The following is a 57,387-nucleotide window of genomic DNA, read 5'->3' on the forward strand; positions in this document are numbered from 1 at the left end:
CCGCCCGTACGGCCACGGGTGCGTGACGCCCGCGCGGGGAAGTGAAGGGTTGGACAGAGCCGTCCGAGCGCCGAGGAGCCGCCGTGCACGACGACCGTTCGCTGGTGGAGGCACGCCTGGAGCGCGCGCTGGGGCAGTTCCTGCGCCCCGCGCAGTACGCCGAACGGGTGCCCCTGGCGCTGTCCGTGTGGCACGTGCCGGGCGAGCCGGTGCCCGTCGACCAGGCTCTGCAGGCCTCCTACGAGCCGTTCACGACGGGCACGCCCTGGGGAAAGCCCTGGTCGACGAGCTGGTTCCGCGTGGAGGGCCGGGTCCCCGAGGAGTGGGCGGGTCGGCCGGTCGAGGTGGTGATCGACCCCGGGTTCACCGGGGACGGGCCCGGTTTCCAGGCCGAGGGACTGCTGTACGACGCCGCCGGCGTCCCCCTCAAGGGCATCCACCCGCGCAACCGCCATCTGAGGGTCGGGGCGCCGGCGAGGGGAGGCGAGGCGGTGCGCCTGCTGCTGGAGGCGGCGGCCAATCCCGCGGTCCTGCACGGCTTCGAGCCCACGCGTCTGGGAGACGTACGGACCGCCGGTGATCGGCCGATCTACCGATTCGCGGCTGCCGATCTCGCCGTACTCGACGAGGACGTGTGGCACCTGGTCCTCGACGTCGAGGTGCTCTCGGAGCTGATGCACGAACTGGACCCAGAGCGGCCGCGTCGGCACGAGATCCTGCGCGCGCTGGAGAGCATGCTCGACGCCCTCGATCTGCACGATGTCTCCGGCACCGCCGCCGCGGCCCGGTCCGAGCTGGCGGACGTGCTGTCGCGGCCCGCGTCGGCGAGCGCCCACCGCGTCTCCGCGACCGGGCACGCGCACATCGACTCGGCATGGCTGTGGCCGCTGCGCGAGACGGTCCGCAAGGCTTCCCGCACCTTCGCCAACGTCACCGCGCTGGCCTTGGACTATCCGGAACTGGTCTTCGCCTGTTCGCAGGCCCAGCAGTACGCCTGGGTCAAGGAGCACCAGTCGCACATCTGGGAACGCATCAAGAAGGCGGTGGAGCAGGGCACTTGGGCCCCGGTGGGTTCGATGTGGGTGGAGTCCGACGCCAACATGCCCGGGGGCGAGGCGCTGGCCCGGCAGATCGTGCACGGCAAGCGGTTCTTCCGGGAGGAGCTGGGTGTCGAGACCGAGGAGATCTGGCTTCCGGACTCCTTCGGCTACACGGCCGCCTTCCCGCAGCTGGCGAAACTCGCCGGGGTCCGCTGGTTCCTCACCCAGAAACTCAGCTGGAACCAGTCCAACAGGATGCCCCACCACACCTTCTGGTGGGAGGGCATCGACGGCACCCGGGTCTTCACGCACTTCCCGCCAGTCGACACCTACAACTCGCAGTTCCACGGCCGTGAACTCGCCCACGCGGAAAGCAACTTCGCGGAGAAGGGCCGGGCCACCCGTTCTCTCGTGCCGTTCGGCTGGGGCGACGGCGGGGGCGGTCCGACCCGCGAAATGCTGGAACGCGCCCGGCGGTTGAGGTCCCTGGAGGGCTCACCGCGCGTCGAGATCGAGAAGCCGTCGGCGTTCTTCGCCGCCGCCGAGGAGGAGTACGCGGCCCACGCGCCGGTGTGGTCGGGTGAGCTCTACCTGGAGCTGCACCGGGGCACCTACACCACGCAGGCCAAGACCAAGCAGGGCAACCGGCGTTCGGAACACGCGCTGCGCGAGGCCGAGTTGTGGTGTGCCACGGCGGCCGTACGCGAACCGTCCTACAGCTACCCCCACGACGACCTCGACCGGCTGTGGAAGACGGTCCTGCTGCACCAGTTCCACGACATCCTGCCCGGCTCGTCGATCGCCTGGGTGCACCGGGAGGCCCGGGAGACGTACGCGCGGGTGCTCGCGGAGCTGGAGCGGATCACGGCGGAGGCGGTACACGCCCTGGGGTCCGGCCCGGCAGCGGTGCTGAACCCCTCCCCGTACGAGCGCACCGAGGTGGTCGGGGACGTCCTGGTGACCGTGCCGGGCCTGGGCGGCGCCGCCGTGCGGCCCGGGGCCGTCCAAGAGGTGCGGGCCGAACAGGCCGACGGTGAGATCGTGCTGGAGAACGACCGGCTCCGGGTGCGGATCGACGGCGACGGGCTGCTGGCCTCCGTACGGGATCTCGCGCACGGCCGGGAGGTGTTGTGCGGCCGGGGCAATCTGCTCCAGCTCCACCCCGACCACCCCAACGCGTGGGACGCCTGGGACATCGACCGGCACTACCGGCGCACCCGTACGGACCTGACGGCCGTGGAGTCGGTGGAACTCGTGGAGAGCGGACCGCTGCGGGCGACCGTGCGCGTCACCCGCGTCTTCGGCTCCTCCCGCATCACCCAGGAGATCCGTCTGACCGCCGCGAGCCGTCGCGTGGACATCGTCACCGAGGTCGACTGGCAGGAGTCGGAGAAGGTCCTCAAAGCCGCTTTCCCGCTCGACGTCCAGGCCGAACGGTCCGCCGCCGAGATCCAGTTCGGGCACGTCCACCGCCCGACCCACGTCAACACCGGTTGGGACGCGGCCCGTTTCGAGATCTGCGCCCACCGCTGGCTGCGGGTCGCCGAGGAGTCGTACGGCGTCGCGGTGCTCAACGACTCGACGTACGGCCATGACGTGACCCGCACACCGCACCCCGAGGGCCTCGGCACGACCGTGCGCCTGACCCTGCTGCGCGCCCCGCACAGTCCGGACCCGGAGACCGATCTCGGAACGCACCGGTTCACGTACTCGCTCCTTCCGGGGGCGGGAGTGGGAGACGCCGTGGCCGAGGGCCTCGCGCTCAACCTGCCGCTGCGGCAGGCCGCGGTGACGGTGCCGGAACCGCTGGTGCGGGTGGACCACCCGGCCGTCACCGTCGAGTCGGTCAAACTCGCGGAGGACCGCAGCGGTGACGTGGTCGTGCGGCTGTACGAATCCCGGGGCGGACGCGCCCGCGCGACGGTCACCGCGGGGTTCCCCGTCTCCCGGGCCGAGGTGACCGACCTCCTGGAACGACCGCTGCGCGAAGCCCCCTCGGAGATCGAACTCCGCCCCTTCCAGATCCTCACCCTGCGGCTGAGGCCGGCCGGCTAGTGCCGCCTTCACGCGTCCGACACATCTCCCGCGAATCCCACCCTTCAGACCTGGCGTTGACCAGGAAGTCTCTTGAATTCTAAAAGATCTTTCACACATTTTCTTTACATGGCCGCTACACCTTCGGGGGCTCACCACGGGTCCCCGATTCGGTGTGCCGGTCATCGGACGGCGGGGATATCGATGGAGAATTGCCCAGGCTGCGTGACGGCCGCCACCGAGGCGCGCTTCTTCTGCCGCCAGTGCGGCACGCCCGTCCAGGCCCAGGCCCAGGCACTGACAACGTCGTCACCCACGCCGCAGCCCGCACCGTCCCCGCCGGCCACCGCGCCCACCCTCGCCGTCGCACCCGCGTCTCCCGCGGCACCGGCCGCTCCCGTCGACGCACCCGCTCCGGTCGCCACGCCACCACAGCCCACCGCACCCACCTTGGAGACCCCGGCGTCCGCCGCACCCACCCTGGTGATCCCGGAGTCCGCCGCACCCACCCTGGCGGCCCCGAAGTTCACCCCTCCCGTCCTGGTGGCCCAGCAGTTCACCCCGGCATCAGCAGCGACCCCGCCCGCTTCCGCCCGTAAGCAACTGTGGGCAGCCGGTGGTGTCGCGGGGGTGGTGGCCGCGGCACTCGTCGCCGGCTACCTGCTGGTCAACGGCGGCACGACAGGATCCGTACGGACCCCGGACACGAACGCGCGCGCCGACGCGGCGTCGCCGTCGGTGGTTCCGGAGGCGAGCACGCTGCGGGACGGGGATGACGCCTACGCCGATGACAACGCTGCCGGTTCGGACGACACGGCCTCGCCGGAGGGCACCCCTGAGTGGGTACTGGACGCGAGCAGCAGCATCCAGCCCGGCCACCTCATCACCCCGACGTCCGCGCACTCGGGCTGCGTTGTCGGCAAGAAGCCGGATGGTTTCGGTCATGCCGTCTACAACTACGCCGACAACACGATCGACGGGCAGCGCACCACCGCCTGGCGGTGCAACCGGGAGACCGGCCGGCTGTCCATCGAGCTCGACGGCCCCACCCGGCTGACCAAGGCGGGCCTGATTCCCGGCTACACCAAGACCGACCCCAGATTGGGGACGAACTGGTTCGGCGAGAACCTGACCGTGACGAAAGCGGTGTGGACGTTCTACCGGGACGGACAGGTGGTGGGCCGGTGCACCGAGGTCATCGCCTATCCCGAGGAGGCGATGGAGTGGGTCTCCCTGCCGTCGGCCGTCACCGCCGACAGCGCGACCCTCGATGTCATCGAGACGAATCCCCCAAGCGATTACGACATGGATCCCTCGGACGATCACGAATGGATCGCGATCAGCGAGATAGGCCTGGCGGCCGACAACCTCTGAGCCGTCCACCGCACCCGACAACGACAGGAACCCCGAAACCCATGACCACCCCGGCCTTCGCGGCCCAGGCCGAGTCCCTCTCCAACGCGACCTACTTGGGGAACCAGCTCAAGTACTCCCATAAAATTGATGCAAAGCTCGCCGGCGTCGTCGACCCCTCCGACCTGCGTTCCTTCCTGAAACGAGCCCGCTGGGCATTCATGGCGACGGTGCTCTTCATGCTGCCCGTCGCTCTCATCATGCTGGTCTCCGGCGGCGCCGACGCGCTCCCTGTCCTCCTCGTGATACCCCTGATCGCCTCCCTGGCCACGCTCTTCATACCCGACCGCCAGGGCCTGTCGGAGTGGCAGCTGGTCGTCGACGGCAAGGCCGCCGCCGCGGAATCCGCCTACGGCGTGATCTACCAGGTGATCAGGGCCCGGCAGTTGCCCGCCTCGGTGGTGCCCCGCCGCTTCCGGACGGTTCACGACCCCACGATCAAGAACTTCCTGGTCATCACCGACGGCGAGTACCAGGTCTACGTCTCCGTCTTCGCGTACGGCACCGGCCTCTACGTGGGCTGGTCCCTGTGGAGCAGCAGGCGTCCCATGGCGATGTTCAGCCGCTTCCTCAAAGACTCCATCACCAGCCCCTTCGCGGGACAGAAGGTGTTCAAGGGCCAGCTCTCCTCGCAGCGGGCGCGGGCGCTGCGCGAGGCCGTCCACTCGGCGGTCCGTGAAGGTGTGGACGCCGCCAACCACGACATCCGTGTCCCGCTGAGCCAGACCTTCGGGCACGACATCCCGGTCGAGACCGTCGCCCTGCCCACGGCGGCAGCGGCTGCTCCCGCGGCCTGGCCCGGGGCCGCTCAGCCGCCCGCCCCGTTCCACCCGCCCGTCCCGTCCTCCCCGCCCGCCCAGTGATCAGCACTCCCGCCACGCCCGTCCAGGTCCAGCAGGCCACCACGGTGATCGCTCCGGCGACGCCCCACGGTCACTGGGCCTGGGCGGGGCTCCGGCTGACCGCCGCCCGTGACCTCACCCGCAGCCACGAGTACGCCAGCCTCCCCGAAGGCGAACGGCTGGCCCGCGCCGTCCGGGAACAGGCGGACTTCCTCGCGGGCAGACTGGGCGCCCCGGCCGGTTACGCGCTGGAGCTCCGCTGGCTGTGGGACCCCGCGTCGGGCCGGCTCCAGGCTCATCTCCTCACCCGCGTATGGGCGCCCGATCCGGCGACGGCGGACGCGACGGCCCGGGCGGAGGCGGAACGGCTCTCCCTCACCGCGCCACACGTCGTGACCGAACCGCTGGACGCGAGCGAACTGCGCGCCGTACTGGCCCCGTTCGGCGCCGCGCCGGGCGGGGCCGTCGAGATCCGCAGGCGCCTGTTCACCGAGACACCCAACCGGCCCGACGCCGGGGTGCGGTTCTACACGGCCACCCAGCCGTTCGCCGGCGCCTCGCGCCACTGGGAGGGCCTGCTCACCGCACTCACCGCGCATCCTCACCCGATCGCGCTGAGCGTCGGCCTCACCCCCATGGCGGTGCCGACCTCGCTGCGCACCGCCGTCGCCCACTGCGCCACCGCGTACAAACGCCTCGCCACCGACGGCGAGTTCGAGGGCGGCTCGCTCTACCACGGCAAGGTCAAGCTCACCGCGGACGCCTTCGCGGTGCGCGCCGAGCAGTTGTACGCCGACGCCGGACGGCGCTACCTGGACACCGCTTTCCGGATGCGGTTGTCGTGCTGGTCGCCCATGCCCTTCGACGACTCGCTGCCGTCGCTGGCCGGCGAGACCTTCTCGCGCGGCGCGCCGGGGGTCTCCGACGGGCGGCTGGACCCGGCCGCCCTGGGACCGGCCTACCGGCTGGTGCGGCCGGCCGACCCCGCGCAGGCCTCCGTCTTCGCCGGGAACACCGGCTGGCTGGACTCCACCCTGTGGGGAGACGACGGCGGCTGGGCGCAGGCCATGCCCCCCGCTCTCCAACCGCTGGAATGGCTGGCCGACGTGACGGAGGCGAGCGCGGTCTTCCGGCTCCCGGTCGCCCTGAACGGCTTCGTGCCCGGCTTCCCCGTCCAGTCCGTCGAGCAGGCGACGACCCTCGCGTACACGCCCCAGGCACCCCATGTCGTGCTCGGTTACGCGGCCGACGGCCGGACCAGGACACCGCTCGGTGTCGAGCTGGACGATCTGACCCGGCACTCGCTGATCGTCGGCGGCAGCGGTTCCGGCAAGACCAACTCGACGCTGTCGCTGTGCCGTCAGCTCTGGGCGGACCACCGGGTTCCGTTCACCGTGCTGGAACCGGTGAACACCGACCACGACGACTACCGCTGGCTCGCCACCCTCCCCGGCTTCGAGGAGATGCTCGTGCTGACCGCGGGTGACGAGGAGACCGCCCCGCTGCGCCTCAACCCCTTCGAGGTGCCGGCGGGTGTCCGCATCTCCACCCACGCGGGCAACCTGCTGGACTGCTTCGACGCGGCCTTCGGACTCTGGGACCCGCTTCCGTACCTCTACCGCACCGCACTCACCGAGACCTACCGGCGCAAGGGTCTGGACGTCAACGCCATCGCGCGCGGCGACGAGGAGTGGCCGGTGCTGGCGGACTTCGTCGACATCATGGAGAACGTGGCCGACGGCTACGACTACGCGGGCGAGGCCCGCGCCAACATCCTGGCCGCTTCCCGGCTGCGGGCGCGGTCGCTGGCCGAAGGGGCCTGCGGGCCGGTGCTGTCGGCACCCCGCTCCATGCCGATCGGCGAACTGCTCAGCCGTCCCGTGGTGGTGGAGCTCGCCTCACTCGGTGACTCCCAGCAGCAGGCGCTGGTCATGGCACTGCTCCTGAACGCGATGACCGAGCACTACAAGGTGCACCGGAACTCCTCGGCGCTGGCACACGTGACGCTGGTCGAGGAGGCCCACCGGCTGCTGCGGCGTCCGCAGCCCGGAGCCGGATCCGCGAAGGAGGGCGACGCCACGGCCAGGGCGGCGGAGTCGTTCGCCAACACCCTCGCGGAGAACCGTAAGTACGGGGAGGGCCTGGTGGTGATCGAGCAGGATCCCTCCAAGCTGATCCCCGACGCGTACAAGAACACGGCGCTGAAGATCGTCCACCAGCTCAAGGCGGCGGAGGACCGACGACTGGTCGGGGACACCATGCTGATGAACGACGACCAGCGCGATCATGCCGCCGTGCTGCCGAAGATGTCGGCGTACGCGGCACACTCGCGGATCGACCGTCCGGTACTGGTGGAGGTCCCCGACGTACGGGCGGAGGACGCGTCCCGGCTGGGTGCCGCGCGGGCGCCGCTGGCCGGCCGGGAGGAACTCGCCCGCAGGCACGCCCGTTGGGTGAAGGCTTCCCCGGTCGTCGCGGAGTCGCTCCGTCCGCAGGCGCCCTGCGGGTTCTGTCCGGTGGACTGCTCCCTGGAGTTCCTGGCGGAACGGGCGGCCGGACAGGCCGCGGGCTTCGTCCAGTTGATGGAGGAGGGCACCGCCGAGCGTTTCGCGGCCGCCTGGTGGCGGCGGCTGACCGGCTACCTGGACGAGACCGGGGAGTCGGCACGGCCACGGCACATTCCGTCGGGCGACTCCCACTGGCGGGTCGCCCTGCTGCGGGCCGTCTACGCCGCCGGGTATCCCAAGTCGGCGGTCGAGCCGACGGTCAACCGCAAGGCGGCCGAGTGGGTCCGCCAGTTCCACCGCTATCTCGACAGCCCCGCGGGGCGCGCGGTCGCGGCGAAGAAGGGGAGTTGACGGTGTCGGAACAGTCATGGTCGCTGGAGCCGGCCGTCGAGTCGATACCGGAGTCCGTCGAGGCGGGCGCGGCGGAGGGCTTCGAGGCCGTCGCGGAGGCGGAGCTGCCCGAGCCGATGGAGTTCGACTTCTCCCAGTTCACCGAGGTCCCGGAGTCCGACCCGGAAGGTGACGCCGAGCCGGAACCTCAAGCGGAGGCGAAGATGGAGGTGGACGTCGAGGCCGAGGCCGTGGCCGGAGCGGACGCCGAGGTCGCAGCCGTGACCGAGGCGGACTCCGAAGTGTCGGCCGAGTTCGAGACAGAGGCGGAGGCAGAGGCGGAGGCGGAGGTGGAGGTGGACGCGGAAGCCGAGATCGAGTTCGAGGTGTCGGCCGAGTTCGAGGCTGAGACCGAAGCCGAGTTCGAAGGCGAGGCGTCCGCCGAGTCCGAGACGGAAGCCGAAGCGGAGGCGTCCGCGGAAGCATCGGCCGAAGCGGAGGCCGAGGCGGGTGCCGTCGGAGAGGGTGGCGCCGATCGAGAACCCGAACTGCCCGACCCCTTCGAGCTGCTGAAGAACATCGACGTCGAGTTCGGCTTCACGGTGGACGAGAAGGGGCTGACCTTCTCCGCGGGGGTCTCGGTCGAGGTGGCGGAGGGAGTCGAGCTGGGAGTCGAGGCAGAGCTGCCGCTCACCCCTCCGGCGGGCTGACCGCGCCGACGGTCCGAACACCACCGCCCGCACTCCCGCCGCCGGGCCGACGGCGGGAGACCTGCACGGGACAGGCGGGACGGGACGCCCTGGACCGGCGCGGGACGGGGCGCTGGACGAGTTCGGGACCCGTATGGCGTGCCGAGTCGGGCGCCGGACCGGGCACCCCGCGAGGAACGGACCTAGGGCCGCGGCACGTTGCGCAGGTTCGAGCGGGCCATCTGGAGCATGCGGCCGACGCCACCGTCCAGGACGATCTTCGACGCCGAGAGGGCGAATCCCGTCACCATCTCCGCGCTGATCTTCGGCGGGATGGAGAGCGCGTTCGGGTCGGTGACGACGTCGACGAGGGCCGGGCCCTTGTGCCGGAAGGCGTCCTTGAGGGCTCCGGCGAGTTGCTTGGGCTTCTCGACGCGGACGCCGAACGCCCCGCACGCACGGGCCACGGCCGCGAAGTCCGGGTTCTTGTTCGCGGTGCCGTAGGAGGGCAGCCCGGCGACCAGCATCTCCAACTCGACCATCCCGAGCGAGGAGTTGTTGAAAAGGACGACCTTCACCGGCAGGTCGTGCTGCACGAGGGTGAGGAAGTCTCCCATCAGCATGGAGAAACCTCCGTCGCCGGACATCGACACGACCTGCCGTCTCCGGTCGGTGAACTGGGCGCCGATCGCCATCGGCAGCGCGTTCGCCATCGACCCGTGCGAGAACGAACCGATCACCCGGCGGCTGCCGTTGGGCGAGATGTACCGGGCCGCCCAGACGTTGCACATCCCGGTGTCGACCGTGAACACGGCGTCGTCGTCCGCGAGTTCGTCGAGCACCGAGGCGACGTACTCGGGATGGATCGGGACGTGCCGCTCGACCTTGCGGGTATAGGCCTTGACGACCCCTTCGAGAGCCTCCGCGTGTTTCTTCAGCATTTTGTCGAGAAAGCGCCTGTTCCCCTTGGGCCGCACCCGCGGGGTCAGACAGCGCAGCGTCTCCCGCACGTCGCCCCACACCGCCAGGTCCAGCCTCGACCGGCGCCCCAGGTGCTCCGGCCGCACGTCGACCTGGACGATCTCGACGTCGTCCGGGAGGAAGGCGTTGTACGGGAAGTCGGTGCCCAGCAGGATGAGGAGATCGCACTCATGGGTCGCCTCGTAGGCCGCGCCGTAGCCGAGGAGCCCGCTCATGCCGACGTCGAACGGATTGTCGTACTGGATCCATTCCTTGCCGCGCAGGGCGTGCCCGACCGGGGACTTGACCTTCTCGGCGAACTGCATGACCTCGGCGTGCGCGCCCGCCGTGCCGCTGCCGCAGAACAGCGTGATCTTCTCGGCCTCGTCGATCATCGCGACGAGCTTGTCGATCTCGGCGTCGCCGGGCCGGACGCTGGGCCGGGAGGTGACGAGGGCGGTTTCGACGGTCTTGTCCGGAGCGGGCTCGGAGGCGATGTCGCCGGGCAGCGAGACGACGCTGACGCCGGACTGGCCCACCGCGTGCTGGATGGCGGTCTGGAGCAGCCGCGGCATCTGTTTCGGGCTGGAGATGAGTTCGCTGTAGTGGCTGCACTCGCGGAACAGCTGGTCGGGGTGGGTCTCCTGGAAGTAGCTCAGGCCGATCTCGCTGGAGGGGATCTGCGAGGCGAGGGCCAGCACCGGGGCCATGGAGCGGTGCGCGTCGTACAGGCCGTTGATCAGGTGCAGGTTGCCCGGACCGCAGGAGCCGGCGCAGGCCGCGAGCCTGCCGGTGATCTGGGCCTCGGCGCTCGCGGCGAACGCGGCGGTCTCCTCGTGCCGGACGTGGATCCAGTCGATCGCCGCGTTGCGCCGGATCGCGTCCACGACCGGGTTGAGACTGTCACCCACGACTCCGTACAGCCGTTCGACACCCGCGCGGACGAGGATGTCGACGAACTGCTCGGCGACGTTCTGCTTGGCCATGGCGCACGCACCTCTTCGTGATCCTCGAAGCCCTCGGGCGTCTCGGGTCCCCCTGGTTCCCCCGTTCCATCCCTCGGTTCCATGAATTCACATCGTGCGCGGTCACGCCTCCCACACGGCGGCGGCCGTCCGGTCGTCGGCGTACCCCTTGACCCGCACCAGGCTGTCCGCCAGGAACGCGGCGAGGCCGGGCGGCTCCGGCGCCGACCACCGTGTCGTCAGGTGCTCGGCCAGTTCGGGCTCGCCGCGCAGCGGCTCCGCCAGGCCCGCCGTGCACAGCAGGAGCGTGTCACCCGGGCGGGCGACGGAGGCCCGGAAACGGAAGGGGGCGCGAGGCGGCCGCGGGGCGGGTTCGTAGGGGCTCGGGGGCGTCGTGATGCCCAGGTCCATGGTGAGCCGGTCGCCCTCGGGGGTCTCGTGGGGCAGCGATCCGAAGCCGACCACGGCCTCCCCCGCGCTCTCGGTGACCCGCGGTTCGATGTCCTGCCACTCCCCGCCCCGAAGCCGGAACAGGCCGCCCACGCCGACCCCGAAGAACACCCTGATACGACACTGGGGGTCTGCGGGCAGGAGGAGGCACCGCAGACCGGCGGTGTACTCCTCGGGTTCGACGCCCTGCTCCGACGCGCTCGCCCGCAGTTTGCCGAGGCTCCGGTCGGTGAGCCGGTGCAGTCCCGACTTGAGGTCGCCGCGCCGGGCCGCCCGGATGTCGTCGGCCAGCCGCTCGTGGCTGCGCCCGACGGCCTGCCCGATCAGTCGGCACGCCTCCGCCGCCGCCCGGTGCGCGCCCGGCGTGGCCCGGGCGCCGGTCGCCATCGCCACCAGCACGAGCGCCTGCTCGCCGGTCCCGAACCGCGCGGTGAGCAGCGAGTCCCGACGTGGTTCGCCCCGGAATCGCGCGGAGTCCCCGCGTACGGACACGGCCCTCAGGGTGCTCGCGCCGTAGCGGGCGCCGTCCAGCACGGTGTCGGCGACCAGGTCGTCGAGGCCGTCCGGTTCGGCGGGAGGGAGCGCGGTCGGCTCGGCGTCGTAGGTGGGCGGGCCGGAGCCGACGTGCCCGACGGTCGGGGGCCGCTCGACGACGGAGAGCGACGTCTCCCGCGGGGTGTCCCCGGGCTGGTCCTCGGGGGGAAGCTCCTGACGAGGTGGCCGAAATCCGCCGGTGGTCCTGGGCAGCGGGGCCGCCGGCCCGGAGCCGGGGGGTGCCGCGGCCGGGGGCACGGCGGGAGCCGACGCCGGTTTCGGTGGCATGTCCGACGGGGCCCTCGACCCGGGCACCGGGGGTACGGCCGGGTCCGCGGGCGTCCCGCCGCGGGTGTCCCGGGGCGCGTCCCGGCCCGGCTCCCGAGCGGTGAAGCCCGGCGGCTTGGGGCCGGGCGGGAAGGGTGCGGGGCGGGGCGGGCCGGGGGTCCGGTCGGCGGGCGCGGGTTCCCAGGAGGCGGGCCGCCCCGCGGGGGCTTCCGGGCCGGGCGGCACCGGGCCGGAGCCGGGGCTCGGCACCGGGCCCCGCTCCCAGCGGCCGGGCGACGCCGGCGCCCCACCACGCGGGGTCGCCCCGGGCCAGGCCCCGGAGGCCGGGCCTGCGCCCCGCGGCTCCGCCGCGGCGGGCGGCCGCTGTCCCGTCCCCGGGGAGGACTGCCCCGGTACGGCGGGCGGCCGCTCCGGAGCCGGTGGCCCGCCGGACCCGCCCGCGCCGGGTGGCCGGGCGGGTCCGCGCCCCGGTGCGGATACCGGCTCCGAGGCCGACCGCGGATCGGTTCCCGGCCTCCGGTCGGTTCCCGGCCACGGGTCGGGCCCGGATCCCGGACTCGGATCGGGCTCGCCGACCACGGTCCCGGCCGCCGAGGCGAACCGGTCGTCCAGGGAATCGGCCACGGCCGCGGGCCCCGTGTCCTCGGTGGAGTCGTCGTACAACTGCCCCCACCAGTCGTCCTTGTGACCGGTGGGCTTCTCCCCCTGCTGGCTCATGCCCCCGATTGTCCACCGTCGCAGCCGGTTGAAAACGGGGCATCCGGAAAACCGGCCAAGGCGCGAGGACCTCGAACGGCACACCCAGCGATTCGTCGAACAGGGGTACGTGCGAACCGTATGCGCATCTGACCACCTGACGCTCCACCGCCACGGGCGACCACCCCGGTCCCAACCACCGTCCCCGACTCCCCTTCCCTGGAACCCGGTCCTCCGCACTCAACTCCCCACGACCGGCCCTCGGCTCTCGACTCTCGGCTCTCACCGGCGGTCCAGGGGAAGCCCGTTCGCACGGCCCGGACCCAAACAGGGCATTAGGGACGCCGGTTGGCGCTGTTGTGGCGTGAGCTTGTCAGAGGGGCGGGGGGTGCGGTGATGATGTGCCGAGGCGGGCGCGCCGTGGCCGCTTTCCGTCACGGCGCCGCCGACCGGCCGCAACGCATCCTCGGAGAGGGACATCGCCGCATGCTGGGAGCGATAGGTCTGGACAAGGTCCACGAGTCGGCCTACCGGGCACTGGTGTCCGTGGGCGCCGCCGAAGTCCCCGATCTCGCGCGCCGGCTCACGCTCGGCGAGTACGAGACGGAGCGCGCGCTGCGCCGGCTGGAGCGGCACGGGCTGGCCGCCCAGTCCTCGGCGCGCCCCGGGCGCTGGGTCGCCGCGCCGCCGGGGGTCGCCCTCGGCGCGCTGCTCACCCAGCAGCGCCACGAGCTGGAGAAGGCGGAGCTGACGGCCGCGATGCTGGCCGAGGAGTACCGGGGCGCGGCCACCGAACCGGCCGTGCACGACCTGGTCGAGGTGGTCATCGGCGCGGCGGCGGTCTCGCAGCGCTTCCTCCAGCTCCAGCTCGGCGCCACCGAGGAAGTGTGCGGGCTGGTCACCGGTAACCCGGTGGCCGTCTCCGGCCCGGACAACGACGCCGAGGAACGGGCCGTGGACCGGGGTGTCACCTACCGCGTGGTCGTCGAGCGTTCCGTCCTCGACCTGCCCGGCGGCATCACCGAGCTGTCCGCCGCGCTCGGCCGCGACGAGCAGGTGCGGGTCGTGGACCGGGTGCCGACCAAACTGATGATCGCCGACGGGACGCTCGCCATGGTGCCGCTCACCTCGCGCACCGCGGAGCCGGCCGCGCTGGTGGTGCACGCGAGCGGACTGCTGGAGCTGCTGTCGGGGCTGTTCCAGTCGGTGTGGCGGGACGCGCTGCCGCTGCGGCTGGGCAGCCGGGGCGTGCAGGAGCAGGAACCGGACGGCCCGGACGGCACCGACCTGGAGATCCTCTCCCTGCTCCTCGCGGGGCTGACCGACGCGAGCGTCGCCAAACAGCTCGATCTCGGCCTGCGGACGGTGCAGCGCCGGGTCAAGCGGCTGATGGAGCTGACCGGCGTGACCACCCGGCTGCAGCTCGGCTGGCACGCGTACGAGCGTGGCTGGGTGGCGCGGGACTGACCTGCGGTTTCCCATCAGCTCCTGCACTCTGGGCAGATGGGAGCGTGGGAGCTCCTGCTGGTCGGCGTGGTGATTCTGCTCGGCCTGGCGGGAGTACTGGTACCCGGCCTGCCGGGGTCGTGGCTCGTCTGGGCCGCGGTCCTGTGGTGGGCGCTGAGCGACCCGCAGGCCCTGTCCTGGGCCGTCCTCGTCGGCGCGACCGCGGTCCTGCTGGTCTCCCAGGCCGTCCGCTGGATGCTGCCGCCGCGACGGCTGCGCGAGAGCGGCGCCACCACCCGAATGGCCGTGTACGCCGGTGCCGGGGCGGTTCTCGGCTTCTTCCTGGTACCGGTGGTCGGAGCGATACCCGGCTTCCTCGGCGGCATCTACCTCGGTGAGCGGCTGCGGCTGGGCGGCTCCGGGGAGGCGAGGGCCGCGCTGCGGACCGCCATGCGTTCGGGCGGCTGGAGCGTGCTGACGGAGCTCTTCGCCTGCCTGTTGATCATGGGTGCGTGGCTGGGCGCGGTGATCTGGGGCTGAACCGGACGCGGGCACGAGGGGCGGACCCGCGCCCGGCCGCCGGCGGGACGAGGGCGCTCAGGTCGATCGCGTCGGCCAGCGCCCGCATACCGGCGTCGTTGAAGTGCAGGTGATCACCCGGATCGTAGGCGGGGCGGATACGGCTCGGGCGGGCCGGGTCGCGGACGGCGGCGTCGAAGTCCACGACCCCGTCGAAGATCCGGTGCGTGCGGATGGCGGTGTTGACCGCCTGCCGGACGGCTTCCCGGGCGGGCGTGTACGCGCCATGACCGCCGTACGGGGTGATCGTGGCGCCGACGGCCCGGATACCGCGGGCGTGGGCACGTCGTACGAGGAGGCGGTAGGCGTCCTCCAGGGCGTGGGGGTCCGTCCGCTCCGGGGTCCCCTTGATGTCGTTGACGCCCTCCAGCACGATCAGGGTACGGACGCCCGTGCGGGAGAAGACGTCGGTGTCCAGACGGGTCAGGGCGCTGGGGCCGCGGCCGTCGAGCAGCAGGCGGTTGCCGGCGATCCCCGCGTTCAGGACACCGGGCCTGCGGTCCGCGGGCAGGTCGCGCAGCCGGGCGGCGAGCCGGTCGGGCCAGCGGCGGTTGGCGTCGAACGAGGAGCCGGTGCCGTCGGTGATGGAGTCGCCGAGCGTGACGACACTGCCCGCGACCGAGGGGCCGAGCACGTCGACGCCGGTCACGTAGTACCAGTTGGCGACGGTGGCGGCGTAGCCGGCGCCGCTCTCCTGCGCCGTCAGGTCGCCCCGCGGGGCGACGAAGTTGGCCTGGAGCGCCGAGCGGTGGTACGTCGCCGGGCCCGAGTCGGCCGGGGTGTGCACCGAGACGAGGAGGTTGGCGTCGGCGGGGACCGGCAGCGCGACCGGGTCGCTGACCAGATCACGGCCGGCGGGGACGGTGACCGACCGGGCGCCGGCGAAGGTGACCTCGCGCACGGAGCCGGCGACGGCCCGCGGACTCGCCGGCTCGCCCGGTGGCTGCAACGCCAGTGTCACGGAACCCAGTCGGAGCGGCTTCGTGCCGAGCCGGTTGGTGAGACGGACGCGAGCGGCCCGGCCGCCGACGCTGGTGTGGACGACGTTGCGGATCGAGGCTCCCGGCAGCGCGGGCGCGGTACCGGAGGACGCCGCCTCCCAGGTGCCGGTCCAGGTGCCCGTCCGACTGCCGGTCCAGGTACTCATCCGGCTGCCGGCCCAGCTACCGGCCCGACCACCGGTGCCCTGCGAGGCGGTCCGGTCCGGTACCGGCCCCGCCTCGGCGATCACGCTCCACGCGGCGAGGAGCGAGGCCGCCACCAGCGTGACGAGAGGGCGCCGGAGTGTGATCGCGCGGGTCATGGGCCATCGCTTCCCCTCCCGTGGGCCGCGGCAACACACCGTCACACCATCGGAGGCGACCGGGCAGTTCGTCCGACGATCCCGGCGCGGTCGGCCGAGGATCTCCTCCTCCGCCGGACCTGGGTCCGGAACCCGATGCGCCGCGGGCGGGGGCGTGTTTGGCTGCCGTCATGACCGAATTCAGCGAAGCAGAGCGCGTGTACCTGAAGTCGCAGCGGTTGGGACGGCTGGCCACCGTCGACCCGCTCGGGCAGCCCCAGGCCAACCCCGTCGGCTTCTTCCCGCAGGAGGACGGGACGATCCTGATCGGCGGCTACGCGATGGGCACCACGAAGAAGTGGCGCAACCTGCTGAAGAACCCGAAGGTCGCCCTGGTCGTCGACGACATCGTCAGCCTGAAGCCGTGGAAGGTCAGGGGCGTCGACATCCGCGGCGACGCCGAACTCCTCACCGGCGCACATGACTTGGGACCGCATTTCAGCGAGGAACTGATCCGGATCCATCCGAGGCGGATCCACAGTTGGGGCCTCGACTCCTGAACGGCCTGACGGGCCATGCCGATTGACTGGCGCGCGACGACGACCAAGACCGGCCCGGGCCCGACCAGGACCGGGCCCGACGAGGACCGGGCCTGACGAGGACCGGGCCTGAGGAGGTGCGGGCCTGAGGAGGTGCGGGCAACTGCCGACAGGAGCCGACGGACGCCGACGACAGCCGATGGGGCACTGTCCAGGGACGCCCCGGCCCGGCCGGGAGATCGACCGGCGCGTGCCCCGGCCCGGGCCGTTCGCCTACAACTCCCCGGCCGTCCGCAGGTGTTGGACGGCGTACGAACGCCACGGACGCCAGTCGTCGGGGACGTCCACCCCCGGCGGTGCCACGTCCGGGTCGCCGAGCGCCCGGGTGCGGATGACGGCGGCCGTGCCCTCGTCCATGCCGGGCAGCGCGAGCAGCGCCTCCCGCGCCCCGCCGCGGTCGGCGCCCGGGTCCAGCCGCAGGGCACCATGGGCGAGGGCCGCGGTCAGGGCTCCCAGGGGACCGCCCGGCTCCGCCCGCGCGAGCACGGCGGCCTCGGGAAAGAGATGCGTGAGCGTGTCGCACGGGGTGTCCAGTGCCTTCCCGTACCTGAGCACCAGCCGCTCGGCCTCCGCCTCCCCCACCAGCGCGCGCACCGCCAGCTCGTCCGGATCCGCGGTGCCCGGCGAGCGCAGGCCGGGTCGCGCCGCGACCAGGGGACCGAGCCGCGCGTCGGCTCCCAGCCGCTCGTCGACGGCGTACGGATCCGCGTCGAGGTCGAACAGGCGCCGCAGCCGCTGTACGGCGGTGGTGAGGTCCCTGAGATCGGTGAGGTGCAGCCGGGCGTCGAGCCAGCCGCCGGGGTGGGCCGCGTCGGCGGGGGCCGGTGTTCCCGTGGCGCGGCTCGTACCGCGGGCGCCCGGTCGGCCCCCGGCGGTGCCCGGCCGTTCCTCGACGGCCGCGATTCCCGTGCCGTACGGCAGCCGGAGGGTGCGCCGGTAGGTACGGCGCCCCGGGTCGCCACCGACCGTCTCCACTCCCGGTACGGCCTCGGCGGCCAGCAGGTCGAAGACGGCGGTGGACTGGTAGGGGCCCCGGTGGGCGAGCCGGAGCGGGACACCGGCGGTGGGGGTGGCCGCGCGCCGGGCACCGGGTCCGGTACGGGGCGCCGCGGCGCGCAGTTCGCTCGGCGTCGACGCGTAGACCGCGCGGATCGTGTCGTTGAATTGGCGAACACTGGCGAAACCCGCCGCGAAAACGATGTGGGTGATGGGGAGTTCGGTGGTCTGGAGCAGGATCCGGGCGGTGTGCGCGCGCTGTGCCCTGGCCAGCGCGACCGGACCCGCGCCGACCTCCGCCGTGAGCTGCCGCTGGACCTGGCGGGCGCTGTACCCGAGACGCGTGGCGAGACCTCCGACGCCCTCCCGGTCCACCACCCCGTCGCCGATCAGGCGCATGGCCCGGCCGACGACGTCGGCCCGCGCGTTCCAGGCCGCGGAGCCGGGCACGGAGTCGGGGCGGCATCTGCGGCAGGCACGGAAGCCGGAGCCCTGGGCGGCGGCGGCCGTCGGGTAGAACCGCACGTTCTGCCGCTTCGGCGTCACCGCCGGGCAACTGGGCCGGCAGTAGATCCCCGTCGTCCGCACGGCGAAGAAGAACTCCCCGTCGAACCGGGCGTCCCGGCTCCGTACGGCCTCGTACCTCGTGTCCTCGTCGATCACCACGCTTCCAGTGTGTCCCGGCCCCCACCACGGGGCTGGCGGAAATCGGACACCGCACTGCGCCCGGCGATCCGGACAAGGACCCCACCGTCGCCCACCCCGCTGAGAACGGACCGCCGGAACCACGCCCGGACCCGGGGTACGGCGGGGGTCCGCACGAGTGAGACCGGGCCGGGAGAAGGGCAGAACCGGCCCGAGCGCGGCGGGCTCGGGCCGGGAGGGACGGGCTCGGTCCCAGGGAGGGAGGGCAGCCCGGGCCTGATCGTGGACATGGGCAGCGACACCGGCGGCGTCTCCCTGACCGGCACGGGACGGGACGGGGGCGCGGGAGAACGGCGCCGGCGCGGAGGGCGGAGGGCACGAGGTGGCCGCGCCCTCCGCTTCGCTCCGGCTACCAGCGGCCCCGCTTCGCCTCCATGGCGGCGCGTCCGTCCGCCCCCTTGCGCTTCCAGTCCCGGCGGATCTCCGCGCGCACCCGCGCGTCCGTCTTGGCGACGATCCGCTGGTTCTCGCGGAGGAGCTTGCGGTAGCTCTCGAGCCGCCGCTCCGGCAGTTCACCGGAGTCGAGGGCCGCCAGAACGGCGCAGCCGGGCTCGGCGACATGGGCGCAGTCCTGGAAACGGCAGTCGGCGGCGAACTGCTCGATCTCGGAGAAGACCTGGCCGACGCCGCTCTCGGCGTCCCAGAGGCCGACTCCGCGGAGCCCCGGAGTGTCGATGAGGACCCCGCCTCCCGGCAGCGCGAGGAGGTTGCGGGTCGTCGTGGTGTGCCGCCCCTTGCCGTCCATGTCGCGGGTGGCCCGGACGTCCATCACGTCCTCGCCCAGCAGCGCGTTGGCCAGGGTCGACTTGCCCGCGCCGGACTGCCCGAGCAGGACCGACGTACCGCCGGCGAGCACCGCTTCGAGGATGTCGAGCCCCTCCCCCGTCGCGGAGCTGACGGCGAGCACGGGTACCCCCGGCGCGGTGGTCTCGACGTCCTCGACGAGGTGTCCGAGGGTCGCGGCCTCCGGCACCAGGTCGGCCTTGGTGAGGACGACCACGGGTTGCGCGCCGGACTCCCAGGCCAGCGCGAGGAAGCGTTCGATGCGGCCGAGGTCGAGTTCCACGGCGAGCGACACGGCGACGACCGCGTGGTCGACGTTGGCCGCGAGGATCTGCCCCTCGGACCGCTTGGAGGAGGTGGAGCGCACGAAGGCCGTACGGCGCGGCAGGTACGACCGTACGTAGCGCGGGTTGCCGTCCGGTTCGACGGCGACCCAGTCGCCGGTGCACACGACCCGCATCGGATCGTGCGGTGTCACGAACGCGGTGTCGGCGCGGACGACCCCGTCGGCGGTGACCACGTCGCACTGGCCGCGGTCGACCCGGATCACCCGTCCGGCGACGAGTCCTTCGGAGGCGTGGGGAGCGAACTCGTCCGCCCAGTCGTCGTCCCAGCCGTACGGAACGAGCGGGGAGAGACCGAGAGAGGTGGATGAGGTGGGGAAGGCGGAGCTGGAAGTCAAGGGAGACCCTTCACAAGGGCGGCCCCGGCGACGCGCACTGCGGCGCGAAGGAAGAGGAAGGTCAGCCGGCGGCCACGGAGGTGGACTTGATGCACTTCTGGATGCGGGCAGCGCCCATCTCAATGACAGCCATCGGTCACACCTCCTGCTTTCGCGCACGCTGGGACGCGGCGGCCCACGGCCACCGCGTGATTCACCTTCACTTTAGAGAGGTACTCCCGCGAGCGCCACGGAATATCCAGCTGCCTCGACTCGCCTCTTGTCCGCCAGGTCGCCCGGGACGCCGCGCGGCGGTCGGACCTCCGGAATCGCGACGCCGGTCAACCGCCCGGTCGCTGCTCCGGTCGAACCGCGGGACGCCCACGGCTCCGCAGCGGTGATGCGTTCCGGCGGGAGCGCATCACCGTGGAGGACCGGGCGACCCGGCTCCTGAGGGCGGCCGTCACCGATGTGTACCAGGTCCGCGTCATGTCGCGCCGACCGGCCGCCGTGTCCGCGCCGGTCGGCCCGGGGGCCGGCCGGTCAGTGCGCGGTCGTGCAGCGGCGGCCGTTGACGGTGAAGGCGTCGGGGGCCGTGTTCCCGTTCTGCCAGGTGCCGTTGAAACCGACGGCGAAGGAACCGCCCGCGGCGACCGCCTTGTTGTAGTCGGCCGCGGTCGCTATCACCTGGGAGCCGTGCTGGGTGTACGTGCCGTCCCACATCTGCGTGACGCGCTGGCCCTCGTCGAAGGTCCAGGCGATCTGCCAGGAGTCGAGGGCGTCGACGGACTTGACGGTGACGGCGGCCTGGAAGCCGTCGGGCCACTCGTTGACGATGTCGTACGCCACCTCGCAGGAGGTCGCGTCCTTCGTGGCGGGCGCGGACCTCGTGGCGTGCGGGGTCTTGACCGCGGAGCGGGCCGACGACGAGGACGTGCCCTGCGGCTCGGGGTCGGATTTCGCGCCCGCGTCCGCGCTCGGGTTCCCGGGTCCGGGCGAGACGAGCGAGCCCGCGGGGCGGGTGGTCGCCGACGGGGAGGACACGCCGGGCTGGGCCACCGGCCGGCGGTCCCCCGAATCACCGCGCGCCAAGGTCCCCTCGTCGTTCCCCGCGCCGAAGGGCATCAGCGAGACGGTGAGGGCGAGGCCGGAGACGATGACGGCGGCGACCAGCAACCCGGTGCGGCCGATCCTGGGCGCGGCGGTCCTGGCCTCGGCGACACCGGTGTCGACCGCCGCGTCCGCGCGTCCGCCCGTCATGCCGGCTTCGGCGGCGCGGCGCCTGCGTTCCAGGTAGGCGAGGCCGCCCCAGCCGATCACCCCGCCCGCGAGCGCCGCGGGCAGCCCGCCGCCGTGCAGCCGCAGGCAGGCGGCCGCCTCCGCGCACTCCACGCAGCGGGCGATGTGCTGCGAGAGGTCGCCGGGCGTCTCGGATCCGGGCGAGCGGGTGACCGCGTCGAGGAGCCGGGCGTAGCTGCGGCAGTTGGCGTCCATCGGCGTGTCGAGGTGGTTGCGGTGACACCGGTCCCTGAACAGCGCCCGCACCTGGCCGAGTTCCTCGGCGGCGGCCACCGGGTCGAGACCGAGTCGCCGGGCCACGGCGGGCAGCGGAAGCGCCTCGACCTCGACCAGCCACAGCAGCGCCGCGTCGGGTTCCTGAAGGTCCCTCAGGCCGCGCAACGCGATCGGGCGGTGCAGGGGAGGCCCCGTGTAGCGGGCGGCCTTCTCGGAGTTGAGCCACAGCCTGAGGTCGGGATCCAGCCGGTGGCCCTGGCCGTGCGCCTCCCAGGCGGCGGCGGTGGTCCGGACCGAGCTCAGCAGCAGGGGGATCCGGGGCAGCCGGGCGGTTCTGCGGCCGGTGTTCTTCGAGCGGAGCAGAACCGCGCGCGCCTCGTGGATCCCGTGGGTGAACGCCTCGGTGGCCAGTTGGGTGGCCGCGGCGGAACCGGAGGTGCACAGGTCGGCGTACGACAGGACCGCGTCCCAGCATTCCGAGAACAGCGCCGCCTCGACGGCGTCCTGGGGGGTCGGCAGGTCTGACATGGGGGGCTCCTGCATCCGCTACTTCCATGTGCGACGCCAAAGGGGGGCCAACTCGCCTTGTTCTACTGGGGAGTTGGAGGACGTCTCATCAACGGGCCCGAGCTTTTCACGGTTTCGACACAACTGACAAGCGGCGTATTCACATCGCGCGATCGCGCGATCACACAGAGGCCCGTCCGGCTCCCGGCGCCCAGAGTCTCGTACACATCGCGGGCCCGGGTGGATCGAACGCCTCAACTTTCACAGGACCCACCACTCCCCACGCCCCGCCTCACGCCGCTCCCCCGCCCCGCCCGGGTCGGTCCGGCCCGCCGGGGAGAACGCTGGCGGGCCGGACCGACCCGGGCGCGGCGCACCACACGGCCCGGACGTACCAAGACGTCCGGACCGTGGGAGAGCCGGGAAGGTCGGGAAGGTCCGCATGGGGACTCGCTCCGGGCTCACCCCGGCTCGCGGGCGGCGCGCGTTCGGCTCGCGCTCGGCGCGCGGGTCGGTCACACCCGGGAGGGGGCCTCCTGCGCGGGAAGGCTGTCCATGAAGGAGCTGACGGAGAAGACCGCTCGGCCGGGACCGGGTTCTCCGTATCCGGGCGGGGACTTGAGCCCGAAGTCGTCCATCGTGGCGCGGTAGGCCTCCAGCAGCCGGATGTGGTATTCCAGCGGCGCGCCGTTCGGGTTGGCCTTGCCGAGCGGGGTGGTCGGCTCGGGGCACCAGGTGGTGAAGCGGGGCGTGATGCCGTGCGACATGAAGAAGCGCAGCCCCTCGGTCGTGGAGGCGATGGCCTCGTCGACGCTGGTGAAGCCGAAGGGCTCGGCCATCTCCACGCCCGCGACGAAGTTGGGGATCACGTTGCGCGCGCCGAAGATCTCGGCGGAGTCCAGGATGCGCTTGTGCCACTCGTCCCGGCCGACGTAGCGCTCCTTGCCGGGGCAGTACATCTTGAACAGGTACTCGTCCCACACCTCGTAGTTGGGGTGGTAGATCTGCACGCCGTAGTCCTTGAACCGCTGCACGTCGTCGCGGGGCAGGGCCTGGGCCACCACCTTGCCGATCCACCGCCCGGGGAACCGCTCCTCGATGGCCTTGGCGTAGTGCCCGTAGAAGTCGGCCTCGTCGCGTCCGGCGACCGTCTTCGTGATCGCGCCACCCGTGAGGGTGTACGCCGTCGACGCCTTCGCGGTGTCGTAGCGGTCGATGATCTCCAGCGCTTCGAGGACCTCTTCGACGTCCTTCACGCCGGTGTACGGGCGGCCGGCGGCCTTGTGCTGGCGCCAGTTGTGGTTGATGTCGCAGTACTGGCACTCCTCCTTGGCGCCGAAGTACTGGCAGACCCGGAAGACGGTGAGGTAGATGAGGTATCCCCACTGGATCGTCGGGGCCACCTCCATCACGGACTTCCCGTTCGAGAGCTTGTGCCGGTAGTACTCGGGCATCGGCGGCACCCCGACGTCGGAGATCCGCTTGCCGTCCAGGTACAGCCCGAGGACGCCCTCGTCGTCGGCGGCGACGCGGTACGGCGAGGCGGGATTGACGCGCACGGACACGACGGTGCGTCGCAGGCCGTACGGGCCACCCGTGAGGATGATCTCCTCGGGCGGCCGGCGGAGCGCGGCCTCGCCCAGCTCGGGCAGGGTGCCGTGGTCGAAGGAGAAGATGAAGTACGACTTCGGTTTGACCTCGCCGCCCTCGTTGTCGCTGAGCGCGGACGCGTCGAAGGCCACGCCTCCGCGGAGCAGGTCCTCCTTGATGACCGCTTCCCGCGGCACGTGCGGGAACCGCTCCATCAGATCCTCGACCAGCGCGGTGCGGCTGCCCATCCCGATCTCCTCGCTCCCGACTGCTTCGTCCGTCGTGTGCTTCGTCTGTCGTGTTCGACTCCTCACGGTATGCCCCCGCCCGGGCATCGGCCGTGGCGGGTCCCCTCGCGCCGCACGCCGCGCTCCGGAGCGCGGCGGTCCGGTCGGCCCCGGAGCGGCCGCGGCGCCAGGACCGGGACCGGCCCGGGCGCGCCCCCGCCCGGAACTCGGTTGCTCCGTCCGGGCGCCCCTGCGAGAGTCGTGATCATGCATGCCTTCACCGCGTACGACGGAACCGAGCTGACCTTCACCGTTCACGGGGACGGCCCGCCCCTGGTGTGTCTGCCCGGCGGGCCGATGCAGGACTGCGGGTATCTCGGGGAGCTGGGCGGGCTGTCCGCGCACCGGCGGCTGATCATGGCCGACCCTCGCGGGACCGGTGGGTCCGCGGTCCCCGACGACCCCTCCTCGTACCGCTGCGACCGGCTCGTCGACGACGTCGAGGCCCTGCGCGAGCACCTCGGTCTCGACCGGATGGACCTGCTCGCGCACTCCGCGGGGACGAATCTGGCGATGCTCTACGCGCAGCGCCGTCCGGACCGCGTGGCGCGGCTCGCGCTCATCACGCCGAGCGTCCACGCCGTCGGGGTCGAGGTGACCGGGGAGACGAGGCTGGCGACGGCGCGGGCGCGGCACGACGAGCCGTGGTTCCCGGAAGCGTTCGCGGCACTGGAGGCGATCGTCGCGGGCCGCGGGAACGCGGCCGCCTTCTCGGCCATCGCCCCTTTCTGGTACGGCCGTTGGGACGAGGCCGCGCGGGCGCACCAGGCCGCGGGGGACGCACACAAGAATCACGAGGCCGCGGCGCGCCACACCGAGGGCGCGTTCGACCCGGACGCGACCCGGGCGGCGCTGGCCGGTCTGGCGGCTCCGGTGCTGGTGCTCGCCGGGGAGGTCGACCTCAACTCCCCGCCGCCCGCGATGGCGGAGATCGCCGCCCTGTTCCCGCGCGCCGAGCTGGTCGTGCAGCCGGGGGCCGGGCACTTCCCGTGGCTCGACGACCCGGACCGGTTCGTCACGACGACGACGGCGTTCCTCGCCCGGCCGCTTCCTACGAGCCCTCTCCCCGGCACCGCACCACAGGGCGTCTGAGGAGCGGACCGGGCCTGCACTTCCCGTGGCTCGACGACCCGGACCGGTTCGTCACCACGGCGGCGGTGTTCTGGCCCGACCGCTCCCTACGAGCCCTCTCCCCGGCACCGCACCACAGGGCGTCTGAGGCGCGGGCCGCGCCGGCCGCCCGCGGGAGGTGCCCCGGTCAGGCGGTCCTCGCAAGCTCCGCCAGGCCGACCCCGAACGCCGGTTCCCTTCCCGACAGCAGGCGTTCGACTTCCTCCAGCACGGTCCGGCCGAGCCGGGCGACCTCGGTGCCCTGCGAACCGGCCAGATGGGGTGTGACGTAGGCGTTCGGCAGGTCGTACAGCGGGGAGTCGGCGGGCAGCGGCTCGGGGTCCGTGACGTCGAGGATCGCGCTGATCCGCTCGGCGCGCAGTGCCTCGACGAGGGCCTGGTGGTCGACCAGGGAACCGCGTGAGGTGTTGATGAGCACCGATCCGGCAGGCATCAGGGCGAGCCGGCGGCGGCCGATCAGATGCCGGGTCTCGGGGGTCTGCGGGGCGTGGATCGTGACGATGTCGCTGCCGCCGAGCAGGGTGTCGAGCGGCACCGAGGGGACGCCGAGGGCGGCGGCCCCGGCCTCGTCCACGTAGGGGTCGGCGAGGCTCACCGACAGGTCGAAGGGCCGGAGCAGTTCGATGAGCCGCCGGCCGACGCGGGAGGCGCCCACGATGCCGACGCGGCGGCCGAAGTTGCCGATGCCGGCCGGGATCTCCTCCCGCGGGAAGGTCCGTTCGGCGCGCAGCCGCTCCCGTCGGGCGAAGACGTCCTTGCCGGCCAGCAGGATCATGGCGAGCGTGTACTCGGCGACGGGCAGCGCGTTCGCGGCGGCGGCCGAGGAGACGACGATCCCGCGCTCCCAGACGGCCGGTGTCAGGAAACCCTTCACGGACCCGGCCGCGTGCAGTACGGCCCGCAGCTTCGGGGCCGCGTCGAGGGTGCCGGCGTCGATCACCGGGCACCCCCAGCCGGTGATCAGGATCTCGGTGCCGGCGAGGCGGGCCCGTACGGCCGGATCGGTGAAGTCCCCTGCCACCGGGGAGAGGTCGACGTCCACCAGCTCGCGCAGCCGGGCCAGGGTGTCCGGGGGGAAGATCCGCGGCACGTTCTCGGCGGTCATGGCGAACATCGCCACAGGACGGTCGGGCAAGGAGGTGGCCTTCCCATTCGGCGACGCCGGCGACAGAAACCGCTCTCTACGGTAGGTCGCGACGCGGGGGACGGTCAATGGACAGGTGTGCCACCCGGGCGGACCGGCGGGGTACGGTCCCCGGGTGGTCATCGCACGGATCACGCACGACGACTCCCGGGGAGGGACGACAGGGATGACCCGCACCCTGACCAACTGGGCCGGCAACATCACGTACCGGGCCGAGGAACTGCACCGGCCCTCCTCCCTCGGCGAGCTCGGCGCGCTGGTCGCGGGCAGCTCCCGCGTGCGCGTGCTGGGCAGCGGGCACTCGTTCAACGAGATCGCCGAACCGGGCGCCGACGGCGTCCTGCTGTCACTGACCGCCCTGCCGCCCACGGTGGACGTCGACACGGCGGCCCGTACGGTACGGGTCTCGGGCGGAGTCCGGTACGCCGAGCTGGCCCGCCGGGTGCACGAGCACGGGTTCGCGCTGCACAACATGGCCTCGCTGCCACACATCTCGGTGGCGGGCTCGGTCGCCACCGGCACCCATGGCTCCGGCGTCACGAACGGGTCGCTCGCCGCCGCCGTGCGGGAGGTCGAGCTGATCACCGCGGACGGTTCGGCCCTGACGATCGGCCGGGACGACCGGCGCTTCGACGGCGCCGTGACCTCGCTGGGCGCACTGGGCGTGGTCACCGCGCTCACCCTCGACCTGGAGCCGGACTTCGAGGTGAGCCAGCACGTGTTCACCGAACTCCCCCTGGAGGGGCTGGACTTCGAAACGGTCGCGGCCTCGGCGTACAGCGTCAGCCTGTTCACCGACTGGGGGCGCCCCGGCTTCCGCCAGGTGTGGCTCAAGCGGCGCACCGACCGGCCGGAGCCCGACTTCCCGTGGGCGGCACCCGCGACCGAGGCCATGCACCCGGTCCCGGGCATGCCCGCGCGCAACTGCACCCAGCAGCTCGGCGTCCCGGGCCCCTGGCACGAGCGGCTGCCGCACTTCCGGGCCGAGTTCACCCCGAGCAGCGGGGCCGAGCTGCAGTCCGAGTACCTGCTGGACCGCTCGGACGCCCTGGACGCGCTGCACGCCCTGGACGCGATCCGTGACCGGATCGCACCATTGCTGCAGATCTGCGAGGTGCGGACCGTGGCCGCCGACCGCCAGTGGCTGAGTCCGGCGTACGGACGGGACACCGTGGCCCTGCACTTCACCTGGGTGGCGGACACGGAGGCCGTGCTGCCGGTGGTGCGCCTGGTGGAAGAGGCACTGGATCCGTTCGGGCCCCGGCCGCACTGGGGCAAGGTGTTCACCGTGCCCCCGGCGGTCCTGCGCGAACGGTCCCCGCGGCTGGCCGAGTTCCGTGCGCTGGCCGACGAGCTCGACCCTGCCCGGACGTTCACCAACGCCTTCGTGGGGGACTTCCTCCAGCCCCTTTCCTAACCCCTTGTCGAAAGCCCTTCCCAGGCCATAGCCTTGCGCCGCACCGGGGTCGTCGGGCCTCGCCCCGGCACCGGGCCGCAGCCCGGACCAGGGACGCGATCACGCCGCGCCGTCCCGGGGCGCGCCCGGACCCCGGCCCGAGGAAGCGGTCGGCCCACGTGCCCGGCGACGGGTGCGCGCAGGCGAGGGGAGCCCCATGAAGCGCGGCACATCACGCGACATCCGCACCGCGAACCGGTACGAGGTGCTCCGCCAGATCATCGCCGAATCTCCCACCTCCCGGCAGGAGTTGGCCGCGGCGACCGGGCTCAGCCTGGCCACGGTGGCCACGCTCGTCGGTGAGCTGCTCGACCTGCGGATGCTGACCGAGGTCGGGTTCGAGGACTCCGCGGGTGGCCGGCCCCGGGGGCTGGTCGCGGTCAACGCGTCGGGGGGCGCCCTCATCGGCGTCGACATCGCGGAGACCTACGTCCGCGTCGAGCTGTTCGATCTGGCCCTGAACGTGCTCGCTCGCGCCGACGAGGACATGCGCCCCGGCGAGAGCCGCCCCGAACAGGTCGTCGGGCACGTCGCCGCCGCCGTGGGCTCGGTGGTCGCACAGGCCGGGGTCGAGGGCGCGCGCGTCCTCGGTGCGGGCGTCAGCGTCCCCGGCCAGGTGGACCGTGACACCGGGATCTCGGAGTACGCGCCCAACTGGGACTGGCACGACGTGCCGTTGCTGGATCTGCTCGCGGAGCACATCCCCTACCCCCTGCACCTCGACAACCCGCTGCGCGCCTGCACCGTGGCCGAGCTGTGGTTCGGCGCGGCCCGGGGACGCGGTGACGCGGTGGTGGTCAATCTGGGCACGGGCGTGGGTGCCGGTCTCGCGCTCGGCGGCGGGTTGCACCGCGGTGTCAGCAACAGCGCCGGCGAATGGGGTCACACCACCCTCGTCCTGGACGGCCGGCTGTGCCACTGCGGCAACCACGGCTGCGTGGAGACGTATGTCGGGGCCCCCGGAATCATGCTGAATCTGCGGGAGTTGAGCCCCGGGAGCCCGCTGCTGCACCCGGAGGACCAGACCGCCACCGTCGACGCGCTCGCTGCGGGCGTGGCCGCGGGGGATCCGGTGGCCCTCAAAGTCGTACGCGACACCGCCCGTTACCTCGGCGCCGGGATCTCCGACCTGGTGAACCTGCTCAACCCCGAGGTGGTCGTGCTGAGCAGCTGGGTCGCGGCCACCCTCGGCGAACCGCTGCTGCGCGAGGTCCGCGAGGCGGTCGCCCGGCACGCGCTCCGGCGGCCGCTCGCGGCGACCGAGATCGTCCTGTCCCCCATCCCGACCGACCCGGTCTGCCTCGGCGCCGCGACGTTCGCCCTCGAAGGGGCGCTCCAGTCGGTCGGCCAGCGCCCCGCCAAGCGGTCCGCACCCACGAGAAGCCGCACCGCCCCGCCCGCATGACGGGTGCGCCACCTCCGGCACGGGAGGTGCGCCGGCCCGCGCACAGCAGACGCACCGGCTCGCCACAAGTGCGCCGCTCTCGCGACGGCGCGGTCCGCCCGGACGCGGTCGCGCCCTGGACAGCCGAGACTCGACGTCCCCAAATAGACCCGCCTTGACTTGAGTTGACTCCACCCGCTCTCCCGGCCCGTGCACCACGCCTCCCCCGCGTCCGGTATCCCGAACCCCCGACAACGCTTCGCACCGACTTCGTCCAACCCCTTGCCGAAGCCTTAGCGGAAGGTTAACGTCCCGCACCGCACCGCGAATTCGAGCCGCAGCCGCACTCAGACCGCATCCAGGACAAGGACGTCACCATGTCGGCAATGAGCAGCAACTGGGACCGTCGATCCGTACTCCGGGCCGCCGCCGGACTCGCCGCCCTCGGGCCGCTGGCCGCGTGCGGCAGCAACAACGGGCGCTCCGGAGGCGGCGGTTCGGGCAAGGAACTGGTCCAGTACTTCCACGCCTACGGAGAGGCCGGCACCGAGCAGGCCATCAAGAAGTACGCGAAGGCCTACGACGAGGCCCAGGTGACCACGCAGTGGATCACCGGCAGCGACTTCGAGAGCAAGCTGTTCGCCTCGCTGCTCACCAAGAACGCGCCGGACGTCTTCGAGTTCCACCCGCAGATCCAGCTCGTCAAGAGCGGCCAGGTGGCGGATCTGAGCGACCTCGTCGATCCGGTCAAGAACGACTTCAACCCGGCCGACATCGCCTCGCACACGGTCGACGGGAAGATATACGGCGTCCGGATGATCGACGACCCGCAGTTCTTCTTCTACCGGCCCTCGCTGCTGGAGAAGGCCGGCGTCAAGGTGCCGACCACCCTCGACGAACTCATCGAGGCCGCGGCCAAGTTGACCACCGGCAAGGTCAAGGGCCTGTTCATCGGCAACGACCTGCACGCGGTGATCAACCCGATGATCTGGTCGGCGGGCGCCGACACCCTCGACAGCGGCAACAAGATCGCCTACCACACCGAGGGGGTCAAGGAGGGCCTGAAGAAGATGCGGAAGCTCTTCACCAGCGGCCATCTGCTCCTGGACGCCCCGGCCGACTACTGGGACCCGTCGGCCCTCAACCAGGGCCTGTGCGCCATGCAGTTCTGCGGGATGTGGGCCATGCCGCAGATGCAGAAGGTGCTCGGCGACGACATCGGGGTCTTCCCCTTCCCGATCGTCACCGACGGCGGCAAGCCCTCCGTCTACAACGGCGGCTGGTCGATGTTCGTCAACGCCAAGGGCAAGAACGTCGACCTGGCCAAGGAGTACGTCAAGTGGCTCTGGATCGAGCAGAAGAAGTACCAGGAGGACTGGTCGCTGTCGTACGGCTTCCACATCCCGCCGCGCACCTCGCTCGCCGCGTCCGCCGACAAGCTCAAGTCGGGCCTGCCCGCCGAGGGCGTCGAACTCTTCGGCGAGTACGGGCACTTCGACAACATCGGCTGGACCCAGTCCATGATCACCGCCCTCGAGGACGTCTTCGCCGACTCCGTCCGCAAGGGCGGGGACCCGGAGGCGGCGCTCGACAAGGCGGACGTGACCGTCGAGCGCGAGCTCAAGAAGCTCTTCGGATAGCGCGACGGACGGGCTGCGACATGTCGATCACCACGCCGCGCGATGTCTCGCGCCCCGCCCCCGCCGAGGCCCGACCGGCCCGGCCGCGGCGGGGGCTGCGGGGCGGCAGCACCCTCAGTTTCTGGCTCTTCACCGGCCCCTTCCTCATCGGCCTGGTCGTCTTCGTCTACGTGCCGATCGGCTGGAGTCTGTGGCTGAGCTTCTTCGAGGCACGCTTCACGGTCACCCCCGACAAGTTCGTCGGCTTCGACAACTACCGGCAGATGCTGGAGAACGGCAAGTTCACCGGGGCGCTGGTCACCTTCACCGTGTTCGCCGCGTTCGTCGTCCCGCTGACCTGGGCGGTCTCGCTCGGCCTCGCGCTGCTGGTGAACCGGCTGCGGTTCATGCGGGCGTTCTTCCGGTCGGTGTTCTTCCTGCCGACCGCGTGCAGTTACGTCGCCGCCTCGCTGATCTGGAAGATGTCCATCTTCAGCGGGGTCCGCTTCGGTCTGATGAACACCGTCCTCGGCTGGTTCGGGATCGAGAACATCGCCTGGCTGGCCGACCCCGATCCGCCCTGGTACTGGCTGGTCATCCTGACCGCGCGCCTGTGGCTCCAGGCCGGCTTCTACATGATCCTCTTCCTGGCCGCCCTGCAGAACATCCCGCCGGAGCTCTACGAGGCCGCAGCGATCGACGGTGCCAGGCCCGGCTGGCAGACCTTCCGCCACATCACCCTGCCGCAGTTGCGCGCCACCTCGACGGCCGTGATCCTGCTGCTCCTCGTGGCCGCCTACCAGGCCTTCGACGAGTTCTTCAACCTGCTGTCGAAGACCACCTGGGGCCGCCCGCCGCTCGTCGAGCTGTACTACACGGCGCTCGGCCAGGCCCAGGACTACGGCGCGGGCAGCGCGGGCGCGGTCATCCTCACCCTGCTGATCTGCGGGGTGACCCTGCTCCAGGGCAGGTTCATGGGCTTCGGACGCGGGGAGGACGCCGGATGACCAACGTCACGGAGGGCCGAAAGGCCCACGCCGCCCCGCCGCGGAGACGCGGACGCGGAAACGGTCCGCGTGGCGCGCTCGGCAGCACGGGTCTGTACGCCGCCACGGGCGTCGCCGGTCTGCTGTTCCTCGTCCCCTTCTACCTCCTCGTCCGCAACGCGCTGTCCACGGACGCGGAAATCACCGGCGAGAACTGGCAGTTCTTCCCCACCGACCTCAAGTGGGGCAACATCGCGGAGCTGTTCGACGACCCGACCGTGCCGTTCGCGCGCTCCCTGTGGAACTCCGCCGTCGTCGGTGTCCTGCACACCATCGGCACCCTGCTGGTCTGCTCGCTAGCCGGCTACGGCCTGGCGCGGATCCCGTACCGCCACGCCGACAAGATCTTCTACGGGGTGCTCGTCACCCTGATGGTCCCCTCCGCCGTGACCTTCGTGCCGAGCTTCGTGCTCGTCTCGTCGCTCGGCTGGGTGGACAGTCTTCGCGGTCTCATCATTCCGGGTCTTTTCAGCGGTTTCACGTGCTTCCTCTTCCGGCAGTACTTCTTGGGGTTCCCCAAGGAGCTGGAGGAGGCGGCGCGCATGGACGGGCTCGGCTACTGGGGCGCGTACTGGCGCATCGTCGTCCCCAACTCCCTGAACTTCTTCGCGGCGATCGCGACCATCACCTTCATCAGCGGCTGGAACGCCTTCCTGTGGCCGCTGGTCATCGGCCAGGACCCCGACGCCTGGACGGTCCAGGTCGCGCTCTCCTCGTACATGACGAACCAGACCGTCAACTTCCATCTGATCTTCATGGCCACGGCCATTTCCATCCTGCCCCTGGTGTTCGTGTTCCTCTTCCTCCAGCGCTGGCTGGTCCAGGGAATCGCGCAGACCGGCATCAAGGGCTGACTAGGAGACGCATGTCTTTCCGCACCTCCCCCGGACCTCCGGCCTCTCCCGCCTCCGCCACCGCTCCCGACTACATCGAGGACGTCTCCCCGGGCAACGGCGCCCTGCCGCCGCGCGCCTGGTACCCGTCCTCCGACGCCAGGTCCCTCTCCCTGAACGGCGGGTGGGCCTTCCGGCTCTCGCCCACCGCCGACGCCCGGGACGACTCCTTCGCGGCCGAGAGGTACGACGCCGGGGACTGGGCCGAGATCCAGGTGCCCGGCCACTGGGTGCTGCAAGGACACGGCTCGCCGATCTACACCAACCACCTCTACCCCTTCCCGGTCGATCCGCCGCGCGTGCCGACGGAGAACCCGACCGGCGACCATCTGCGCCGCTTCGACCTGCCGCCGGACTGGCCGGCGGGCGGCGGCGCGGTCCTGCGTTTCGACGGTGTCGAGTCGTGCGCCCGGGTCTGGCTGAACGGCACGGACCTCGGCGAGTTCAAGGGGTCACGGCTGCCGCACGAGTTCGCCGTGGGTCATCTGCTGAGGCCGGGCGGCAACGTGCTCGCGGTCCGGGTGCACCAGTGGTCGGCGGGCTCCTACCTGGAGGACCAGGACCAGTGGTGGCTGCCGGGCATCTTCCGTGACGTCACCCTGCTGCACCGCCCGGCGGGCAGCGCGCTCGACTTCTTCGTGCACGCCTCCTACGACCACCACGAGGGCCTGGGGACCCTGCGCGTCGACTCCGACGTCGACGGGCGGGTGCTCGTGCCCGCTCTGGACATCGATGTCGGGACCGGCACCGCGGTCACGGTGCCGGTCCTGCCGTGGACGGCCGAGACTCCCCGGCTGTACGACGGCGAACTGGTCACGGAGGGCGAACGCGTCCCGCTGCGCGTCGGGTTCCGCACCGTCGCGCTCGAGGACGGGCTGATCAAGGTCAACGGCAGGGCGGTCCTCTTCAAGGGCGTCAACCGGCACGAGTGGCACCCGCGGAAGGGCCGCGCACTCGACCCGGAGACCATGCTCGCGGACGTCCTGCTGATGAAGCGGCACAACATCAACGCCGTCCGCACCTCGCACTACCCGCCGCACCCCGCCTTCCTCGACCTGTGCGACGAGTACGGCCTGTGGGTCATCGACGAGTGCGACCTGGAGACGCACGGATTCACCGAACAGGCCTGGCGCGACAACCCCTGCGACGACCCCCGCTGGACGCCCGCGCTGCTCGACCGGGCGGCGCGCACCGTCGAACGCGACAAGAACCACCCCTCCGTCGTCATCTGGTCCCTGGGCAACGAGGCCGGTACCGGGCGCGGTCTCGCCGCCATGGCCGAATGGATCAGGGCCCGCGACGACTCCCGCCTCCTGCACTACGAGGGCGACCTCGACTGCCGTGACACGGACGTCTATTCACGGATGTACGCCCCGCACGCCGAGGTCGAGAGGATCGGCCGGCGCCAGGACGGCGGCACCCTCGAACGACGCCGACTCCCCTTCATCCTCTGCGAGTACGGGCACGCCATGGGCAACGGCCCCGGCGGCCTCGCGGACTACCAGCGCCTGTTCGCCTCGTACGACCGTCTCCAGGGCGGCTTCGTCTGGGAGTGGATCGACCACGGCGTCGAGGACGAGCGGTACGGATTCGCGTACGGCGGTGACTTCGGGGAGGAGCTGCACGACGGGAACTTCGTCTGCGACGGGCTGCTCTTCCCGGACCGGACGCCGTCCCCCGGGCTCGTCGAGTACAAGAAGGTGATCGAGCCGGTGCACCTCGACGGCGGGGAGCCCTCCCCGCCGTCGCGCGGACCGGGTACGGCCTCGGACGGCACCGTGCGGGTGACCAACGGGTACGACTTCGCGGATCTCTCCGCCCTCGCCTTCGAGTGGTCGTACCAGGTGGACGGCGAGACCGTCGAGACGGGTCCGCTCACGGTGCCCGCGCTCACCCCGGGCCGGTCGGCCGAGGTCAAGCTGCCCGCGCCGCCGGCGGCGGACACCGGGAACGCGGAGACGCACTGGACGGTCCGGGCGGTGCTCGCCGAGGAGACCGCCTGGGGGCCGCGCGGCCATGTCGTCGCCTGGGCCCAACTCCCGGTGGCCGAACGGGTGCCGCCACGTCTCACCCCGTCCGTCGGCGCGGTGCCGGGCGGTCGGGTGATCACCCTCGGGCCGGGTGTCTTCGACGCCCGCACCGGCGCCCTGCTGAGCGTCGGAGGGGTCGGGATCACCGGGCTCCGGCTGGACGTGTGGCGTGCCCCGACCGACAACGACGACGGTGCGAGCTGGCAGCCGGACGCACGCCACGGCCTGCTGTGGCGCGAGCTGGGCCTGCACCGGATGCGGCACCGGCTGGACGGGGTGGAACCGGGCGACGACGCCCTGACGGTACGCACCCGGGTGGCGCCCGCGGCCCGGGAGGTGGGCCTGCGCACGGTGTACCGGTGGACGTCGGACGGCACCCGGCTGCGGCTGACGGTGTCCGTGGCACCGGAGGGCGACTGGCGGCTGCCGTTGCCGCGGCTCGGGGTGCGGTTCGGACTCCCGGGCGGCGCGGACCGGGTGTCCTGGTTCGGCGGCGGACCCGGCGAGGGGTACCCGGACACCAGGTCGGCGTCCGTGATCGGCCGTTGGGAGTCGACGGTCGACGCGATGCAGACGCCGTACGTGCGTCCTCAGGAGAACGGCGCCCGGGCCGACGTCCGTCGGGCCGGGATCGGCGGCCTGCTGATCGAGGGCGATCCGGCCTTCTGGTTCACCGCGCGCCGCTGGACCACCGAGCAGCTGGACGCCGCGGACCACCTCTCGGACCTGCGCGCCGGTGACACGGTCTGGGTCAACCTCGACCACGGCCAGCAGGGCATCGGTTCGCAGTCGTGCGGCCCCGGCGCCCTTCCCCAGTACCAACTGTGCGCCGATCCGGCGGAGTTCTCGTTCGTCTTCTCCGAGACCCGGGACTGACCCGCCCGCACCCGGCTCTCACCCGGTGCGGCCGGACGGCGGAGGAGCCGTCCGGCCGCGGTCCGGGTGCCCGCCGGGCGGACTCAGTGGTCCGCGCAGCAGGGTGTCGGGTCCGGCACCTCGAAGGGGACGAGCGTTCCGCCGACGGCCGGCATCGCCGCGAGGACGAGACGGCCGTCGCGGAACTCCGGACGCACATGACCGCGCGTGATCAACTCCTTTTGCGGAGAGGGATCTTCGGACGATCCGAGCACGGTGATCCGGTCCACCCCGGAGACGTCCAGCAACCGCGCGACGGTCATGACACCGGTGACGGCGCCGGCCCCCGGGTACAGGACGGCGCGGCCCCCCGTACCGGCGGTGTGCTCGGCGACGGCGTGGGCGGCTCCGGCCGCGAGCTCGTCGGGCCCGTGGCGCTCGCCGCCGAAGGCGACACCGAGGACGACGGCGGGACCGAGGAGGGTCCCGGCCTCCGGCCCGGTGAGCCGCTGCCGAACCGCGCGGGCCGCGCGCTGCGACGGCACGGCGAGGGACAGCGCCGTGTGCGGCCGCCGCCCGTCACGTACGTGATGGGTGCAGCCCAACACGTCTTCACCGAGGCCGAGTTCGGCGGCCAGCGTGCGCAGCAGGTGGTCGGCCTCCCGCAGGGTGCCCGGGTGACCGGTGTCGACACCGACGACGTACCGACCGCTCACGACGGGAGGACCCACACCGGGTTGGAGTAGAACCACAGGTCCTTCCACGGGTCCGCGTCACCGACGACGTCCACGGCGGGACCCGCCGGGTCGACCGCGGCGCCCCGCAGGCCGACGGCGGAGCGGTTGCCGTCGGTGCCCCGCAGCCGGACGTACACGGGGCGGTCGACGGCACCGAGGTCGTAGGCGAGGCGGACCGTGCCGGCCGACTTGTTCACCTCGTAGGAACGGGTGACCCGCGTGGTGGGAGCGGTGATCGTGTCCCGGTCCGCGGCCGGACCCGTCACATCGCCCTGGATGACGTCGACGCGCGCCAGCTTCGGCAGGAATCCGGCCCAGTTGGGTCCGCCGGCCAGCCCCAGGTCGACGGTGAGCGTGACCCGGGTGCCCTTGCGCACGTGCAGCGCGCCGCCGAGGGTGGCCCAGCGTCCGCCGCCCGTGACGCGCGCGTCGAGACCGCTGATGAGCTGCCCGTGGTCGACCCACACCCGTCCGGCGCGGATGCCGTCCATGACCGCGGCGTAGGAGAACCCGTCGGAGCCGACGTGCGTACGGCTGTACTGGCCGGGCCAGTAGTCGCCCTGCGTGAGGTCGACCTTGCCGCCGTACACCGGGTCGGTGTGCCTGCCGTTGGCGGTGAAGTCGCCGTCGGGTCCGCCGCGTACGGCGGTGTCCGTGTACACCTGGTGGGAGTCGGAGTTGGCGGTGATCCACCAGGGCTTGCCCTCGGCGAGCAGGCTGTCCCACAGGCCGCCGACGGTGGCGGTCATCCAGTCGAAGCCGCCCCAGGTGCGGTAGCTCTCCAGCGGGTACCCGGCGAAGGAGGCGGCGCTCGGGCTGTTGTCGTAGATGCCCCGGGCCCGGCCCATGCCCAGCGGCGCGGCGAGACCGGCGGCCTGGTGGCCCGGGGCGCCCTCGAAGCCGACGGCGATCTGCCGGCCGGGGGCGGTCGCGTCGCGCCAGCCGCGGATCTCGTGCGGCGAGTCGACGCCGCGCCGCGCCGGGTGGTTGGCGAGCATGAGGGCGTCCTTCACCTTGCGCCGTTCCACCTGCCGCGCGAGGAAGTCGAGGCCCGCGAGGGCCAACGCCTCGTTGGCGGCGGTCGGGTCGGAGGCGCCCTTGACGCTGCCGTCGTAGTCGGTCTCGAACTGTTTGAGGACCGCCACCTCGTTGCGGCCCGGGTGGACGAACACCGTGCCGTGCTCGGCGGCGGGGATGTTCCATTCGAGGCCCTGGAAGACGAGCGTGTCCTCGTAGGCGTCCCGGGCTTCCCGGATGTCCGGGTTGACCTTGTCCACACCGATCTTGGCGTGCGTCTCGCTGCCGTGGTCGGTGATGACCATCCAGTCGAGGCCGTGCGCGGCCCCCTGCCGGACCTGGTCGCCGACGCGGTACTTGCCGTCGCTGCTGTACTGGGTGTGGATGTGGTGGTCGCCCGCCAGCCACAGGAAGCCGTTTCGTCTCCGGCCGTTCGTGGCGGCGTACGCGGGGGCGGCGGCCCCCTGCGCGAGGACGCCGCCGGCGGCGAGTCCCGCGCCGAGCAGCCCCGCGCGGCGCAGCAGGGAGCGGCGCGACCGCTGCTCGGGAGTGAGTTCCTCGTCGGGCACGGAGGTGTCGAGAGCGGCGGGCAGCGGGGCACCCGTCTCCTCGTGGCCGTGATGGTGGTGATGGTGATGCCCGTGCTCGTGTCCGTGCGTGTGCCCCATGACCGCCTCCTGAGTCCCGCCCCGCCCCTGCGGGCGCGTCATCAGGAGATTCGGTGCGGAGCATGAACGGCATGCGGCGTGCTCGTGATCGCGGGGCGACCTGGAACGGTCAAATGACCTAGTCCGTGCGGTAGTTGACCGGCCGGATGTCCGTTGCGTCTGGACTTCCGCGGAGTCCGCGGCCCACCGGGACTAGGGTTCTGCCTGAATCCTCCAGGAAAAGCTCTATGGCGCAAAGGTGGTCCCCATGGCTCGTGCCGGGCTCACGACCGAGCGGGTCGTACGGGCCGCCGCCGATCTCGCGGACGAGATCGGCTTCGAGAACGTCACCGTGTCGGCCCTGGCCCGGCAGTTCGGTGTGAAGGACGCGAGCATGTACGCGCACGTGAGGAACGCGCGGGAGCTGCGCGAACGCGTCGCGCTGCTCGCCTCCGGCGAGATGATCGACAGGATCGCCACCGCCGTGGCCGGACGGGCGGGCAAGGACGCGCTCGTGGCGTTCGCCGACGCCTATCGCGCGTACGCGCTGGAGCGGCCCGGCCGCTACCGGGCCACCCACACGCAGCTCGACCCGGACCTCGTCTCCGGGACCCCCGCCTACCGCCGCACCGCGGAGGTCACCGCCGAGGTCACCTACGGCATGCTCCGCGCCTACGGGCTGGCCGAGCCCGACCTCACCGACGCCGTACGCCTGTTGCGCAGCACGTTCCACGGTTACTGCAACCTGGAGGCGATCGGCGGATTCGGGGCCCCGCGCGACGTGGAGACGTCCTGGAGGCGCGCGCTGGACGCCCTGCACGTGGCCCTGGAGCACTGGCCCCGCGCCGACGACGCGGACCACGGCTGACCCGCGGCCCTCACGGCGCGCCCGCGGTTCCGGACGGGCTCGCCACCGGGTTGACCAGGTGCTGATGGATCACCGAGCTGCGGTAGCCGGAGACCTCGCGTCGCTCGCCGAGGCGGTCGAGCAGGAAGGAGTGCAGCCGGTCGACGTCCGGAACGGCGACATGGACGACGACGTCCTCCCCGCCGACGACGACGAAGACCGACAGGACCTCGGGGAGTCCGGCCGCGTACCGCTGGAAGCCCTCGACGGCCTCGCGGCTCGAGGGCCGCACCCGCACGGACAGCAGCGCCTGCACGGGCCGGCCGAGCGCGCCCAGGTCGACCGTCGCGTGATAGCCGGTGATCACCCCGCGGTTGCGCAGGCCCCGCACGCGCTCCAGACACGTCGACGGGGCGATGCCGAGCTTGCGGGCCAGCTCCCGGTTGGTCTGCCGCGCGTCGCGCTGAAGGTGGTCCACGATCGCCGAATCAAGTTCATCCATGACGGCCACCCTTCCCCTTCACGCCGAATTGGATTCGGCAGCTCGTCCGACCATCGCACCCCGTGACCGCGTTCCCCTCGGGACGCCGAACGGCGATCGGGGAACCGTGCGGATGAACGTACGAACGCGCAAGGGGCCCGGGACCACGCGGATGCGGCGGATCCCGGCGGCCACCCTCCGGACCGGCCGGAGCCCACCGGAGCCGCCAGGGACCTCGGGGCGACGCCGGGCCGTCCCGGTGCTCTCAGATGTCGCCGCGCCCGTCGCTGAGCGCCTGGACCTCCGCGTAGTCCGGCGCGCCGCCCCGCACCGGCCGTCCGGCCCGGACGTCCCGGGCCGTGTCCAGCGCGGCGCCCAGCGCGCGCCGGTACAGCAGGGACCCGAGGCTGACCCGGCGGACACCGAGGTCGCCGAGCTGGGGGAAGGTCGGGCCCAGCGGTGAGTAGAGGACGTTGAGCGGCACGTCGAAACTCTTCACCAGGTCGGCGATACGGGCCGGGTCGCTCAGCCCGGGGACGAACACGCCGTCCGCCCCCGCCTGCGCGTAGGCGTCGAGGCGACGGCAGGTCTCGGCGTGCCCGCCGTCGCCGAGCCAGTACGTGTCGGTCCGGGCGTTCACGAAGAGCCCGGGCACCGCCGCCTTGACGGCCGCGATCTTCGCCGCGTGCGGCCCCACGGGCCCGAGGCCGTCCTCGAGGTTGATGCCGACGGCCCCTGCGTCGGCCAGCTCGCGCGCCAGTACGGCGACCTCGTCCGGGTCCTGGCCGAACCCGTCCTCGGCGTCCACCGACAGCAGGAAGCTCCCCGAGCCCAGTCGCCGGGCGAGCCGGAGCGTCAGGTCCCGGGTCGCCGCCGCGCCGTCGGGCAGCCCGGCGGCCGCGGCGACACCGAGGCTCGTGGTCCCGACCGCCTCGAAGCCCTGCCGGGCGAGAGCCAGCGCGGAGGCGTGGTCCCAGGCGTTGGGCAGGAGGAGCGGGGTGTCGCCCTGGTGGAGCTCGGCGAAACGCGTGGCGGCGGAACTCATGGCATCTTCCTCACGGGCATCGGCGAAACGCACGGATTACCGTTACCACGGGGCGAGTTCACGGTCCGAAAGGTCGCCGCCCGGGTCCCGTCCCCGCGCTCGGGTCATGAGGGAACGCTAACGGCGGAACGGTTCGGTCACCGGCGAACCGCCGCCGGACCCGTACCTCTTCTCAGCCGGTCGGACCTGGTGTTCGCGACCCCGGTCGAGACCCGCCGGGCCATGCCGGCGGCTCGTCGAACAGGCTTGCGTGAACGTGGTTCCCGGCTGTTCCATCACCCCATGACGCAGCGATCTTCCACGGGCGGGTTCAAGCGCCGGCTCAGCCCGCATCCCTCGCACACCCCACGGACGGCCTGGGTGAGGTTCAACAGGCCCCGGACGGACTCCGGGTGGCCGCTGCTGATGCTCAACTTCCTCGTCTCGGCCCTGTTCACCGCGTTCTTCGTGGAATCGGCGCTCTCCACCCGGCTGATCTCGGCCGTCCTCTGGTGGCTCGGCGTCGGCAGCTTCCTCGAACTTCTATGGACCGGATACGTGATGACGTGCGTCGCCAGGGGGCAGACGGGACAGCTCGCACCGGAGGCACCGCCGCAGGCGCCCACCCCGCCGCCCGGCAGCGGCGGGTACCGGGGCAGGCACACCTGAGACCAGGGCCCGCCCACCGCGACCGACCGGACTAGAGAAGGCCCAGGTCGCCGAGTTCCTTGTGGAGGTCCGCGCGCGGGTTGTCGACGGCTGCCCCCGGAGCGCGGCGAGCGGTCGCGTCCGTGGCACCGGAAGAGGCGGCGGCCCGGACGGGCCGGGACCGCCTGTCGCGGAACAGCCAGGCGCCGAGCAGGCCGCCGATCAGACCGCCGAGGTGTCCGAGCCAGCTCACCCCCGGTGTCCCGGGCACGGCGACCGTGAGCATGTAGGCGAAGGAGGCGGCCATCACGACACCGATCAGCGTGTCGATCAGATGCCGGTCGAAGATCCCGCGGACCACGACATAGCCGAAGTACCCGAAGATCAGGCCGCTGGCGCCCACCGTCTCGACACTGCCCCTTTCGAGGAACCACACCGCCAGCCCACTGGTCGTCGCCACCAGCAGGCTCAGTCCGAGGAAACGGGCCACGCCCCGGTAGGCGGCGAGGAACCCGAAGACGAACAACGGTCCGGAGTTGCTCTCGATGTGCGCCCAACTCCAGTGCAGGAACGGCGCGCTGAGGATGTCGGGCAGGGTGCCGAGGTCGCCGGACACCACCCCGTAGTCCCGCGAGAGGGCGTAGTGGTCCGCGTAGTTGGCCAGTTGCACCAGCCAGACGACCGCGAGGAATCCGAACATGACGAAGAACGCCTTCCGCGCCTCCGCGATCATCCGCTCCGCGTCGACCGGGCCGCTGCCGGCCCGGCGCTGGTCCGACCCGCCCATGGCACGCCCCTCCCCCGACGGAACCCGTTTCCGCCTCACCCCCGACTCTACGGATTCCCGGAGGAATCGCCGCCACCCGGGGGCTCCGGCTCGCGCTTCACCGCGCGGGCGCCGAACGGGACCGCGCGCTCGTCCTCTCGCGGGCGGCCACGACGGAACCCTCGGCCCCTCCCCCTCCGATAAATTCGATCACGCCCGTCGAAGGAAGGACGGGCCCGGACCCACACACCTGCGGGAGCTCGCGTGGCAACTGTCCACCGCACCACCATGACCCCTACGAAACTGGAGCTGCTCACGGGCTGGCTGCCCAAGCAGAGCTGGTACGCGGGCGACGCGGGCACGCCCGAGCTGGTCAAGGCCGGCGGGTTCCGGCTGGACGATCCGCAGGGCGCGGTCGGGATCGAGTTCATGGTCGTGGTGGACGCCAAGGGCGAGGAGCCGGTGGCGTACCTGGTGCCGATGAGCTACCGCGGTGCGCCTCTGGAGGACGTTGCCGCCGAGGCGCTGATCGGCACCTCCGAACACGGTGTGCTCGGCACCCGGTGGATCTACGACGGCGTTCACGATCCGGTGGTGACGGCTCAGTTGCGTGCCCTCCTGAGCGGGGAGGCGATCCCTCAGCACCAGAGCAGGAGCGGCACCGTCGACCCGACGGTCACCGTGCGGGGGACCGGCCCCGGCGAGGGACTCGACGTTCGGGTGCACCACGTCCCGCGTCCGGTGGAGACCGCGTCGAAGTCGTCCGGGCACCTCGTCGCCGGGTGGACCTGGCCGGACGGAACGGCCGCCACGGGAGTCTTCGCGACCGTCGGCCCGCGGTAGCCGGCCCCCAGGCCCGGGGTGAGGCGGCGGGCGCCTCACCCCGGAGGCGGGCGCGGGGGCCGGCAACGACTCCCCGGCGATCACGGTCCCGAGGGCGCGTCCACCCGGGCGACGGAACCGGCGGCACCGGTCGCACCGCCGAACCGGAAGCTCTCCGTGCCTCCCTGGGCCCAGGTCACCGTCATCTCGTACCCGCCCGGCTCCCCGTCCCCGCCCGCCGTCACCCGGACGGACACCAGCTCCGTGAGCGGCCGGGGTTCCGGCTCGGCGGTGAGGCGGACGAGGGCGACGAAGAGGGTGGGGGCGGCTCCCGCGACGCCGGTGACGCCGTCATCCGTTCCCGACAGGCCGTACACGGGCAGGACTTCGGAGCGGGCACCGTCCCGCCCGGCCCAGCCCGTGACCCGTACCGACGTCCCGGGCGCGGCACCCGACACGAGCTGGGCGCGCACTTCCGCGGCACCCCGCGCGACGACGAGGCAGACGGCCGAGACGCCCTGCGAGACGGTGTGCCGGGACGCCGCCCAGCCCTCGCCGACCCCCAGCGGCTCGATCCCCGAACGGCTCGCGTCGCCGCCCACGATCACGCTGTTGTCGTACGACGGTGAGGGCCGCGTCACCGTCGAATAGGCGAGCCGCGTGTAGTACGGGTCGTAACGGACGTCCTCGCTGCCGTGGTTGTGGAGACGGACCACTCCGTCCGAACGTGTCGACTGGAGCAGCCAGTTGGGCGGCCCGACCGGGGTGACGGCGTCGGCGCGTTCCGCCGGGCCGGGTTGCTCCGTGGCCGTCCAGACCTCGTGGTCCGGGGGCAGCAGCAGGCCGATGAAGGCCTTGCCCGCCCAGTACGGCGAGGCGGGTCCCGAATACCTCTGCAGGATCGTCTCGTCGGGGCCGTGCCAGCCGAGGGTGAGCAGGCCGTTCTCGTCCACCGCGCCCCGGTCGAGGAAGTGGCGCAGGGCGCCCGAGGCGAGGCGGCGGGTCTCGCCCGGGGACAGGGGCGTACGGCCGGTGAGCGCGCCGAGCCACAGGGGGGCGGTGGTCGCGAAACGGTAGGTGAGGGAGCGGCCCTGCGGCATCGGCGCGCCGTCGCCGCCGAACAGGCGGGCGTAGTCGGCGAGATGGGACTCCAGACGGCCGGCGTACAGGTCGAGCAGCCGGGTGTCGTCCGCGAGCCAGGCGTGCAGCACCGGGTAGAGGTGCATCGCCCAGCCGTTGTAGTGGTCGAACTTGCGCCCGTGGCCGTCGGTGTACCAGCCGTCGCCGAGGTACCACTGCTCGATGCGCTCCAGGCCGCGGTCGATCGCGGCGCGTGAGGCCTCGGGCTCGTGTCCGATCTCCTGGAGGAAGCCGCCGACCGTGACGGGGAACAACTCCCAGTTGCAGGGCCAGGGTTCGGCGGTCAGAGCGTCGCCGAGCCACTCTGCGGCCCGTTGCCGTACGCCGTCGTCCAGGCGGTCCCACAGCAGCGGCCGGGTCAGCCGCAGGGAGAGCGCGATCGACGCGGCCTCGACGAGCGGCTGGCCGCGGTCCTCGATTCGGGGCCAGACGCCCGCCGTTCCGGCGTCGAGCCCTTCCGCGTAGCGCTCCAGGACGTTCTCGTCACGGCGGAACGCGGCCGTCAGCAGCGTACGGGCGTAGCCCTCCAGCCCGTCGGAGAGCCTGCCGGACGCGCTCGTGTGCCTGCCGGGGAGGTCGTAGAGGGCTCCCCCGGCGGTGGCGTACGGCGTGACCGCGGCGAGCAGGGAGTCGGCGACGGCCTCCCAATGGGCGCGCGTGCAGCCGGTGTACGGACTCCGGGCACGATCCCAGGAAGGCGCCGCGGAGGACTCGCCGAGCGCGTAGGACACGGGGGGTGCAAAGGAGGCGGGGACCATGACCGGGTCGGAGGGCTCGAAGAGCTCGGCAGGCTCGACGGGGTCGGCAGGCCTGCCGGGATCGGCGGACGTCACATGGGCTCCTGTCTTCGCCGTGCCGGGCGTCTCGCCGCGGGAGCACGTCGGACGGACCCTGCGTCCGCGACGGCGAGTGGGCGGCCCGGCATCCCTGGTGGTCGGGGCGGGTACCTGGGGCGCTCCGGTTCCGGTCGGAACGCCCCAGGGGCTCATCCCACCCGCACCAGGGCCCTGGGGACCAGGTGCAGGGCGAGGAGTTCGTCCCGCACCAGGGCCGCGTACGCCGTGGCGCCGCGGGCCGAGGTGTGGGTGTTGTCCCGCTTCTCGTCGTACAGGTACAGCGCCTTGGAACCCTCGACACCGAGCGACTCGACGAGGGCCTTGGTCCTCGCCGTGAGGTCGACGAGCGGCACGTGCTCGGCGGCGGCGACCGAGCGGATGACGGCCGGATGGTCCACGCCCAGGCCGTTCACCAGCAGCGCGGTGCCGTTGTCCAGGGTGCCGTCCGCGTTGAACCAGCGGCGGACGACCGGCGTGACGAGGACGGGCCGGCCGCCCTGGGCACGGACGCCCGCGACGAGTGTCCGGAGGTTCGAGCGGTAGGTCGCCTCGTCGGTCGTCTTGTCGTTGTGGGCCAACTGGATGAGCACCAGGTCGTGTTCACGGATCAGCGACCGGACGGCCGGGAAGAGGGCGGGAGTCGCGAGGTAGCTGACCGTACTCTCCCCCGAGTCGGCGTAGTTGGCGACCGAGAGGCCGCGACGGAAGTACTGCGGCAGTTGCTGGCCCCATCCGGAGTACGGGTCGCCGGGCTGGTCGCACACGGTCGAGTCGCCGACCAGGAGGACCTGCCGGGTGCCCGGGCGCCGGTCACCCGGCCGGGCGGCCCCGACCACCCGGAACTCGGCCGGGGTCACCCGGATGCCGGCCACCGCGGGGGCCGATCCTGCGATGACGAGGTCCAGGCCGGGGGTGCCCTCGGGACCGGTCGGCTCGCCTTCGGGGGTCCGCACGTCGACCGTGAAGCCGCGCCTCACGGGCCGGCCCGCCCCGGTCACGGTCTCGGGGAGCAGCGAGCGTCGGGTCTCACCGCCGATGGACGTACTGGCGGCGGTGTCGCCGCCGAGCACCACGGTGACGTCGTACGTGCCCGGCGGGACGTCGAAGTGACAGGCGGTCGCCGTGCAGTTCTCCGCCGCCGGGACGGGCCGTCCGGCACGCGCCTGGGCCGGGCCTGCCGACAGCGCGCCGACGGCCACCACGGCCAGCAGCGGCACGGCGATCGTGAGGCGTCTCATGGGCGGCTCCTCCGGCAGGACGAAAGGACCTGGCGGCAGGACGGTACCCGTTCTCGGCAAGCGCTTTCTAGTCCCTGGCCGGATGAGAATCACCGGCCGCCCCCCCTTTTCTCGAAAGCACTTTCGGGAAAAGGGGGGGCGGCCGTTCACTTCGCGAGCCACCCGCACCCTCGCATCAGCCGACGGCCGGACGCCGACGACCCCAGCGGGCGATCAGGTGCCGCGTGTCCACTGCTGGTTGGCGCCTCCGTTGCAGGTGTACGTGATGAGGGCCGCGGAGTTGGCGGTCGACGCGCCGTTCACGTCCAGGCACTCGCCGGACGCCTTGGCCTTCAGGAGCACGTAGCCGCCCGAGGCCGTGACCGACCACTGCTGCGCGGTCGTTCCCGCGCAGTCCTCCTGGGTGACGCCGGTGGCACCCTCGGTCAGACACAGGGAACTTCCACGGCCCATCAGCTCGTAGGAGCCGCCACCGAGGGGCTTGAACCAGAATTTCTGGTTCCCCCCGCCGTTGCAGGTGTACTGGGCGAGTGCGACCCCCTGCCACAGCGACTGGTTGGGCACGTCGGCGCACTTGGCGGAGTGGCGGGCCGTCAGGGTCTCGTAGGTGGCGCTCGTTCCGGCGACGGTCCCGGCGGTCGTGTCGACGGTGACCTCGGGGGACCAGGACAGGGACATCGTGGTCGTCGTCGGGAAGGAGAGCGGCAGCCAGACGTACCGGGAGTCGTCGACCGCACCTCCGAAGGAGTCGCCCCAGCGGTCGCCCATGTAGAGGTACGAGGTGCCCGAAGTCCCCTGCACGGGAAGGACGTACGCGGTCTGCGAGCCGTACGCCGTGGAGTCGCCGACGTTCGTCATCGCGGTCCAGGGGCCGGCGAGGGAGGTGGCGGTGGCGTACTGCTGCTGGTTGGCGCTCCAGCCGGTGGCGGCCGACGTCAGCATGAAGTAGACGCCGCCCCTCTTGAAGAGCGCGGGCGCCTCGCGGTGGCCGCCGTGCCAGGGGTCGGCGACCAGGGCCGCGACGCCGGTGTAGTCCGCGGTGAGCCGGTAGATCTGGAGGTCGTAGTTCTCGCGGGCGGCGGAGACCATGTAGCCGGTGCCGTCGGTGTCGACGAAGGTCGTCAGGTCGCGGGACATGTACTGGCCGAGCGGCTGGAAGCTGCCCCGGTAGGCGTAGGCGCCGTCCACCGTGTCCGACACGGCGACGGCGGCACGCGCCTCGCTGTAGTCGACGCCGTTCTCCTTGTGCATCCACATGACGAACTTGCCGGTGGACGCGTTGTACACGACCTTGGGCCGTTCGATGTAGGCCGTGCCGAGTTCGGTCGCGCTCGACTGCGTCAGGACGTGATTGCGGAACTCCCAGTTCTTCAGGTCGGCGGAGCGGTAGGCGTCGACATACCTGAAGGTGTTGTCGGCGTTGCGGTTCTCACCGAACCAGTAGTAGTAGCTGCCCACCTTGAGGACTCCGCCGCCGTGCGCGTGCAGCGCGGCGCCCGAGGCATCGGTGAACTGGGTGCCGTTGGTGATCGTCCGGGCCGCCGCCCGGGCGGGCCCTGCGGCGAGCATTCCCCCGCTGAACGCCAGACAGAGGGCGACCAGGAAGGCCCACACCCGTCCCGCGGTGCGCCGTACCGTGCGGGTGGGTGGGCCGGAGTGGTCGGCGCGCAGGCCGGAAGCGCGGCGGACGGAGTGGGCGGGAGCGAGGGAGGGGGCGGGGCCGACGGTACGGGCCGCGCAGGTGGCGTGGGCGCGACGACCTGTCCGATCCCCGCCCTCGCCCCCGGGGCTCGGACGACTGGTGCGACTCACACGACTGGTGGGTTTTCCGCGGCTGATGGGATTCACGCGGTTGATACGGCTCATGCGGTGACCGTCCGTCCGGTATGCCGAACATTATCTGCGATTACGAACGTTGCCGCCGAAAAAGTAAGCGCGTACTACGACGAGGTCAACGGGACGGACGGGACCCGTCGTCCGCCGCGGGGCTCACGGGCCGGCCGGGACGGCGCCCCGAGGCGAGACGGCCCGCCTCGGCGTAGGCCCGGACGAGCGGGCGCCGGTCGTCGGCGCGCCAGGCGAGCGCCAGTCTGCTCGGCGCGATGCCGCGCACCGGACGGGTCACGACACCGCCCCGGGTGAGCAGCGGCGCGTTCCCCGCGGCGAGCAGACAGACCCCACGGCCGTCCACGAGGGCCTCGTAGGTCTCGTCGGCGTTGGCGGCCTCGGCGCCGATCCGGGGCGGGCGCCCCGCGCGGTCGTCGAGGGCGAGCCAGTAGGCACGCAGCACTCCGGCGGACTCGGGGATCGCGATGAACGGTTCGCCGAGGAGGTCCGCGAAGTCGATCTCCGCACGGTCCGCGAGGACATGGGTGTCCGGCAGCGCGACATGGCGCGGCTCCTCGGCCACCACCACCCACGCGTAGCGCTCCTGGTCCGGCATCGGCAGCCAGACGAACGCGACGTCCACCGAACCGTCCGCGAGTCCGGCGCTCGAGTCCGCCCAGCTCACCTGCCGCAGTTCGATCCTGGCCGCCGGACAGGCCTCGCCGAACCGGGACCTGATGGCCGGCAGCAGTCCACCCCGACCCGGGCTGGTGCTCATGCCGACCACCAGGGTCGCCAGTTGCTCGGCCTTGGCGCGCTCCACGGCCTCGGCGGCGCCGGCCCACTCCGCGAGGACCCGGCGCGCGTGGGGCAGCAGGGCCGCGCCCACCACGGTCAACCGCACGCCCTGGTGGTCCCGTTCGAAGAGTTCCGCGCCCAACCGCCGCTCCAGCGCGCGGATCTGCTTGCTGAGGGCGGGCTGGGAGACGAAGAGGCGCTCGGCGGCGCGGGTGAAGTGCAGTTCTTCGGCGACGGCGACGAAGTAGCGCAGGTCCCGCCCGTGAACGTCCATGGCCATAACCCTTGGTTATCACGAAGGGTCTTGGACGGGCGAGGGGACTCGGGGCGAGGCTCGACGTATCGGAAGCACGACACCGTGCGCGGAGACGACCGGGGAGTCGGACATGAGCAAGGTATGGCTGGTCACGGGTGCGGGCAGCGGATTCGGCCGGGCGTTCACCGAGGCCGCCGTCGGACAGGGCGACGTCGTGGTGGCCACGGCCCGCAGGCCCGAGGCGCTGGCCGGTCTGGTGGCGGCCCACCCCGATCAGGTCGAGGCGCTCGCCCTCGACGTGACGGACCCGGCGGGCGTCGGATCCGTCGTGGCCGACGTCGTCGAACGGCACGGGCGGATCGACGTGCTGGTCAACAACGCGGGCCGCACCCATGTCGGTGCCGCCGAGGAGACCACGGACGCGGAACTGCGGTCCCTTTTCGACCTGCACTTCTTCGGGCCCGCCGCACTGGTGCGGGCCGTGCTGCCGCACATGCGGGAGCGGCGCTCGGGGGCGATCGTCCAGATGAGCAGCATGGGCGGGCAGATGTCGTACCCGGGGTTCGCCGCGTACTGCGGCACGAAGTTCGCGCTGGAGGGCTTCTCCGACGCGCTGGCGGGCGAGGTGGGGCCGCTCGACATCAAGGTACTGATCGTGGAGCCGGGAGCGTTCCGTACGAACCTGATGGGCGCGGCCGGCGTGAGCGAGGAGATCGCCGACTACGCGGACACGGTCGGCCCGACCCGGCGGGCGGTGGCCGCCGGTGACGGTGCTCAGCCGGGCGACCCGGCGAAGGGCGTGGCCGCGGTCCTGGCCGCCCTCGCCGACGAGCACACTCCGTTGCGGCTGCCGCTCGGCGACGACGGGGTGGACGCCGTCCTCGGTCACCTGGACGCGCAGCGCGCGGAGATCGCGGCCTGGGAGAAGACCGCGCGGGGCACCGCGTTCGAGGAGTGAGCCGCGGGTGCCGGACGCGGGTGACGATCGCGGGCGCCGGTCGCGTTCCGCGGTCGGCCGCCCTGCCGCGCCGCGGCGGGCACGACGGCGACGACGACGCGGTTCCGCGGTGACCGGAGGCGCGCGGTCCGCCGGAGGGAGGCGCGGCGCCCTGCGGAGCGGCGCCCCTAGGGAGCCACGCGCCGGGTCGTGATCAGCTCGTGCAGGTACCGCTTGGTGACGCTGCCCCCGTGCCGGTTGTCGATCAGTTCGGCGACGCAGTCGAGGAGACCGGCGAGGGCGGGCGCGGGCAGGGCCCGGTGGTTGGAGTAGGTGCGCAGGACATCGAGATAGGAGGCGGTCGTGCAGGTGATCTCCTGGGGGAAGCGCCGGATCTCGACGGGCCCGAGGCGGTCGCAGGTCTCGAGTTCGGCGGTGTCGGAGGTCACCGTGCTCTCGTCGGACAGGCGCAGGCCGGGCGGGGTGTCGGGGTCCCAGCGTTCGTAGCAGCGCTGGACCCGCTCGAAGAAGTCCGCGGAACCGCCGGCGACGTGGTGGGTGGTGACCAGGGCGAGGGTGCCGCCGGGGGCGAGGGCGGCGGTCGTCCTGGACACGCGGACGGCGGGGTCGATCCAGTGGAAGGCGGTGGCGCACACCGCCAGTTCGAAGGCGTGGCCGGGCGGGGGGCTCCAGTCCTCGAAGGCGGCGACCTCGACGCGGGCATCGGGGAACGGCCGTAGATTGCGCCGGGCCACCGCCGCCAGGGACGGCCCCAGTTCGACCGCGGTGATCCGCAGTCCGGCCCGGGCCAGGGGCACGGTCAGCTGTCCCGTTCCCGGGCCCACCTCCAGGACGTGCGCGGCCGGGGAGAGCCCCGCCCCGGTGATCAAGGCCTCGACCAGGGCGGGCGGGTAGCCGGGGCGGGCGCGGTCGTAGAGCTCGGCGTCCTCGTCGAACACGTCACGCAGCATCCCCCAAGGCTAGGGCGTGCCGTGCGGACCGTCCTCGGGTTCGTGACGCCCGGCGCGATGCCGGGCCCGGGCCCGGTCGGCCGCGCCCTGATCCCTGCGGCGCCCGGGCCGACGGCGCCGTACGGAGCGAACCTCCCCATGTCGACGTATCGACTAGTTTCGGAACATGACCAGCGACGCCGCCCTCGCCCTCACCGACGCGCTCTCCGCCGGCACGGTCGTGCTCGACGGAGGCATGTCCAACCAGCTCGAGGCGGCGGGACACGACCTGAGTGACGCGCTGTGGTCGGCCCGGCTGCTCGCGGAACGCCCCGAGGCGATCGTCGCGGCGCATCTCGCCTACTACGAGGCGGGGGCCGACGTGGCGATCACCTCGAGCTACCAGGCGACGTTCGAGGGCTTCGCCCGGCACGGCGTCCCGCACGACCGGGCGGCCGAGCTGCTCGGCCTGAGCGTCGAACTGGCGCGCGAGGCCGGGCGGCGCGCGCACGCCCGGGGTGTCGCCCGGCCCCTGTGGGTCGCCGCGTCGGTGGGCCCGTACGGGGCGATGCTCGCGGACGGCTCGGAGTACCGAGGGCGCTACGGGCTGAGTGTGGCGGAGCTGGAGCGGTTCCACCGGCCGCGCCTGGAGGTGCTGGCCGCCGCCGCACCCGACGCGCTGGCCCTGGAGACGGTCCCGGACACGGACGAGGCGCTGGCGCTGCTGCGAGGGGCGCGCGGGCTCGGCGTACCGGCGTGGCTGTCGTACAGCGTCGCCGGTGACCGCACGCGGGCCGGACAGCCTCTGGAGGAGGCCTTCGCCCTGGCCGCCGAGGCGGACGAGGTCGTCGCGGTCGGGGTGAACTGCTGCGTCCCCGAGGACGTCGACGCGGCGGTCGCCGTCGCCGCGCGCGTGACCGGGAAACCGGTCGTGGTCTATCCGAACAGCGGCGAGACCTGGGACGCCCGGGCCCGCGCCTGGACCGGCAGCCCCAGCTTCACGGCGGCGCGGGTCCACGGGTGGCGACGGGCGGGGGCCCGGCTGATCGGCGGGTGCTGCCGGGTGGGCCCGGTGGCCGTCGCGGGCATCGCGAAGGCGCTACGGGCCACGTAGCCCTGCGCTCCTCCCCCGCCCCCGACCCGCGCCCCCGGAAGCGGCACCCGGACATGGCCCGGGCCCGGCCCGCCCGACCCCGGCCGACAGCTCCTGTCCGGCCCGTCCCGGCCCGTGGGCGTGGTGCCCTGTCCGGCCCGTCACGTCCGTTCGGCGCCGCCGGAGCGGCGGAAGCGGCGTACGGCCGACAGGGGCGACGCGATGCGTGCGGACGCGGTGACGGCAGGGGGCGACACGGGCGCGCCCTCCATGGAGCCGGTGCCGGAGCCGGATGCGGCTCCGGAGCCGGAGCCGGAGCCGGTCGGCTCTCCCTCGGGTCCGGCCGTGGGCCGGTCCACCGGCCGGGCGGCGGCCCTGGCCGATTCGTCCTCCCACAGGGCGAGCTCACGGTCGCGCGGGCCCCGTACGGTGTGCGGATCACCGGCACCGAAGACGTGGACCGGGTGCGAGTCGTCCCAGGCGGGCCACCCCGGGTCGCCGTGGGCGGCGAAGCGCACCCAGGCACCGTGCATGGCGTCCGCCAGCTCCTGCGGGGCGCCCTCGCCCGCGAGCTTCGCCGACTCCGGCGCGTCGGCGGTGTCGAAGACGAAGCCCAGTTCCAGGGCGTGGCAGGCACCGAGTCCTGGCACGTTCGACGGCCAGGCGAACTCGTAGACGTACGCGGGGGCCCGGTCCCCGCCGGGGACGTCCGCGTCGAGGGACGCCGTGGGCCGCCCGGTCCGCGCGTCGGCGAGCCGGTGCAGCGGGACCCTCAGGAGGTGATCGGTGATGATCTGCCCGACGAGATCGGCGATGCCCGCGTCCGGGTGGAGGGCGCGGTAGCCGCGGGGCACCTCGTGACCGCAGCGGCAGCGGGCCATCGCCCCGGCCAGGGCGACCGGACCGAGCCGGTCGACGCGTTCCACGAGCCCACCCGGTACCAGCCACAGCCGGTACTCGTCGCTGGTCCAGCCGAGGAGGAGGCCGACGTCCGGCGCCGCGCCCTCGACCAGGGCCTCCAGCGGGTCGCGCGGCACGAGGTCGCCGTCGACGACGATCCCGAACGCGGGACCGCCGAGCACCGGGCTGCTGAGTCTGCCCACGTCGGCCTGGGTACGCAGGAGCAGGTCCCGGTCGACGGCGGCGAACGCCTCCGCCGTCGCGGGGATCTTCAGCCGGGTGGCCATCCTGCGGACCATCCGGCGGACCTTGTCGCGGTCGCTCGCCTCGGGCGGCCCGCTCTGCAGGACCGCCCGGTGGAACAGTCCCCGGGAGCGCGGACTCGCGAGCAGCGCGCCGATGCTGATGGCGCCGGCCGACTCGCCGAAGACGGTCACCCGGTCGGGGTCGCCGCCGAACCGGGCGACGGACGCCCGCACCCACTCCAGCGCGGCCAGTTGGTCGCGCAGTCCGGGGTTGGCGGGCGCGTCCGGGAAGAGGCCGTACCCCTCGATGCCCAGGCGGTAGTTGACGGACACGAACACCACGCCGTCGCGCGCGAAGGCGCGGCCGTCGTAGACGGGAACGGCCGAGGAACCGCGGGTCAGGGCCCCGCCGTGGATCCACACCATGACGGGGAGCCGGGCGCCGGGGTCCGGGGCCGGGGTCCACACGTTCAGGTTGAGGCAGTCGTCGCCCGGCACGACGGGGTCGGCGAGGAGCCGGGCGAAGGCCTCGGAGTACGGCGGCTTCGGCGGCGTCGGCCCGAACGCGGTGGCGTCCCGCACCCCGTCCCAGGGCTCGGGCGGCTCGGGCGGGCGGAAACGGCGGGCGCCGAAGGGCGGGGCGGCGTAGGGGATGCCCCGGAAGACCGCGATCCCGTTCTCGAACCGGCCGCGCACCGCTCCGTACGGGGTGGCGACCACCGGGTCCTTCGTCCCCACCACCGGATCCACCGCGTCCACCGCCATCCTGGACCAGCTCCTCAACGTCGCGAGTCGTAAGGATCAGAGCACCACATCACCTCCGGGTATTCCTGCCGAAGCTCCCCGTTCGGCCTATACCGACTCCGGCCCGGGCCTGTCCGCCGTACGGGGCTTCCAGGACCGACGGGCCGCCCAGCGGATGCCGCCGAGCAGGTGCCCGCGGAAGTCCGGGTCCCCGTACGCCTCCGAGGTGTGGCCGAGCGCGGTGTAGAAGACCCGGCCCGCGCCCTGTTCCCGGCACCAGACGAGAGGGTGGTCGTCGCCCATCCCGCCGCCCTCGTAGGAGGTTTCGTCGGCGGACGCGAGCACCCGCACCGAACCGCGCGGGCTGGAGCGGAAGTCGTACCACTCGTCCGTGAACTCCCAGGCGGGGGGCAGGTGGTGGGTGGCGGGATGTCCGTGGTCCTCGACGCGGACGCGTCCCGGCTGGAGGTCCGGATGCCGGTCGAAGCGGGCGCCGAGCAGTTCGCCGTAGCGGGGCCACTCGTACTCGGTGCAGGCGGCGGAATGCACTCCGGCGAACCCTCCGCCGCCCTCGACGTACGCCGCGAGCCGGTCGCGGCCCGGGGGCGTCAGCACCTCGCCGCTCGTCGACAGGAAGACGATCGCCGCGTACGGGTCCAGGGGCGCCTCGAAGGCCGCGGGGTCCTCGGTGGCGTCGACCGCGAAGCCGTGCGCGTCACCGAGGGCGCGTACGGCGGCGACGGCGGCCGGGATGGAGTCGTGCCGGTAGCCGGTGGTACGGGTGTACACGAGAACACGGAAGACCATGCCGGGAGCGTAGGGCCGCCCCTGGCCCGGGCGGTACGGTGCCTCGGCCCGGCGGGACGGCGGGCGGGCGGGACGGCGGCTCGGGCGGCGAGCAAGGCGGGACCCGGGCGCTCCGGGCTGCCGGGCGGGCGGCCGGTCGGACTCGACTCGGTGGCGGACCGGCGGCGGGCGCGGGCGTGGACCGTGAGCGGCACGGGCGCGACGGTGGGTGGCACGAGGCGGGCGGGGCGGGCCCCGCGGCCGGGGCGTGGGCGGTGGCGCGGTGTCCGTTTCGTTCAAGACCGGGTGGCCGGGGCCCGCCTACGGTGGCCGTATGACTCCACGATTCGATGTGATCGGGCTGGCCGTCTCCGACATGGCCGCCTCCCTCGCGTTCTACCGCCGTCTCGGGCTCGAGTTCCCCGAGGGCGCCGAGAACGAGCCGCACGTCGAGGCCGGACTGCCCGGTGGGCTCCGCCTCGCCCTGGACACGGAGGAGACCATCCGGTCGTTCCACGCCGGGTGGCGGCCTCCGAGCGGTGGCGGCAGGGTGTCGCTGGCCTTCCGCTGCGAGGACCCGGCCGAGGTCGACTCCGTGTACGAGGGGCTCGTCGGCGCCGGCCATCACGGCGAGCTCAAACCCTGGGACGCCTTCTGGGGCATGCGGTACGCGGTCGTGCACGACCCGGACGGCAACGGCGTCGACCTGTTCGCCCCCCTGCCCGGAGGAGCGGACCCGGCACAGCAATAAGGCGGCCCGCTATCGGCGGGTGGTCAGTTCGCCGAGGGTCGCTCCCGCCAACTCCCTTACGTCCCGGGCCATATGGGCCTGGTCGGCGAACCCGGCCCGGAGCGCGGTCTCCGCGAAGGGCACGCCGTCGCGGGCCAGGGCGAGCGCCCTCCGCAGTCGCAGGACACGGGCCAGGATCTTGGGTCCGTAGCCGAAGGCGGCGAGCGATCGACGATGCAACTGCCGTGCGCTCAGACCCAGTTCGTCGGCGGTCTCGGCGACCGGGCGACCCGCCTCCAGGGCGGCGACCACCTGCCCGAGCAGCGGATCGGGGGGTTCGGCGTCGGCCGCCCGCAGCAGGGCGATCTCTTCGAGCGCGCGTACGGGATCGGCGGCCGCGTCGACGCGAGCGGCGAGCCGGCGCACCTCACGGGCGGACCATAGGTCGGTCAACTCCACGCGTCGGTCCCGGAGTTCGTTCGCGGGCACGCCCAGGTAGGCGGGTGCTGTGCCGGGGAAGAAGCGGACGCCGGCCCAGCCGCCGGGCCCGCCGTCCGGCAGGTGGGGCCGGGTGTCGGGACCGGCGACGAGCAGGCGCCCCGCGGTCCACAACAGGTCCATGCAGCCGTCCGGGAGCACGGCTCCCCGGGCCCCGCCGGGGTCTCCCCCGGTCGCGTCCGACCGCGTGTCCCCGGGGGCGGTACCGGTCAGGACGCGGGTCCAGAGCACCGCGCCGGGCAGCCTGGACGCCCGTTCCGTGTACATGGGGCCAGGCTACGCCGGGCGGACCCGGTGCTCCTGGGGACTGACGCCGTAGACCCGTTTGAAGGCGCTGGACAGCGCGAAGGCGCTGCCGTAGCCGACGTGGCGGGCGATCGTGTCGAGGGTGTCGTCGCTCCCGCGGAGCCGGTCGGCGGCGAGGGCGAGACGCCGGCCGGTCAGATACGTCATCGGGGGCTCCCCCACGAGCTCGCCGAAGCGCCTGGCCAGGGCGGCGCGTGAGACGCCGGCCTTGGCGGCGAGCGCGGCGACCGTCCAGGGGTGGGCCGGGTCGTCCTGGAGCAGCCGGAGCACACGGCCCACGACCGGGTCGGACAGGGCCCGGTACCAGGCGGGCGCGGCGGCCTCGGGCCGCGAGAACCAGGCCCGCAGGGCGGTGATCATCAGCAGGTCGAGGAGCCGGTCGAGGACGACCTCCTGGCCGGGCTCGTCGCGCACCATCTCCTCGGCGAGGATCGGTGTCAGCGGGCACTCCCACACGTCGGAGGGAAGGGCGAGCAGCGGTGGCAGGGCGTCGAGCAGTCTCGCGTCGACCTCGCCCCGCATCAGGTACGTCCCGATCAGCAGCACCGTGGAGCCCTCGAGCCGGTCGCCCCAGCTGCGGACCCCGAGGTCCCAGTGGCCCTTGAGCGAGCGCCCGTCCGGGTAGACGCACTCGCCGCCCGGCAGGATCACGGCCCCCGGCGGGGTGCCGGGGTCGTCGGCGCAGAGGTAGGGGTCGGGCCCGCGCGCGACGGCGACGTCGCCGGCCGTCAGCCGCAGGCGCTCGCCCCGGTCGGGGACGACCCAGGCGTCGCCGCGGACCACGAGCATGATCGTCAGGGGGGCGCGGTCCTCGATCCGTACGCACCACGGCGGGTCGAAACACGCGCGGATCATGAAGGCGCCACGCGCGCGCGGCCCTTCCAGCAGGCCTGCGAGGGGGTCCCCCCGCGTAAGCATGTCCGAGCGTGGGCGAGCGTCCATGGCGCCAGCGTAGACGGCGGTGCGACGTGCCGTGCGGGTCCTTTGGACGCCCGCTTATGGGGATGAGCCGCTCGACGATGGTTCCGCGCCGGGGGCGGCAGTCGACTGGACGCATGGAGAAGAACGAGCGGGAGACGACGGTGTTGGTGACGGGGGCCACGGGGCGGACCGGGAGCCGGGTCGCGCGGGCCGCGCGGGCGGCGGGACTGACGGTCCGGCCCGGTTCGCGCGGCGACGGCTTCGACTGGGAGGACGCCTCGACGTGGGCGGGGACGCTGCGCGGCGCGGACGCGGCGTATCTGGCGTATCCCACGGACGTCGGCTCGCCGGCCGCCACGGAGGCGGTCGGGGCGCTGGCCCGGGAGGCGGTGGGGCTCGGCGTACGACGGCTGGTGCTGCTGTCGTCGCGGGGCGAGGACCGGGCCGGGCCGACCGAGGAGGCGCTCAGGACGTCCGGCGCGGACTGGACGATCGTCCGGGCCTCGTGGTTCGCGCAGAACTTCAGCGAGGGGCCGCTGGTCGAGGGGCTGCGCCACGGGGAGCTGGTCTTCCCGGCCGGTGAGGTGGCCGAGCCGTTCATCGACGTCCGGGACATCGCGGACGTCGTGGTGGCCGTGCTGACCGGGGGCGACCGGTTCACGGGGCGGGAGCTCGCGATCACGGGGCCCCGGCTGCTGACCTTCCGGGAGGCGGTCGCGGAGATCTCGCGGGCCACGGGCGAGGAGCTGACGTACACGCCGGTGACGGCGCGGAGCTACGGCGGGACGCTGGCGGGGTTCGGGGTGCCCGCGGAGGAGGTCGCGTTCCTCGTGGACCTCTTCGAGACGCTCCTCGACGGCCGCAACGCGCGTCTCTCGGACGGTGTCCGGCAGATCCTCGGCCGCGCGCCGCGGGACTTCACTGACTTCGCGCGGGA

Annotated in this window: 44 protein-coding genes (1 of these 44 only partly in view); 22 read left to right on the forward strand and 22 right to left on the reverse strand. The window is 72.7% G+C overall.

Going from position 1 to position 57,387, the window contains the following annotated elements; genetic code table 11:
- Positions 1-83: 83 nt before the first annotated feature.
- From ACFYW7_RS15885 to ACFYW7_RS15905, 5 genes are all read left to right on the forward strand, one after another.
- Positions 84-3,095, forward strand: a complete 3,012-nt coding sequence (locus ACFYW7_RS15885) for an alpha-mannosidase (protein ID WP_389502338.1) — start codon at positions 84-86, stop codon at positions 3,093-3,095.
- A gap of 183 nt (positions 3,096-3,278) precedes the next feature.
- The gene (locus ACFYW7_RS15890) at positions 3,279-4,448 is read left to right on the forward strand and encodes a hypothetical protein (RefSeq protein ID WP_389502340.1); all 1,170 of its coding nucleotides are present in this window, start codon (positions 3,279-3,281) and stop codon (positions 4,446-4,448) included.
- A gap of 41 nt (positions 4,449-4,489) precedes the next feature.
- Positions 4,490-5,350, forward strand: coding sequence for a hypothetical protein (locus ACFYW7_RS15895; RefSeq protein WP_389502342.1), 861 nt, complete (start codon positions 4,490-4,492; stop codon positions 5,348-5,350).
- Complete coding sequence (locus ACFYW7_RS15900) at positions 5,347-8,187, forward strand: ATP-binding protein (RefSeq protein ID WP_389502344.1); 2,841 nt, start codon at positions 5,347-5,349, stop codon at positions 8,185-8,187. The genes ACFYW7_RS15895 and ACFYW7_RS15900 overlap by 4 nt, the downstream gene beginning before the upstream one ends.
- Positions 8,188-8,189: 2 nt before the next feature.
- The gene (locus ACFYW7_RS15905) at positions 8,190-8,876 is read left to right on the forward strand and encodes a hypothetical protein (RefSeq protein ID WP_389502346.1); all 687 of its coding nucleotides are present in this window, start codon (positions 8,190-8,192) and stop codon (positions 8,874-8,876) included.
- Between the two features lie 182 nt (positions 8,877-9,058).
- On the opposite strand, the gene ACFYW7_RS15910 is transcribed toward ACFYW7_RS15905, so the two are convergent.
- Positions 9,059-10,801 (reverse strand): pyruvate dehydrogenase, encoded by a 1,743-nt coding sequence (locus tag ACFYW7_RS15910; protein WP_389502348.1) that lies wholly within the window; start codon positions 10,799-10,801, stop codon positions 9,059-9,061.
- Between the two features lie 102 nt (positions 10,802-10,903).
- Positions 10,904-12,769 carry a protein phosphatase 2C domain-containing protein gene (locus ACFYW7_RS15915; RefSeq protein WP_389502350.1) on the reverse strand — a complete coding sequence of 622 codons (1,866 nt, stop codon included), beginning with the start codon at positions 12,767-12,769 and terminating at the stop codon, positions 10,904-10,906.
- Between the two features lie 465 nt (positions 12,770-13,234).
- On the opposite strand from ACFYW7_RS15915, the gene ACFYW7_RS15920 reads away from it, so the two are divergent.
- Together ACFYW7_RS15920 and ACFYW7_RS15925 are read left to right on the forward strand one after the other, a co-directional pair.
- On the forward strand, positions 13,235-14,215 hold the full coding sequence (locus ACFYW7_RS15920) for a winged helix-turn-helix transcriptional regulator (RefSeq protein WP_389502352.1): 981 nt from the start codon (positions 13,235-13,237) through the stop codon (positions 14,213-14,215).
- A gap of 36 nt (positions 14,216-14,251) precedes the next feature.
- On the forward strand, positions 14,252-14,734 hold the full coding sequence (locus ACFYW7_RS15925; protein ID WP_389502354.1) for a DUF456 domain-containing protein: 483 nt from the start codon (positions 14,252-14,254) through the stop codon (positions 14,732-14,734).
- Here the strand turns inward: ACFYW7_RS15925 and ACFYW7_RS15930 are convergent.
- Positions 14,697-16,076 carry an SGNH/GDSL hydrolase family protein gene (locus ACFYW7_RS15930; protein WP_389502356.1) on the reverse strand — a complete coding sequence of 460 codons (1,380 nt, stop codon included), beginning with the start codon at positions 16,074-16,076 and terminating at the stop codon, positions 14,697-14,699. The genes ACFYW7_RS15925 and ACFYW7_RS15930 overlap by 38 nt on opposite strands.
- Positions 16,077-16,246: 170 nt before the next feature.
- Between ACFYW7_RS15930 and ACFYW7_RS15935 the strand changes: the two genes are divergently transcribed.
- Positions 16,247-16,615 (forward strand): PPOX class F420-dependent oxidoreductase, encoded by a 369-nt coding sequence (locus ACFYW7_RS15935; protein ID WP_389502358.1) that lies wholly within the window; start codon positions 16,247-16,249, stop codon positions 16,613-16,615.
- Positions 16,616-16,867: 252 nt separating this feature from the next.
- On the opposite strand, the gene ACFYW7_RS15940 is transcribed toward ACFYW7_RS15935, so the two are convergent.
- The 4 genes from ACFYW7_RS15940 to ACFYW7_RS15955 all read right to left on the reverse strand — a co-directional run bounded on the left by ACFYW7_RS15940 (position 16,868) and on the right by ACFYW7_RS15955 (position 23,659).
- The gene (locus ACFYW7_RS15940) at positions 16,868-18,310 is read right to left on the reverse strand and encodes a DNA-3-methyladenine glycosylase 2 family protein (protein WP_389502739.1); all 1,443 of its coding nucleotides are present in this window, start codon (positions 18,308-18,310) and stop codon (positions 16,868-16,870) included.
- Positions 18,311-18,704: 394 nt separating this feature from the next.
- Positions 18,705-19,820 (reverse strand): ribosome small subunit-dependent GTPase A, encoded by a 1,116-nt coding sequence (gene rsgA / locus ACFYW7_RS15945; RefSeq protein WP_389502360.1) that lies wholly within the window; start codon positions 19,818-19,820, stop codon positions 18,705-18,707.
- Positions 19,821-20,342: 522 nt separating this feature from the next.
- A complete protein-coding gene (locus tag ACFYW7_RS15950) occupies positions 20,343-21,842 on the reverse strand; it encodes a cellulose binding domain-containing protein (RefSeq protein WP_389502362.1) in 1,500 nt (499 codons plus the stop codon).
- 494 nt (positions 21,843-22,336) lie between these two features.
- Positions 22,337-23,659 carry a radical SAM protein gene (locus ACFYW7_RS15955; protein ID WP_389502364.1) on the reverse strand — a complete coding sequence of 441 codons (1,323 nt, stop codon included), beginning with the start codon at positions 23,657-23,659 and terminating at the stop codon, positions 22,337-22,339.
- Positions 23,660-23,905: 246 nt separating this feature from the next.
- Between ACFYW7_RS15955 and ACFYW7_RS15960 the strand changes: the two genes are divergently transcribed.
- Entirely contained in the window at positions 23,906-24,790 is an 885-nt protein-coding gene (locus ACFYW7_RS15960) for an alpha/beta fold hydrolase (protein ID WP_389502366.1), read from the forward strand.
- Between the two features lie 166 nt (positions 24,791-24,956).
- On the opposite strand, the gene ACFYW7_RS15965 is transcribed toward ACFYW7_RS15960, so the two are convergent.
- Positions 24,957-25,964 carry a hydroxyacid dehydrogenase gene (locus tag ACFYW7_RS15965; protein WP_389502368.1) on the reverse strand — a complete coding sequence of 336 codons (1,008 nt, stop codon included), beginning with the start codon at positions 25,962-25,964 and terminating at the stop codon, positions 24,957-24,959.
- Positions 25,965-26,139: 175 nt separating this feature from the next.
- Here ACFYW7_RS15965 and ACFYW7_RS15970 point away from each other — a divergent pair, with 175 nt between their 5' ends.
- The 6 genes from ACFYW7_RS15970 to ACFYW7_RS15995 all read left to right on the forward strand — a co-directional run bounded on the left by ACFYW7_RS15970 (position 26,140) and on the right by ACFYW7_RS15995 (position 35,277).
- Positions 26,140-27,390: an FAD-binding protein gene (locus ACFYW7_RS15970; RefSeq protein WP_389502370.1), complete on the forward strand. Its 1,251-nt coding sequence runs from the start codon at positions 26,140-26,142 to the stop codon at positions 27,388-27,390.
- Between the two features lie 196 nt (positions 27,391-27,586).
- The gene (locus ACFYW7_RS15975) at positions 27,587-28,834 is read left to right on the forward strand and encodes an ROK family transcriptional regulator (RefSeq protein ID WP_389502372.1); all 1,248 of its coding nucleotides are present in this window, start codon (positions 27,587-27,589) and stop codon (positions 28,832-28,834) included.
- Positions 28,835-29,190: 356 nt separating this feature from the next.
- On the forward strand, positions 29,191-30,453 hold the full coding sequence (locus ACFYW7_RS15980) for an ABC transporter substrate-binding protein (RefSeq protein WP_389502374.1): 1,263 nt from the start codon (positions 29,191-29,193) through the stop codon (positions 30,451-30,453).
- Between the two features lie 20 nt (positions 30,454-30,473).
- On the forward strand, positions 30,474-31,439 hold the full coding sequence (locus ACFYW7_RS15985) for a carbohydrate ABC transporter permease (protein ID WP_389502376.1): 966 nt from the start codon (positions 30,474-30,476) through the stop codon (positions 31,437-31,439).
- Positions 31,436-32,332, forward strand: a complete 897-nt coding sequence (locus ACFYW7_RS15990) for a carbohydrate ABC transporter permease (protein WP_389502378.1) — start codon at positions 31,436-31,438, stop codon at positions 32,330-32,332. The genes ACFYW7_RS15985 and ACFYW7_RS15990 overlap by 4 nt, the downstream gene beginning before the upstream one ends.
- Positions 32,333-32,343: 11 nt before the next feature.
- Positions 32,344-35,277 carry a glycoside hydrolase family 2 TIM barrel-domain containing protein gene (locus ACFYW7_RS15995; RefSeq protein ID WP_389502380.1) on the forward strand — a complete coding sequence of 978 codons (2,934 nt, stop codon included), beginning with the start codon at positions 32,344-32,346 and terminating at the stop codon, positions 35,275-35,277.
- 83 nt (positions 35,278-35,360) lie between these two features.
- Here the strand turns inward: ACFYW7_RS15995 and ACFYW7_RS16000 are convergent, their stop codons facing one another.
- Together ACFYW7_RS16000 and ACFYW7_RS16005 are read right to left on the reverse strand one after the other, a co-directional pair.
- Entirely contained in the window at positions 35,361-35,972 is a 612-nt protein-coding gene (locus ACFYW7_RS16000) for a hypothetical protein (RefSeq protein WP_389502382.1), read from the reverse strand.
- The gene (locus ACFYW7_RS16005; protein WP_389502384.1) at positions 35,969-37,678 is read right to left on the reverse strand and encodes a PHP domain-containing protein; all 1,710 of its coding nucleotides are present in this window, start codon (positions 37,676-37,678) and stop codon (positions 35,969-35,971) included. Before ACFYW7_RS16005 ends, ACFYW7_RS16000 begins: the two co-directional genes overlap by 4 nt.
- Before the next feature lie 247 nt (positions 37,679-37,925).
- On the opposite strand from ACFYW7_RS16005, the gene ACFYW7_RS16010 reads away from it, so the two are divergent.
- Positions 37,926-38,525 carry a TetR/AcrR family transcriptional regulator gene (locus tag ACFYW7_RS16010; RefSeq protein WP_389502386.1) on the forward strand — a complete coding sequence of 200 codons (600 nt, stop codon included), beginning with the start codon at positions 37,926-37,928 and terminating at the stop codon, positions 38,523-38,525.
- Positions 38,526-38,535: 10 nt separating this feature from the next.
- On the opposite strand, the gene ACFYW7_RS16015 is transcribed toward ACFYW7_RS16010, so the two are convergent.
- Positions 38,536-39,006: an Lrp/AsnC family transcriptional regulator gene (locus ACFYW7_RS16015; protein ID WP_389502388.1), complete on the reverse strand. Its 471-nt coding sequence runs from the start codon at positions 39,004-39,006 to the stop codon at positions 38,536-38,538.
- A 244-nt stretch (positions 39,007-39,250) separates the two neighbouring features.
- Positions 39,251-40,030 carry an isocitrate lyase/phosphoenolpyruvate mutase family protein gene (locus ACFYW7_RS16020; RefSeq protein WP_389502390.1) on the reverse strand — a complete coding sequence of 260 codons (780 nt, stop codon included), beginning with the start codon at positions 40,028-40,030 and terminating at the stop codon, positions 39,251-39,253.
- Between the two features lie 282 nt (positions 40,031-40,312).
- On the opposite strand from ACFYW7_RS16020, the gene ACFYW7_RS16025 reads away from it, so the two are divergent.
- The gene (locus ACFYW7_RS16025; RefSeq protein ID WP_389502392.1) at positions 40,313-40,678 is read left to right on the forward strand and encodes a hypothetical protein; all 366 of its coding nucleotides are present in this window, start codon (positions 40,313-40,315) and stop codon (positions 40,676-40,678) included.
- Between the two features lie 31 nt (positions 40,679-40,709).
- Here the strand turns inward: ACFYW7_RS16025 and ACFYW7_RS16030 are convergent, their stop codons facing one another.
- Positions 40,710-41,444, reverse strand: coding sequence for a rhomboid family intramembrane serine protease (locus tag ACFYW7_RS16030; RefSeq protein ID WP_389502394.1), 735 nt, complete (start codon positions 41,442-41,444; stop codon positions 40,710-40,712).
- 243 nt (positions 41,445-41,687) lie between these two features.
- Between ACFYW7_RS16030 and ACFYW7_RS16035 the strand changes: the two genes are divergently transcribed.
- Positions 41,688-42,266, forward strand: coding sequence for a 1,4-alpha-glucan branching protein (locus ACFYW7_RS16035; protein WP_389502396.1), 579 nt, complete (start codon positions 41,688-41,690; stop codon positions 42,264-42,266).
- A gap of 80 nt (positions 42,267-42,346) precedes the next feature.
- Here the strand turns inward: ACFYW7_RS16035 and ACFYW7_RS16040 are convergent, their stop codons facing one another.
- From ACFYW7_RS16040 to ACFYW7_RS16055, 4 genes are all read right to left on the reverse strand, one after another.
- Positions 42,347-44,143, reverse strand: coding sequence for a DUF2264 domain-containing protein (locus ACFYW7_RS16040; RefSeq protein WP_389502740.1), 1,797 nt, complete (start codon positions 44,141-44,143; stop codon positions 42,347-42,349).
- Positions 44,144-44,370: 227 nt separating this feature from the next.
- A complete protein-coding gene (locus ACFYW7_RS16045; protein ID WP_389502398.1) occupies positions 44,371-45,459 on the reverse strand; it encodes a rhamnogalacturonan acetylesterase in 1,089 nt (362 codons plus the stop codon).
- 213 nt (positions 45,460-45,672) lie between these two features.
- Positions 45,673-47,028 carry an RICIN domain-containing protein gene (locus ACFYW7_RS16050; protein ID WP_389502741.1) on the reverse strand — a complete coding sequence of 452 codons (1,356 nt, stop codon included), beginning with the start codon at positions 47,026-47,028 and terminating at the stop codon, positions 45,673-45,675.
- A gap of 382 nt (positions 47,029-47,410) precedes the next feature.
- The gene (locus tag ACFYW7_RS16055; RefSeq protein WP_389502400.1) at positions 47,411-48,364 is read right to left on the reverse strand and encodes a LysR family transcriptional regulator; all 954 of its coding nucleotides are present in this window, start codon (positions 48,362-48,364) and stop codon (positions 47,411-47,413) included.
- 106 nt (positions 48,365-48,470) lie between these two features.
- Here ACFYW7_RS16055 and ACFYW7_RS16060 point away from each other — a divergent pair, with 106 nt between their 5' ends.
- Entirely contained in the window at positions 48,471-49,298 is an 828-nt protein-coding gene (locus ACFYW7_RS16060; protein ID WP_389502403.1) for an oxidoreductase, read from the forward strand.
- 167 nt (positions 49,299-49,465) lie between these two features.
- Here ACFYW7_RS16060 and ACFYW7_RS16065 read toward each other — a convergent pair whose 3' ends face one another.
- Positions 49,466-50,248: a class I SAM-dependent methyltransferase gene (locus ACFYW7_RS16065; RefSeq protein ID WP_389502405.1), complete on the reverse strand. Its 783-nt coding sequence runs from the start codon at positions 50,246-50,248 to the stop codon at positions 49,466-49,468.
- A 166-nt stretch (positions 50,249-50,414) separates the two neighbouring features.
- Between ACFYW7_RS16065 and mmuM the strand changes: the two genes are divergently transcribed.
- On the forward strand, positions 50,415-51,341 hold the full coding sequence (mmuM, locus tag ACFYW7_RS16070; RefSeq protein ID WP_389502407.1) for a homocysteine S-methyltransferase: 927 nt from the start codon (positions 50,415-50,417) through the stop codon (positions 51,339-51,341).
- 140 nt (positions 51,342-51,481) lie between these two features.
- Here the strand turns inward: mmuM and ACFYW7_RS16075 are convergent, their stop codons facing one another.
- The gene (locus ACFYW7_RS16075; protein ID WP_389502411.1) at positions 51,482-53,230 is read right to left on the reverse strand and encodes a carboxylesterase/lipase family protein; all 1,749 of its coding nucleotides are present in this window, start codon (positions 53,228-53,230) and stop codon (positions 51,482-51,484) included.
- An 87-nt stretch (positions 53,231-53,317) separates the two neighbouring features.
- Complete coding sequence (locus tag ACFYW7_RS16080; RefSeq protein ID WP_389502413.1) at positions 53,318-54,016, reverse strand: ThuA domain-containing protein; 699 nt, start codon at positions 54,014-54,016, stop codon at positions 53,318-53,320.
- Positions 54,017-54,329: 313 nt separating this feature from the next.
- On the opposite strand from ACFYW7_RS16080, the gene ACFYW7_RS16085 reads away from it, so the two are divergent.
- Positions 54,330-54,746: a VOC family protein gene (locus ACFYW7_RS16085; RefSeq protein ID WP_389502416.1), complete on the forward strand. Its 417-nt coding sequence runs from the start codon at positions 54,330-54,332 to the stop codon at positions 54,744-54,746.
- Positions 54,747-54,755: 9 nt separating this feature from the next.
- On the opposite strand, the gene ACFYW7_RS16090 is transcribed toward ACFYW7_RS16085, so the two are convergent.
- On the reverse strand, positions 54,756-55,490 hold the full coding sequence (locus ACFYW7_RS16090; RefSeq protein ID WP_389502418.1) for a helix-turn-helix domain-containing protein: 735 nt from the start codon (positions 55,488-55,490) through the stop codon (positions 54,756-54,758).
- A 9-nt stretch (positions 55,491-55,499) separates the two neighbouring features.
- Positions 55,500-56,471, reverse strand: a complete 972-nt coding sequence (locus ACFYW7_RS16095) for a cupin domain-containing protein (RefSeq protein WP_389502420.1) — start codon at positions 56,469-56,471, stop codon at positions 55,500-55,502.
- A gap of 113 nt (positions 56,472-56,584) precedes the next feature.
- Here ACFYW7_RS16095 and ACFYW7_RS16100 point away from each other — a divergent pair, with 113 nt between their 5' ends.
- Positions 56,585-57,387: the 5' portion of an NAD(P)H-binding protein gene (locus ACFYW7_RS16100; RefSeq protein ID WP_389502422.1), read on the forward strand. 31 nt of this gene lie beyond the right edge of the window; the window shows 803 of its 834 coding nt (coding positions 1-803); its start codon is at positions 56,585-56,587; its stop codon lies beyond the right edge, outside the window.

Origin of the sequence: Streptomyces sp. NPDC002580, from assembly GCF_042889485.1 — a bacterium.
Lineage (GTDB): Bacteria > Actinomycetota > Actinomycetes > Streptomycetales > Streptomycetaceae > Streptomyces.

Excerpts from the sequence above, each read along its gene's own strand:
- ACFYW7_RS15890 (WP_389502340.1), top strand. The coding sequence starts at position 3,279 with ATGGAGAATTGCCCAGGCTGCGTGACGGCCGCCACCGAGGCGCGCTTC.
- ACFYW7_RS15895 (WP_389502342.1), top strand. The coding sequence starts at position 4,490 with ATGACCACCCCGGCCTTCGCGGCCCAGGCCGAGTCCCTCTCCAACGCG.
- ACFYW7_RS15910 (WP_389502348.1), bottom strand. The coding sequence starts at position 10,801 with ATGGCCAAGCAGAACGTCGCCGAGCAGTTCGTCGACATCCTCGTCCGC.
- ACFYW7_RS15915 (WP_389502350.1), bottom strand. The coding sequence starts at position 12,769 with ATGAGCCAGCAGGGGGAGAAGCCCACCGGTCACAAGGACGACTGGTGG.
- ACFYW7_RS15920 (WP_389502352.1), top strand. The coding sequence starts at position 13,235 with ATGCTGGGAGCGATAGGTCTGGACAAGGTCCACGAGTCGGCCTACCGG.
- ACFYW7_RS15925 (WP_389502354.1), top strand. The coding sequence starts at position 14,252 with ATGGGAGCGTGGGAGCTCCTGCTGGTCGGCGTGGTGATTCTGCTCGGC.
- ACFYW7_RS15930 (WP_389502356.1), bottom strand. The coding sequence starts at position 16,076 with ATGACCCGCGCGATCACACTCCGGCGCCCTCTCGTCACGCTGGTGGCG.
- ACFYW7_RS15935 (WP_389502358.1), top strand. The coding sequence starts at position 16,247 with ATGACCGAATTCAGCGAAGCAGAGCGCGTGTACCTGAAGTCGCAGCGG.
- ACFYW7_RS15950 (WP_389502362.1), bottom strand. The coding sequence starts at position 21,842 with ATGTCAGACCTGCCGACCCCCCAGGACGCCGTCGAGGCGGCGCTGTTC.
- ACFYW7_RS15955 (WP_389502364.1), bottom strand. The coding sequence starts at position 23,659 with ATGGGCAGCCGCACCGCGCTGGTCGAGGATCTGATGGAGCGGTTCCCG.
- ACFYW7_RS15960 (WP_389502366.1), top strand. The coding sequence starts at position 23,906 with ATGCATGCCTTCACCGCGTACGACGGAACCGAGCTGACCTTCACCGTT.
- ACFYW7_RS15970 (WP_389502370.1), top strand. The coding sequence starts at position 26,140 with ATGACCCGCACCCTGACCAACTGGGCCGGCAACATCACGTACCGGGCC.
- ACFYW7_RS15975 (WP_389502372.1), top strand. The coding sequence starts at position 27,587 with ATGAAGCGCGGCACATCACGCGACATCCGCACCGCGAACCGGTACGAG.
- ACFYW7_RS15980 (WP_389502374.1), top strand. The coding sequence starts at position 29,191 with ATGTCGGCAATGAGCAGCAACTGGGACCGTCGATCCGTACTCCGGGCC.
- ACFYW7_RS15985 (WP_389502376.1), top strand. The coding sequence starts at position 30,474 with ATGTCGATCACCACGCCGCGCGATGTCTCGCGCCCCGCCCCCGCCGAG.
- ACFYW7_RS15990 (WP_389502378.1), top strand. The coding sequence starts at position 31,436 with ATGACCAACGTCACGGAGGGCCGAAAGGCCCACGCCGCCCCGCCGCGG.
- ACFYW7_RS15995 (WP_389502380.1), top strand. The coding sequence starts at position 32,344 with ATGTCTTTCCGCACCTCCCCCGGACCTCCGGCCTCTCCCGCCTCCGCC.
- ACFYW7_RS16005 (WP_389502384.1), bottom strand. The coding sequence starts at position 37,678 with ATGGGGCACACGCACGGACACGAGCACGGGCATCACCATCACCACCAT.
- ACFYW7_RS16010 (WP_389502386.1), top strand. The coding sequence starts at position 37,926 with ATGGCTCGTGCCGGGCTCACGACCGAGCGGGTCGTACGGGCCGCCGCC.
- ACFYW7_RS16015 (WP_389502388.1), bottom strand. The coding sequence starts at position 39,006 with ATGGATGAACTTGATTCGGCGATCGTGGACCACCTTCAGCGCGACGCG.
- ACFYW7_RS16020 (WP_389502390.1), bottom strand. The coding sequence starts at position 40,030 with ATGAGTTCCGCCGCCACGCGTTTCGCCGAGCTCCACCAGGGCGACACC.
- ACFYW7_RS16025 (WP_389502392.1), top strand. The coding sequence starts at position 40,313 with ATGACGCAGCGATCTTCCACGGGCGGGTTCAAGCGCCGGCTCAGCCCG.
- ACFYW7_RS16030 (WP_389502394.1), bottom strand. The coding sequence starts at position 41,444 with ATGGGCGGGTCGGACCAGCGCCGGGCCGGCAGCGGCCCGGTCGACGCG.
- ACFYW7_RS16040 (WP_389502740.1), bottom strand. The coding sequence starts at position 44,143 with ATGGTCCCCGCCTCCTTTGCACCCCCCGTGTCCTACGCGCTCGGCGAG.
- ACFYW7_RS16045 (WP_389502398.1), bottom strand. The coding sequence starts at position 45,459 with ATGAGACGCCTCACGATCGCCGTGCCGCTGCTGGCCGTGGTGGCCGTC.
- ACFYW7_RS16050 (WP_389502741.1), bottom strand. The coding sequence starts at position 47,028 with ATGCTCGCCGCAGGGCCCGCCCGGGCGGCGGCCCGGACGATCACCAAC.
- ACFYW7_RS16055 (WP_389502400.1), bottom strand. The coding sequence starts at position 48,364 with ATGGCCATGGACGTTCACGGGCGGGACCTGCGCTACTTCGTCGCCGTC.
- ACFYW7_RS16060 (WP_389502403.1), top strand. The coding sequence starts at position 48,471 with ATGAGCAAGGTATGGCTGGTCACGGGTGCGGGCAGCGGATTCGGCCGG.
- ACFYW7_RS16065 (WP_389502405.1), bottom strand. The coding sequence starts at position 50,248 with ATGCTGCGTGACGTGTTCGACGAGGACGCCGAGCTCTACGACCGCGCC.
- mmuM (WP_389502407.1), top strand. The coding sequence starts at position 50,415 with ATGACCAGCGACGCCGCCCTCGCCCTCACCGACGCGCTCTCCGCCGGC.
- ACFYW7_RS16075 (WP_389502411.1), bottom strand. The coding sequence starts at position 53,230 with ATGGCGGTGGACGCGGTGGATCCGGTGGTGGGGACGAAGGACCCGGTG.
- ACFYW7_RS16080 (WP_389502413.1), bottom strand. The coding sequence starts at position 54,016 with ATGGTCTTCCGTGTTCTCGTGTACACCCGTACCACCGGCTACCGGCAC.
- ACFYW7_RS16085 (WP_389502416.1), top strand. The coding sequence starts at position 54,330 with ATGACTCCACGATTCGATGTGATCGGGCTGGCCGTCTCCGACATGGCC.
- ACFYW7_RS16090 (WP_389502418.1), bottom strand. The coding sequence starts at position 55,490 with ATGTACACGGAACGGGCGTCCAGGCTGCCCGGCGCGGTGCTCTGGACC.
- ACFYW7_RS16095 (WP_389502420.1), bottom strand. The coding sequence starts at position 56,471 with ATGGACGCTCGCCCACGCTCGGACATGCTTACGCGGGGGGACCCCCTC.